The following is a 57,671-nucleotide window of genomic DNA, read 5'->3' as shown; positions in this document are numbered from 1 at the left end:
CCATTATCGGCAACAATCATTGAGTTAACAGGTATTACAGATGATATGTTGACCGACGCACCAGAAGTAGACGAAGTGTTTAAAAAGTTTGAGGAATGGATGGGTGACCATACACTTGTTGCTCATAACGCAAGCTTCGATATGGGCTTTATTAATGTAGGATTTAAAAAAGCTGGTTTAGAAAAAACGAAAAATCCGGTAATAGATACGTTAGAGCTTGCACGATTCTTATTCCCAGAAATGAAAAATCATCGTTTAAATACATTATGTAAAAAGATGGACATTGAATTAACTCAGCATCACCGTGCGATTTATGATACAGAAGCAACGGGATACTTACTAGTGAAAATGTTAAAAGATGTAATTGAAAAAGGTTTTGAATATCACGATCAATTAAACGATAGTATGGGACAAGGGGATGCATATAAGCGCGGGCGTCCAAGTCATATGACATTACTTGCTACATCGGATGTTGGATTGAAAAATTTATATAAACTTGTTTCATATTCTCATCTAAATTACTTTTACCGTGTACCGCGAGTACCAAGATCACTATTAAAAAAATATCGTGAAGGTATTTTAGTAGGAACGGCTTGTGATAAAGGTGAAGTGTTTGAGGCAATGATGCAAAAAGCTCCTGAAGAGGTAGAAGAAATTGCGCAGTTCTATGATTACATTGAAGTAATGCCACCAGAAGTGTTACGTCATTTAGTAGAGCGTGAACTTGTTCGGGATGAGGGGCAATTAAAAACAATTATTTCAAACTTAGTAAAACTAGGTGAGACGTTAGATAAACCAGTTGTCGCTACCGGAAACGTGCATTACTTAGATCCAGAAGATGCAATGTATCGCAAAATTTTAGTTAGTTCGCAGGGCGGAGCCAATCCGTTAAACCGACATTCATTACCACCTGTACATTTCCGTACAACCGATGAAATGTTAGAGTGTTTCTCATTCTTAGGTGAAGATGTAGCGAAAGAAATTGTCGTAACGAATACACAAAAGATTGCATCATTAATTGGCGATGTTCATCCAGTAAAAGATGATCTATACACACCGAAAATTGAAGGTGCAGATGATGAAACGCGTGATATGAGTTATAAAATGGCGCGTAGCATTTATGGTGAAGAGTTACCTGAAATTGTAGAAGCGCGTTTAGAAAAAGAATTAAAAAGTATCATCGGGCATGGATTCGCCGTAATTTATTTAATTTCACATAAGCTTGTGAAAAAATCGTTAGTAGACGGATATCTAGTAGGTTCGCGTGGATCGGTAGGTTCATCATTCGTTGCAACGATGATGGAAATTACAGAAGTAAATCCATTACCACCACACTATGTATGTCCGAAGTGTAAGCAATCAGAATTCTTTAATGATGGTTCTGTAGGTTCTGGTTTTGACTTACCGGATAAAGAATGTCCAACTTGTAATATTCCATATGTAAAAGATGGACATGACATTCCGTTTGAAACGTTCCTTGGATTTAAAGGAGATAAGGTACCCGATATCGATTTGAATTTCTCCGGGGAATACCAACCACGTGCCCATAACTATACGAAAGTACTATTCGGTGAAGATTATGTATATCGTGCAGGAACGATTGGTACAGTTGCGGAAAAAACTGCTTATGGATATGTAAAGGGTTATGCAAATGATCATAACTTAACAATTCGAAATGCAGAAATTGACCGCTTAGTAGCAGGATGTACTGGTGTAAAACGTACAACAGGGCAGCATCCAGGTGGTATTATCGTTGTGCCAGATTATATGGACATTTTTGATTTCTCACCAATACAGTATCCAGCAGATTCAATAGGTGCTGAGTGGAGAACAACACACTTTGACTTCCACTCTATTCATGATAATTTACTGAAGCTTGATATACTAGGACACGATGATCCGACAGTTATTCGTATGTTACAAGATTTAAGTGGTATTGATCCAAAAACAATCCCAACGGATGATCCAGAAGTAATGAAAATTTTCTCAGGGCCAGAATCGTTAGGCGTAACGGAAGAACAAATTAACTGTAAAACAGGTACACTTGGTATACCAGAGTTTGGTACGAAATTCGTAAGACAGATGTTAGAAGAGACGAAACCGACGACATTCTCAGAGTTAGTCCAAATTTCTGGATTATCACATGGTACGGACGTATGGCTTGGTAATGCAAACGAGTTAATTTATAACGGTACATGTACGCTGAGTGAAGTTATCGGTTGTCGTGATGACATCATGGTATATTTAATCTATCAAGGTTTAGACCCATCATTAGCCTTCAAAATCATGGAGTCAGTACGTAAAGGTAAAGGTGTACCAGAAGAATGGGAAGAGGACATGAAAAGTAATAATGTACCAGGTTGGTATATTGATTCATGTAAGAAGATTAAGTACATGTTCCCGAAAGCCCATGCGGCTGCTTACGTACTTATGGCCGTGCGTATCGCATACTTTAAAGTGCATTTCGCGCTTTTATTCTATGCGGCATACTTTACGGTTCGTGCAGATGACTTTGACGTAGAAGCGATGGCAAAAGGTTCAGCATCTATACGTGCAAGAATTGATGAAATTGCGCAAAAAGGTTTAGATGCAGCACCGAAAGAGAAGAGTTTATTGACTGTACTAGAAATGACACTTGAAATGTGTGAGCGTGGATACTCATTCCAAAAGGTGGATTTATATCGCTCACATGCAACAGATTTTATTATTGATGGAGACTCATTAATCCCTCCATTTAATGCGGTGCCTGGTCTTGGTACAAACGCAGCTTTAAGTATTGTGGAAGCACGTAAAAATGGAGAATTCTTATCAAAAGAAGACTTGCAGCAGCGTAGTAAGGTTTCGAAAACAATTATTGAGTATTTAGATAGTCAAGGTTGTTTAGGTGATTTGCCGGATCAAAACCAGTTATCGCTGTTCTGATAGGTAGGAAAAGTCTTTGCAAATCAACATTTGGTATGGTATACTATTAACCGAGATAACCATGTCATGTATATTGTGTGAAAAGAAGAGTGGGGAAACCCACTCTTTCGTGTTACTATCTACATTTTATTGATGTGGAGAGGTAAGAAATTTCTGTCGTATATACATATTTTGTTACAAGTTTTACTTCTTAAATTTGGTAATACTAAGACAGATATTCCCTGCTTAACGGCAGGGGCTTTTGTTAGCTAACGAGAAAGAATAAGATAGACCGTTCTATGGACGGGGTCTTTTCTTGTGAATGGTACATGGCGGCAGGAAGGAGGCTGTTTATGGATAAGAAAGTCACAGAAGTTGTAGAAGCATTTGCGCAGCCAATCGTTGAAGAGTTAAATCTTGAGCTTGTAGATGTAGAGTATGTGAAAGAAGGACAAGACTGGTTCTTACGCGTATTCATCGATTCTGAAAAGGGAGTCGACATTGAAGAATGCGGTGCGGTGAGTGAACGTTTAAGCGAAGCTTTAGATAAAGAGGATCCAATTCCTCATCTTTACTTTTTGGATGTGTCATCTCCTGGAGCAGAACGTCCATTAAAGAAAGAGAAAGACTTCCAGCAAGCGGTAGGAAAACAAGTGGCAATTAAAACATATGAGCCGATTGATGGTGAAAAGATGTTTGAAGGAAAAATGCTTTCCTACGATGGTACTACAATTACACTATTATTAACAATTAAAACACGTAAAAAAGAAATCCAAATTCCAATGGACAAAGTTGCAAATGCGCGACTTGCTGTTACGTTTTAGTTAGAAGGGGGATCTTCATGAGCACTGAGTTGTTAGATGCCTTGCTCGTATTAGAGTCAGAAAAAGGAATTAGCAAAGATATTATTATTGATGCGATTGAAGCAGCGTTAATCTCTGCTTATAAACGCAATTTTAACCAAGCACAAAACGTTCGTGTGAGCTTTAACCCACAAGTGGGAACAATTCAAGTTTTAGCACGTAAAGACGTTGTTGATAATGTGTTTGATCCACGTCTTGAAATTTCTGTTGAAGAAGCAAGACAAATTAATCCAAACTATCAAGATGGTGACGTACTAGAAATTGAAGTAACACCAAAAGATTTCGGTCGTATTGCAGCACAAACTGCAAAACAAGTTGTAACACAACGAGTGCGTGAAGCTGAGCGTGGTGTTATTTACTCTGAGTTTAGTGACCGTGAAGAAGATATCATGGTTGGTATCGTACAACGTCAAGATGCTCGTTTCATCTATGTAAGCTTAGGAAAAGTAGAAGCCTTATTACCTGTAAGTGAGCAAATGCCAAACGAACAATACAAACCACATGATCGTATTCGCGTATTCATTACGAAAGTAGAAAAAACAACAAAAGGACCACAAATTTACGTATCACGTACACATCCTGGTCTTTTAAAACGTTTATTCGAAATGGAAGTTCCTGAAATCTATGATGGAACGGTTGAAATTCGTTCTGTAGCACGTGAAGCAGGAGATCGTTCTAAAATCTCTGTACATGCAGAGAACATTGATGTTGATCCAGTAGGTTCTTGTGTAGGACCGAAAGGACAACGTGTACAACGCATTGTAGACGAACTAAAAGGTGAAAAGATTGACATCGTTCGCTGGTCAAATGATCCAGTAGAATATGTTGCCAATGCTTTAAGCCCATCACAAGTTGTGAAAGTACTTGTAGATGAAGAAGAAAAAGCAACAACAGTTGTTGTTCCAGACCACCAACTGTCATTAGCTATCGGTAAACGTGGACAAAATGCACGTCTTGCAGCTAAATTAACAGGTTGGAAAATTGATATTAAGAGTGAGTCTGATGCGAAACAACTTGGTATTGTAACAGAAGAAGATAGCGTAGTCGCATTCGGATTCGATTCTGTTGAAGACGAAATCGAATAGAGGTGATGAGTATGAGCAATCGAAAAGTTCCGTTACGAAAATGTGTTGCAACGCAAGAAATGAAATCAAAACGAGAGCTCGTTCGCATTGTTCGTTCCAAAGAGGGAGAAGTGTCTATTGATTTAACTGGAAAGAAATCAGGACGAGGTGCTTATTTATCAAAAGATAAAGAAAGCATTCTTCAAGCTCAAAAGAAAAATGTTTTGGAACATCATCTAAAAGCGAAAATCGACAGTTCTCTTTATGAAGAGCTTCTTGAGCTTGTTGAGAAGGAGTCGAAATAAGTGTCCGATTGGAAATCGTTTTTAGGACTAGCAAACCGGGCTCGAAAAATTATTTCGGGTGAAGAACTCGTTTTAAAGGAAGTACGAAGTGGCAAGGCAAAACTTGTGTTGCTCTCTGAGGATGCGTCAGTAAATACTACAAAGCGTATCACAGATAAAACGACGTACTACAACGTACCAATGAGAAAGGTCGAAAATCGACAACAATTAGGGCATGCGATTGGGAGAGATGAGCGAGTCGTTGTAGCTGTGTTAGATGAAGGCTTTGCGAAAAAGCTGCGTAGCATGCTCGATACAAATTACCGGGGGTGAAGGTATGAGTAAAATTCGAGTGCATGAATATGCGAAAAAACATAATATCTCAAGTAAAGATCTTATGACAAAACTAAAAGAAATGAATATCGAGGTTTCGAATCATATGACAATGTTAGACGATGAAGTAGTAAACAAATTAGATAATGAGTATCAAGCTGAAAAACCTTCTGTTGCAGATGAGTTTGAAGTAGAAGAAAAAGTTGTTCGTAGTAAAAAGAACAGCAATAAGAAAAAGAAAAAAGGCAAAGGAAACGAAGACAAGCGTCAAGAGAACTTTGCTGGAAGACAACAAACACAAACTGTAGAAACACCAGATAAAATTACTTTCTCTGGAAGCCTTACAGTAGGTGATCTTGCTAAGAAATTAAGCAAAGAGCCATCTGAAATTATTAAGAAGCTCTTCATGCTTGGAATTATGGCAACAATTAACCAAGACTTAGATAAAGACACAATTGAGTTAATTGCTAACGACTACGGTATTGAAGTAGAAGAAGAAGTAATTGTCAGCGAGACTGAGTTTGAAACATTCATCGATGAGCAAGATGATGAAGAGAACTTAAAAGAGCGTCCAGCTGTAGTTACAATCATGGGACACGTTGACCATGGTAAAACAACATTACTTGACTCTATCCGTAACTCTAAAGTAACTGCTGGCGAAGCAGGTGGAATTACTCAGCATATTGGTGCATACCAAGTTGAAGTAAATGACAAGAAGATTACATTCTTAGATACACCTGGTCACGCGGCGTTTACAACGATGCGTGCTCGTGGTGCACAAGTAACGGATATTACCATCCTTGTTGTTGCAGCTGATGACGGTGTTATGCCACAAACAGTTGAAGCAATTAACCATGCGAAAGCAGCAGGAGTACCAATTATTGTTGCTGTGAATAAAATGGATAAACCAGCTGCGAATCCTGATCGCGTAATGCAAGAACTAACAGAATATGAATTAGTTCCAGAAGCATGGGGTGGAGATACAATCTTCGTACCAATCTCAGCGATTCAAGGCGAAGGAATTGACAACTTACTAGAAATGATTCTTCTTGTGAGTGAAGTAGAAGAATATAAAGCAAATCCAAACCGCTATGCAACTGGTACTGTAATTGAAGCACAGCTTGATAAAGGTAAAGGAACTATCGCGACATTACTTGTTCAAAACGGTACGCTTCGAGTTGGAGACCCAATCGTTGTTGGTACTTCATTCGGACGTGTTCGTGCAATGGTAAGTGATATTGGTCGTCGTGTAAAAGTTGCTGGTCCATCAACTCCTGTTGAAATTACAGGTTTAAACGAAGTACCACAAGCGGGAGACCGTTTCATGGCATTCGCTGATGAGAAGAAAGCTCGTCAAATCGGTGAATCACGTGCACAAGAAGCGTTACTTGCTCAACGTGGTGAGAAATCTAAATTAAGCCTTGAAGATTTATTCCAACAAATCCAAGAGGGCGATGTAAAAGAAATTAACTTAATTGTGAAAGCGGACGTACAAGGTTCTGTAGAAGCAATGGCAGCATCACTTCGTAAAATTGATGTTGAAGGTGTTAAAGTTAAAATTATCCATACAGGCGTAGGTGCGATTACAGAATCTGATATCATTTTAGCTTCTGCATCTAATGCAATTGTAATTGGATTTAACGTACGCCCAGATGTAAATGCGAAGCGTACAGCTGAATTAGAGAACGTTGATATTCGTTTACACCGCATTATTTATAAAGTAATCGAAGAGATCGAAGCAGCGATGCAAGGTATGCTAGATCCAGAATTCGAAGAAAAAGTAATCGGTCAAGCAGAAGTACGTCAAACGTTTAAAGTAACAAAAGTTGGAACAATCGCAGGTTGTTACGTAACAGACGGTAAAATTACACGTGATAGTGGCGTGCGTATTATCCGTGATGGCGTAGTAATTTTCGAAGGACAACTTGATACGTTAAAACGTTTCAAAGACGACGTAAAAGAAGTTGCACAAAACTATGAGTGTGGTATTACAATTGAGCGATATAATGATCTTAAAGAAGGGGACATTATTGAAGCATACATTATGGAAGAAGTGAAGCGATGATAATCGCTTCACTCTCATTCGAGTGTATGATTTACGATGTGCATTCTTTAAAAGAGAAACGAGCAATTTTGCAACGGGTGCTAACTCGAGTGAAGCAGCGTTATAACGTAGCTGTTTCAGAAGTAGGGCATCAAGATGTATGGCAACGTACGGAAATTGCAATTGTTTCTGTATCCTCTAATCGTGTTATTTGTGAAAAAGAAATGAATCGTGTACTTGAGTACATCGATTCATTTCCTGAAATTGAACGTACGATAACACAATTGGAATGGTATTGAATGAGGTGAAGAGTTATGAAATTACGTGCAAACCGTGTAGGCGAGCAAATGAAAAAAGAATTAGGCGACATCATCAGTCGTAAAATTAAAGATCCACGTGTCGGATTTGTTACTGTAACAGATGTACAAGTGAGTGGAGATTTACAAATTGCTACAGTGTATATTTCTGTTTTAGGTGATGAAGAACAGAAAGAAAGTACACTAAAAGGTTTAGCGAAGGCAAAAGGCTTCATTCGTTCAGAAATTGGCCAACGTATTCGTCTTCGTAAAACACCTGAAATTTCCTTTGAATTTGATGAATCTATTGGATATGGTCATCGAATTGATACACTTTTACATGAAATTAATAAAGAAGGTAAACGTGAAGAATAATGGATAGACATTTGTCTATCCATTTTTTCAATGTAAAATAAGTTTTAGGTAATGATTATGAAAGAATTACGATGAGGTGAACATATATGGAAGGTGTAGTATTATTACATAAGCCAAAAGGCATGACATCACATGATTGTGTATTTAAATTAAGAAAGATATTGCGTGAAAAACGAATTGGTCATACAGGAACATTAGATCCAGATGTAACAGGAGTATTGCCGATTTGTGTTGGGCGAGCAACAAAGATTGCACAATTTTTAACGAGTGAGACGAAAACATATGAAGGTGAAGTGACATTAGGGTTTTCAACAACAACTGAAGATGCTTCTGGTGAAGTTGTGGAAACGAAACATGTAGACCGTGTTATTACTCGTAAAGAAGTGGAAGAGGCTCTTGCGACATTAACAGGTACGATTGAGCAAATGCCTCCGATGTTTTCGGCTGTAAAAGTTAACGGAAAAAAATTATATGAATATGCAAGAGCAGGACAAGAGGTTGAACGTCCAGTTCGTACAATTACAATTCATGAATTTGTATTACTGGATGAACGTGAAGTGTTTGAAGGAGAAAATATTTCATTCCGTTTCCGTGTAACGTGTAGTAAAGGGACATATGTAAGAACGTTAGCGGTAATGATTGGTGAAAAACTTGGTTTTCCATCACATATGTCTCACCTTGTAAGAACGGCTTCAGGTGAATTTGTATTAGAAGATTGCATATCATTTGAAGAAATTGAAGAAAACGTGCAAAATGGAACAGTAGAGTCTATCTTCATTTCAATTGATGAAGCATTAAGTAAGTTCCCGAAAATGGTTGTAGATGAAAAGCAAGCAGAAAAAATAAAAAATGGTATGTTCTTAAAAAATGAATTGCAAATAACGGCGCCGTTTATAACAGTGTTTGATAAAAACGATCGTTGCCTTGCAATTTATGAGCACCATCCAAAACACCCTGGTATGCTAAAGCCGATGAAAGTACTTGTGAATAATCAAGAACTAAAGCTATAATGAATTATTGGAAGGATTATTACAGAAAAAGGTGAATTCAAGCGTGAAACTTATTCATTTAACTCATCCACATGAACAAAATAAATTAGAATTACCACCTACTGTAATGGCATTAGGATTTTTTGATGGCATTCATTTAGGACATCAATGTGTGATTCGAACTGCGAAACAAATAGCGGATGAAAAGGGATATAAAAGTGCAGTGATGACATTTTATCCGCATCCATCTGTTGTTTTAGGTAAAAAGGAAGCGCATGCGGAGTATATTACACCAATGTGTGATAAAGAAAAAATAGTCGAGAGTTTAGGAATCGATATATTATATGTTGTTAAATTCGATGAATCATTTGCAGGCTTATTGCCACAACAATTTGTAGATGATTATATTATTGGTTTAAATGTAAAGCATGTAGTAGCAGGGTTTGATTATTCATATGGACGTTTAGGAAAAGGAAAGATGGAGACTTTACCATTTCATGCAAGAGGGGAGTTTACACAGACTGTGATTGAAAAAGTTGAATTTCAAGAAGAGAAAGTAAGTTCTACGGCATTACGAAAGTTAATTCGAAATGGCGAAATGGAGCAAATTCCATCTATTTTAGGTAGAGCATATACAGTAGGAGGAACGGTTGTACACGGTGATAAACGTGGACGTCAAATTGGTTTCCCAACAGCTAATGTAGGTTTAAGTGATGAGTATCTATTACCACCTGTAGGTGTTTATGCAGTGAGATTAAAAGTTCACGATGAATGGTACGATGGTGTATGTAATATTGGATATAAACCAACCTTTAAAGAAGATGAGCGCCAACTATCTATTGAAGTGCACTTATTTGAATTTAACAAAGACATATATGATCAAAATGTTACAGTAGAGTGGCATATGCGTATAAGAGAAGAGAAGAAATTCAATGGCATCGATGAGTTAGTTGAACAAATCGCAAAAGATAAGAAAACAGCACAAGAATATTTTGCGAACGAAAATAATATACTTGCTTTTTCAAATGAAAAGTAGTATTCTATGTTATGTACTTTATGACAACCATTGCTTGGCATTGCGACTCACCGACGCTTGCTAGGTAATCGGGGGTTTAATTAATAGGAGGTGAAATAGGATGGCTTTAACACAAGAGCGTAAAAATGAAATCATTGCACAATTTAGAACTCATGAGACTGATACTGGTTCTCCAGAGGTTCAAATTGCTGTCCTAACGGAGCAAATTAACACTCTAAACGAGCACTTACGTACTCACAAGAAAGATCATCATTCACGTCGTGGTCTATTAAAGATGGTTGGTAAACGTCGTAACTTACTAACTTACCTTCGTAATAGCGATATCACACGTTACCGTGAATTAATCACAAAGCTTGGCTTACGTCGATAGTCAAAGAAGCGGGAATATTCCCGCTTTTTTGTTAGGTAAAAATATATCTTCTACTCTTTATAGCTTACTTCATTTTCGGTAATACTAGAGGTAGAATATTGTGATATACTATCCATTTACATAGAAGAATTGAATACTTTAAATTGAGAGGGGTACTTAAATGAGTCAAGAAAAGCAAGTCTTCTCGATAGATTTAGCTGGTCGCCAGCTAACAGTTGAAACAGGTCAGCTTGCAAAGCAAGCGAACGGAGCAGTATTAGTAAGATATGGCGATACAGCGGTTCTATCTACAGCAACTGCATCAAAAGAAGCAAAAAATGTAGATTTCTTCCCACTTACAGTAAACTATGAAGAGCGTTTATATGCAGTCGGAAAAATTCCTGGCGGTTTCATTAAACGTGAAGGTCGTCCAAGTGAAAAAGCAATTTTGGCAAGTCGTTTAATCGACCGTCCAATTCGTCCACTTTTCGCAGATGGTTTCCGTAACGAAGTACAAGTTGTCAGCATCGTAATGAGTGTTGATCAAGATTGTTCTTCTGAAATGGCAGCTATGCTTGGTTCTTCATTAGCGTTATCGATTTCAGACATTCCATTTGAAGGTCCGATCGCGGGTGCAACAGTTGGTCGTATTAACGGCGAATTCGTTATCAACCCAACAGTAGAACAGCAAGAACAAAGTGATATTCACCTTGTTGTAGCTGGTACGAAAGATGCAATTAACATGGTTGAAGCAGGAGCAGATCAAGTGCCTGAGGAAACAATGTTAGAAGCAATTATGTTTGGTCATGACGAAATTAAACGTTTAATTGCATTCCAAGAAGAGATTGTACAAGCTGTAGGTAAAGAGAAATCAGAAGTGAAACTTTATGAAGTTGACGCTGATCTTAACCAAGCTGTACGTGAAATGGCTGAGAAGGATATGCATTCTGCAATTCAAGTACATGAGAAACATGCACGTGAAGATGCAATTAACGAAGTGAAAAAGCGTGTAATTGAGCATTACGAAGCGCAAGAAGCTGATGCTGATACATTAGGACAAGTAAATGAGATTTTATATAAAATTGTAAAAGAAGAAGTACGTCGTCTTATTACAGTTGAGAAAATCCGCCCAGATGGCCGTAAAGGTGACGAAATCCGTCCATTAGCATCAGAGGTTGGCATTTTATCTCGTACACACGGTTCTGGTTTATTCACACGTGGACAAACACAAGCATTAAGTATTTGTACATTAGGCGCATTAGGCGATGTGCAAATTTTAGATGGCCTTGGTGTAGAAGAATCAAAACGCTTTATGCACCATTATAATTTCCCATCATTTAGTGTTGGTGAAACAAGACCAATGCGTGGACCAGGTCGTCGTGAAATCGGTCACGGTGCACTAGGAGAACGTGCTCTTGAGCCTGTAATTCCATCTGAAAAAGATTTCCCATACACAGTACGTCTTGTATCTGAAGTATTAGAATCAAATGGTTCTACTTCACAAGCGAGTATTTGTGGTAGTACTTTAGCAATGATGGATGCTGGTGTTCCACTTAAAGCTCCAGTTGCAGGTATTGCAATGGGACTAGTTAAAACTGGTGAGCATTACACAATTTTATCTGATATTCAAGGTATGGAAGATCATTTAGGTGATATGGACTTTAAAGTAGCAGGTACAGCACATGGTGTAACTGCATTACAAATGGACATTAAAATTGATGGTCTATCTCGTGAAATTTTAGAAGAAGCATTACAACAAGCGAAAGTTGGTCGTGTGCACATTCTAAATCATATGTTATCTGTTATTGCAGAGCCACGTACTGAATTATCAGCGTACGCTCCAAAGATTATTACAATGACAATTAACCCAGATAAAATCCGTGACGTTATCGGACCGAGCGGTAAACAAATCAATAAAATTATTGAAGAAACTGGCGTTAAGATTGACATCGAGCAAGATGGTACAGTATTCATTTCTTCAATAAATCAAGAAATGAACGACAAAGCTAAGAAAATTATCGAAGATATCGTTCGCGAAGTACAAGTAGGTGAAATCTACGAAGGAAAAGTGAAACGTGTTGAGAAATTCGGTGCTTTCGTTGAATTATTCAGCGGTAAAGATGGATTAGTTCACATTTCTGAACTTGCACTTGAGCGTGTAGGTAAAGTGGAAGACGTTGTAAAAATCGGTGATATAATTACAGTTAAAGTCATCGAGATTGACAAGCAAGGTCGTGTGAATTTATCTAGAAAAGTATTGCTAAAAGAAGAGCAGGAAAAAGAAGCTGCTAAAGAAGAAAACAAACAAGAGCAGCAATAAGTAAAAGCCAGTTTAACTGGCTTTTTTTGTTATGTAAAAATATGATTTACATATATTTTTATGTCAGTATAGGTATAGTTTTCATTATAACGCTCAAATTAACAAAGATAAGAAGAAAAATGGTTTTTATATAGTTAATGGGAGGGTTTATATGAAAGCTCGTATATTGGCATACATATGTATATTCTTTTTATATGTCAGTGTAGGCTCTTATTCCGTTTTTGCACAGGATCACTTATATGAAGAAATTCAAAAGCATGCAAAACAATATGAGATTGCACCGCAAAATGCGATGATTGATAAGATATGGAAAGCCACACCAGGATATAATGGAAGACAAGTTGATATGGAAGCATCCTATAAAAATATGAAGAAGTTAAAGAAATTTGATCAAAAACATCTTGAATTCAAGGAAGTATCGCCGAGTGTCCACTTAGAAGATTTATCACCAGCGCCAATTTATAGAGGGCATCCCAATAAAAAGATGGTGGGATTAACAATAAATGTGGCATGGGGAAATGAGTATTTGCCTCGTATATTAGAAATATTGAAAAAACATGATGTGAAGGCGACTTTCTTTTTAGAAGGACGTTGGGTGAAAGAAAATTTACGATTTGCAAAAATGATTGTCGATGCAAATCAAGAAGTCGGAAATCATTCTTACACACACCCTAATATGAAAACGTTATCGTCTGATGAAATAAGAGATCAGTTACAAAAAACAAATCGAATGATTGAAGCAGCTACGAATCAAAAGGTAAGATGGTTCGCGCCGCCGAGTGGAAGTTTTCGGGATGAAGTCGTGAAAATTGCAGATGATTTTCAAATGGGAACGATTATGTGGACTGTCGATACAATTGATTGGAAGCGACCTGAGCCAGATGTACTATTGCAGAGAGTAATGAGAAAAATACATCCAGGTGCTATCGTATTAATGCATCCTACTTCGTCCACAACAGAAGCATTAGATACAATGATTACAAAATTGAAGGAACAAGGATATAAAGTAGGGAATATAACAGAATTACTGGATGAAAAACGTGTGGATTAAATACATTTGCATGACATTCATCCTTAAACTTGTTATCATTAAATAATAGCACTTATTTAGAGAAACTGGCAGTAGGAGGAAAGTTTTTGATTAAAAAATATACTTGTAAAAATGGTGTAAGAATAGTTATGGAGAATATACCAACTGTAAGATCGGTTGCGATTGGTATTTGGATCCATGCAGGATCAAGAAATGAAAATGAAAAAAATAACGGGATTTCTCACTTTTTAGAGCATATGTTCTTTAAAGGGACGGAAACACGTAGTGCACGCGAAATTGCAGAATCATTTGATAGCATTGGTGGGCAAGTAAATGCTTTTACTTCAAAAGAATACACTTGTTACTATGCAAAAGTGCTAGATGAGCATGCTAAATATGCTTTAGATGTATTAGCAGATATGTTCTTTAATTCAACATTTGATGAAGAAGAACTGAAAAAAGAGAAGAATGTCGTATGTGAAGAAATTAAAATGTACGAAGATGCTCCAGATGATATTGTGCATGATATGTTAACGAAAGCAACATATGAAACGCATCCGCTTGGATATCCTATTTTAGGAACAGAAGAGACGCTTAATACGTTTACAGGTGATACGCTACGTCAATATATTAAGGATCATTACACACCTGAAAATGTAGTTGTATCAATTGCAGGAAATATTGATGAAGCCTTTTTACAAACGGTAGAGCAATATTTCGGTAGTTATGAAGGAACGACAAACCGTGAACAAGTACATAGCCCAATTTTCCATTTTAATAAGGTAGCACGTAAAAAGGAAACAGAACAAGCCCATTTATGTTTAGGATATAAAGGCTTACAAATGGGACACGAAGATATTTATAACTTAATTGTATTAAATAACGTTTTAGGCGGTAGTATGAGTAGCCGTTTATTCCAAGAAGTACGTGAGCAACGAGGGTTAGCTTACTCAGTATTTTCTTACCATTCTTCTTATGAAGATACAGGTATGTTAACGCTGTATGGTGGAACAGGTAGCCAACAATTAGATACACTGTATGAAACAATGCAAGAAACATTAGAAACATTGAAAAATACAGGTATTACAGAAAAAGAGCTTATGAATAGTAAAGAGCAATTAAAAGGAAACTTAATGTTAAGTTTAGAAAGTACGAATAGCCGTATGAGCCGTAATGGTAAAAATGAATTGCTACTTCGTAAGCATCGTTCACTTGATGAGATTATTGAAAGTGTAAACACTGTAACGAAAGAAAATGTTGATGAGTTAATTCGTAACATGTTTACAGATGAATTCTCTGCTGCATTAATTAGTCCAGATGGAAAACTTCCAAAAGGAATAAAACTGTAATTACTATATATGATTTAAAAATAACCGTATCTCTTTTAAATGAGATACGGTTATTTTTTGTGGGTATATAGAATAGGTACTAATTATGGATAACTTAAATGAATAATTTGGGTAGGGGGAGAGAGTATGCGATTAAGTGAACTAAGTGGGAAAGAAATTGTTAATTTAGAAAGAGCAGAAAAAATGGGGGTTTTAGGTTATGTGGATTTAGAGGTTGATGAGAAGGATGGACAAATACAGGCTCTTATTATACCTGCTGGGAAATGGGGAGGTTTCAAAAAGGAACCACAAGAAATAAGAGTAGCATGGAGGCAAATTAAAAAAGTGGGGCATGATATGATTCTTTGTGATATTACAGATCGTTCAAATTCGAAGTGAAAGATGGCCATTTTGGTCATCTTTTTTTGTTCATTTTACTCAGAGCAAAATCCAACAGAATGTCTTCTCCTATGCCGAAGTTTGAGGTGGGGCCTTCCGGCATACAAATAGCGGGATACATGATAGGTGCTTTTTGTTTTTCAATCACCTAAAACTCGTACATTACATATGATGTGGAGGAAAAAGAAAAAGTAGGCACTTTTCTTATAAATGACAGAAAAAGAAGGTGAATTAGGGAATGTTGACTGAGATGCATATTGCTGTCATAGGAGGAGATGCAAGACAGCTAGAAGTAATTCGCAAGCTCGTTGAATTGGATGCGAAACTTTCATTGATAGGGTTTGATCAGTTAGACCATGGCTTCACAGGGGCAGCAAAAGAAAGTATACAAAATTTAGATTTCACTTCTTTAGATGCAATTATTTTGCCAGTTGCAGGTACAAATGCAAAGGGAGAAGTAGATACTATTTTTTCAAATGAAAAAGTTTCTATAACGAAAGAACAAATTGAAAATACACCAGAACATTTTACTATATATTCAGGTATTGGTACGCCTTACTTGGAAAATCTCGTATCTACTACAAACCGTAAACTAATTAAATTATTTGATCGTGATGATGTGGCAATCTACAATTCTATACCAACTGTAGAAGGTACATTAATGATGGTAATTCAACATACCGACTATACAATTCATGGTTCTAATGTAATGGTTTTAGGATTTGGTAGAACAGGGATGAGCGTTGCCAGAGCATTTCAATCATTAGGAGCCCATGTCAAAGTTGGAGCAAGACGATCGGAACATATTGCACGTATTACAGAAATGATGTTTTCTCCTTTTCATATGCAGAACATTGAGAAAGAAGTAGGGGATATCGATATTGTCATTAATACAATTCCGCATCTCGTTGTGACAGCAAATGTCATTTCAAAAATGCCGGCCCATACGTTAGTAATTGATTTAGCTTCTAAACCAGGTGGTACCGACTTTAGATATGCGGAAAAAAGGGGAGTTAAAGCGCTGTTAGCACCTGGATTACCAGGTATTGTTGCTCCAAAAACAGCAGGACAAATTTTAGCGAACGTTCTTTCTCAGTTATTAGCAGAAGATGTAATCGCAAGAAAGGAGAATGGGGAATGAATTTAAAAGGGAAAAGAATAGGGTTTGGTTTTACTGGTTCACATTGTACGTACGAAGAAGTAATGCCTCATTTAGAAAAGTTAATTGCTGAGGGGGCTGAAGTGCGTCCAGTTGTTTCTTACACTGTTCAATCAACAAATACGAGATTTGGCGAAGGGGCAGAATGGATTAAAAAGATTGAAGAAGTAACAGGTTTTAAAGCGATTAATTCAATCGTTGGCGCAGAACCACTTGGACCTAAAATCCCATTAGATTGTATGGTAATTGCTCCTTTAACAGGAAATTCTATGAGTAAATTTGCGAATGCAATGACAGACTCTCCAGTACTAATGGCAGCAAAAGCGACGCTAAGAAATGGCAAGCCTGTCGTATTGGCCGTTTCGACGAATGATGCTTTAGGGCTTAATGGAGTAAATCTCATGCGCCTAATGGCCACAAAAAACATCTACTTCGTCCCATTCGGTCAAGACGCACCAGAGAAAAAACCGAACTCAATGGTAGCTCGCATGGAGCTGCTTGAAGATACAGTATTAGAAGCACTGCAAGGGAAGCAATTGCAACCGGTTGTCGTAGAAAAATTCAGATATATGAATTAAAAAACGAAAAAAAACGGACAATTTTTGATGAAACCATCATTCTTACTGTAGAATATGATAAAATTAACGTTATTAAGATTAGAAGGGGTATTCTATACTCCTTCTCATTCTAAGTTATAGAAGGATTGGTATCTAGAAAGGGGCATAGTGATGGAAAAGCAAAAAACTTTTCATGTCGCTGTAGTTGGAGCAACCGGCGCAGTTGGTGAACAAATGTTAAATACTTTAGAGAAACGAGAATTTCCAATCGGGAAGTTAACGTTACTTTCATCTAAACGATCTGCAGGTAAGAAACTTGTATTTAAAGGCGAAGAATTTACAGTTCAAGAGGCAACTCCTGAAAGTTTTGAAGGAGTAGATATCGCACTATTTAGTGCTGGTGGATCTGTATCAAAACAATTAGCGCCAGAAGCAGCAAAGCGCGGTGCGATTGTTGTTGATAATACAAGTGCATTCCGTATGACAGAAAACGTGCCACTTGTTGTACCTGAAGTAAATGAAAACGACTTAAAAGAACATAACGGTATTATTGCAAATCCAAACTGTTCTACAATTCAAATGGTAGTAGCTCTTGAGCCAGTTCGTCAGCAATATGGTTTAAAACGAGTAATCGTTTCCACATATCAAGCTGTATCAGGTGCTGGTGCGGCAGCGATTGAAGAACTTCATGAACAATCACAAGCAATCTTAAATGGTGAAGAAGTGAAGGCGAATGTTTTACCTGTATCAGGTGATAAGAAACATTTCCCGATTGCTTTCAACGCGATTCCACAGATTGATAAGTTCCAAGATAATGGATTTACATTTGAAGAAATGAAAATGATTAATGAAACGAAAAAAATTATGCATATGCCAGAGCTAGAAGTAGCGGCAACATGTGTACGTTTACCAGTTGTATCAGGTCACTCTGAGTCTGTTTACATTGAAGTAGAAAAAGAGGGCGTAACAGTAGAGGAATTAAAGAACTTACTTGCAAATGCGGAAGGTATCGTTCTGCAAGATAACCCAGAAGAGCAATTATATCCAATGCCAGCTACTGCAGTAGGTAAAAACGAAGTATTCGTTGGAAGAATCCGTAAAGATTTAAATAACGATAAAGGATTCCATCTTTGGGTCGTATCTGATAACTTATTAAAAGGCGCTGCATGGAATTCTGTTCAAATTGCAGAGCGCTTAGTAAAATTACAATTAGTGTAAACGGCTAAGAGAAGGTGCAAAATATGAAAATTATTGTTCAAAAATTTGGTGGCACATCTGTACGTGATGAAAATGGACGTAAGCATGCGCTTCATCATATAAAAAAATCGCTAGATGCGGGTTATAAAGTAGTGACTGTCGTATCTGCTATGGGTCGTAAAGGTGAACCATATGCAACTGATACGTTGTTAAGTCTTGTAAATCAAGAGGAATCTCACATTTCTAATCGTGAGCAAGATTTATTATTATCATGCGGAGAATTAATCTCAGCAATCGTTTTCTCTAACATGTTAAATGAGAACGGTATAAAAGCGGCGGCATTAAATGGTGCACAAGCTGGTTTTGTAACAAATGATGATTTTACAAATGCTAAGATTATTGAAATGAATTGTGATCGTATACACGAAGAGCTAGAAAATGTAGATGTAATCGTTGTGACAGGATTCCAAGGACAAACGAAAAAAGGTGATACGACAACACTTGGACGCGGAGGTAGTGATACTTCAGCTTCAGCTTTAGGTGTTGCGCTTCATGCTGAATATATCGATATCTTCACAGATGTAGAAGGTGTGATGACTGCGGATCCTCGCATTGTAAAAGATGCACGTCATCTTCAAACTGTAACGTATAACGAAATTTGTAACATGGCATACCAAGGTGCAAAAGTCGTTCATCCACGTGCAGTTGAAATTGCGATGCATGCAAAAGTACCGCTTCGTGTACGTTCTACGTACTCTGATAGTGAAGGTACGCTTATTTCAGCATCTGACGGCGCTACAAAAGGCCGTGATGTAGAAGAACGTCCTGTTACAGGTATTGCACATGTATCAAATGTAACGCAAATTAAAGTACTTGCAAAAGAAACAGCATATGATTTGCAGCAGCATGTGTTTAAAGAAATGGCGAATGAAGGAATCAGTGTCGATTTAATTAACATTTCACCTACTGGGGTAGCTTATACGGTGAGTGATAATGTATCAAATCGTGCAGTTGAACTATTACAAAACCTTGGATATGAGCCAATTGTGACAGAGCATTGTGCGAAAGTATCTATTGTAGGAGCTGGAATGGCAGGATACCCAGGGGTTACTGCGAAAATCGTTACAGCTTTAGCTGAAAAAGGTATTCAAATTCTGCAATCAGCAGATAGTCATACAACTATTTGGGTTCTTGTAAAAGAAACTGATTTAGTGGAGGCTGTAAATGCATTACATAGTGCGTTTGAGCTTTCAAAAGAAAAGCAACTGGAACAATAAGGAGTGAGACCATGATAGATTTTGGGACAATTGCAACCGCGATGGTAACACCGTTTGATATAAACGGCAATATCGATTTTGCAAAGACAACGAAATTGGTAAATTATTTAATTGATAACGGTACAACAGCAATCGTGGTAGGAGGAACGACAGGAGAATCTCCTACATTAACTTCAGAAGAAAAAGTAGCGTTATATCGCCATGTCGTATCTGTTGTCGATAAAAGGGTGCCCGTAATCGCTGGAACAGGTAGTAATAATACGCATGCTTCTATTGACTTAACAAAAAAGGCAACAGAGGTTGGTGTTGATGCAGTAATGCTAGTAGCACCGTATTATAACAAACCGAGTCAAGAAGGAATGTATCAGCACTTTAAAGCAATTGCTGAAAGCACGCCGCTTCCGGTTATGCTATATAACGTTCCAGGACGATCTATTGTACAAATCTCCGTTGATACAGTTGTTCGTTTATCAGAAATAGAAAACATTGTTGCGATTAAAGATGCAGGCGGCGATGTGTTAACAATGACAGAAATCATTGAAAAAACAGCGGACGACTTTGCAGTATACAGCGGTGATGACGGTTTAACGCTACCAGCTATGGCAGTTGGAGCGAAAGGTATCGTTTCTGTAGCATCTCATGTTATCGGAAATGAAATGCAAGAAATGATTGCAGCGTTCCAAGCAGGTGAATTTAAGAAGGCGCAAAAATTACATCAATTACTTGTAAGAGTAACGGATTCATTATTTATGGCGCCAAGTCCAACACCAGTAAAAACAGCGTTACAAATGGTTGGATTAGATGTAGGTTCTGTACGTTTACCACTTCTTCCATTAACAGAAGAAGAAAGAGTAACGTTACAATCTGTTATGCAATCTATCCCTCGTTAATAAAAAATGACCTAGTGTAGAACTAGGTCATTTTTTATTTGTATGAAAGTCTTTCCCTCTCTTTTCTTATCTTACCTATATATGTTTTTATAAGATCATTAACTGGTTTTTCATTATATATTGCAACATGTAAAAGAAAATAATCTTAACCCTTTAAAGGAATTAAAAAGTCATAGTTATTTATAGAATGAACGCTTATATAAACGTAATAAAGTACCAATTCTATTTTTGAGAGTAATTACTTCAAATATGACGTAATTCATAAAAAAACTCCATTTTATAAGTATTTTTGTTCAATTCTAGAAAAATAAGTCTTTAAAATCTATATTATGAAATAAATTTAGAGTATTTATAGCTATTTCTTCAAAACGATATGGGGTACGAAATCGGAGTAAATATAAAGGACATCAGTTCGATAAGTTTGTTGGGAATGCGTTCTTTTCCTTTTTCTTTCGCACGATTTAACTTGTGTTCTATTTCTTGTATCAGGTATAATATGGCTAAGTAGCTTAGTACGGGTATGCTTAGCAAAATTGGTAAAAATTATAATTTGATTACATTTTCATATCATATCGAATAAGATATTTGATTTATATAATGAAAGAGAGGTGAAACCTGGTTTAAAAAATAAACAAGGACATGATATCGCATAACGGTAAGGACATTCGTCTTGGACGGTGAATATATGGTGGTTGTAGAGTTTCCCCTGGTGTCTCTGCAATTTTAGTGAAATCAGTGTTTGAAAGATTTTTAAACCAGGCAACAACATGAAGAGAAAAGAGAATGAGTCTGTTAAAGTATTTGCTCTTGGTGGAGTAGGTGAAATCGGGAAAAACATGTACTGTGTTGAAATTGATTCTGAAATCTTTATTGTAGATGCAGGGTTAATGTTTCCGGGAGATGAAATGTTTGGAATTGATATCGTTATTCCTGATATTACATATTTAGTAGAAAACCAAGAGCGAGTAAAAGGTTTATTTATTACTCACGGTCATGAAGATCATATTGGTGGCATTGTTTACGTACTTCGTAAATTATCAATTCCAGTGTATGCAACGAAATTAACGGTAGGACTTATACAAGAAAAACTTGGCGAAGCGGGTATGTTAGGCCGTGTAGACTTAAAAACAATCGATTCAAATTCGACAGTAGAGTTTAATACTACAACAGTGTCATTCTTTGGAACGACACATAGTATTCCAGATTCTGTTGGTGTTTGTTTCCATACATCAAAAGGTGCTATCGTATATACGGGAGACTTTAAATTTGATCAAACTCCAATTGGAAATAGTGGAGCAGACCTTGGGAAAATGGCTCAAATCGGAAATGAAGGCGTTCTATGCTTATTATCTGATAGTACAAATGCTGAGCGTCCAGGCTATACAGGTTCTGAAAAAGAAGTTGGTGTAGAAATTTCTAAAGTGTTCTACGGCGCAGAAGGACGTATTATCGTTGCTTCATTTGCATCGAATGTACATCGTATTCAACAAGTATTTGATGCAGCTGCTGAAACAGGACGAAAAGTAGCGGTTGTAGGACGTAGTATGGTGAAAGTGGTAGATATCGCAAGACGTCTTGGTTATTTAGATGTTCCAGAAGGTATGGTTATTTCACTACAAGAAGTAGACAATTTCCCAGAGAAAAAGGTAGCTATTTTAACGACAGGTAGCCAAGGTGAACCGATGGCAGCACTTTCTAGAATGGCGAAGCAAGCTCATAAACAAATTTCAATTCGTAAAGGTGATACGGTTATTATTGCGGCTTCTCCAATTCCGGGTAATGAAATATCTGTATCAAAAATTATTGACTTGTTATTTAGAGCGGGAGCTGAAGTTGTTTATTACGGTGAAAGAAAAGTTCACGTTTCCGGTCATGGTAGCCAAGAAGAATTAAAATTAATGTTAAATTTAATGAAACCGAAATATTTTGTACCCGTACATGGTGAGTTCCGTATGCAAAAAGCACATGCATACTTAGCTGAAGATGTAGGTATTGCAAGAGAAAATATCTTTATCGTAGAAAAAGGCGATGTAATTGCTTTTGGTGACGATGAAGCAAACTTAGTTGGCAAAGTGCAAGCTGGTAATGTGTTAATTGATGGATTAGGTGTAGGTGACGTTGGTAATATCGTTCTTCGAGATAGAAAAATGTTATCTCAAGATGGAATATTAGTAGTTGTTGTAACACTGGGTAAAGATGAAAAGAAAATTATATCTGGTCCAGAAATCATTTCACGTGGTTTTGTGTATGTACGTGAATCAGAAGCGTTAATTGACCGCTCTACAGAGATTGTACGTATGATTGTTGAGCAATCAATTAAAGAATATTCAATTGAATGGTCTATGTTAAAACAAAATATTCGTGAATTATTAGGGCAGTTCTTGTACGAAGAGACGAAGAGAAAACCTATGATTTTACCGATTATTATGGAAGTATAAAAAAGATCACCTTTACGGGTGATCTTTTTTCTTTTTTCACTCTATCGAATGAAATTTATAACTTAAGAAATACTAGTTATATACGAGTGAAAGGGGATGCGATATGACAGAACGTGATCGTTATACAAATGAAGAGAAAGAGGCTGAACCGAAAGAAACCGGAAAAGAAGCTTCAATAGTGGAAAAAATTCAACAGCTTGGACAAACGAATGTACCACAAATGAATGAATCACGTATTCATTGTTTAACAATCATTGGACAGGTGGAAGGTCATGTTCAGTTGCCACCGCAAAATAAAACAACAAAATATGAGCATATCATTCCGCAAATTGTTGCGATAGAACAAAATCCGAAAATTGAAGGTTTACTTTTAATATTAAATACGGTTGGAGGTGACGTTGAAGCTGGGTTAGCAATTTCTGAGATGGTAGCTTCGCTTTCAAAGCCAACGGTATCACTTGTTCTGGGTGGAGGACATTCTATTGGTGTGCCAATTGCTGTCTCTACGGATTATTCATTTATTGCAGAAACTGCGACGATGACAATTCATCCGATTCGTCTAACAGGTCTTGTTATAGGTGTGCCGCAAACATTTGAGTATTTAGATAAAATGCAAGAAAGAGTTATTCGATTTGTGACGAAACATTCGAAAGTTACAGAAGATCGTTTTAAAGAGCTAATGTTTGCGAAAGGGAATTTAACGCGGGATATTGGTACGAATGTAATTGGTGGAGATGCAGTGAAGTATGGTCTTATAGATGATGTCGGTGGTATTGGAAATGCGATTCGAAAATTAAACGAATTAATAGATGCTCGCGGGGATGATCATGCAGAAGGGACAATGTTACAATGATTTTATATACAATTATGCCAGAGCAACTCGTGTATCCAGCCGATTATTCGCAATGTGAAAGTCAAAAAGTCGTAAATATAAACGGTGTTGAATTAATGGTTTCTGAAGAAGAACATGGGTGTTATTCTATTGTGCGTGTGTTAAGTACGGATCCGTATCACTACTTAGAATTTGAGCCTGGCCAGAAAATAACCTTTTAGCAAAAAGAAGGATTTTGTTTAGAAGCTATGGTATAATATAAAAAACAAGACGGTTGAGCAGCCATGAGAGGGCTGCTTTCTTCTGTTTATTTAACATTTTACAAGAAGTGTAAAAATAGAAGATATAAAGACCTGAAAAAATAGAGAAAACAAACATATAAGCAGAGTTTTTTAGGAAGTTTTACTTATATGTAGAACACGAGGTGAAGAAATGGCAAAACAAAAGCAAAGAGGGACGAAGGCAAAGGCAAGACGTACGATAAAGCCAACTTTGTATTATGAAATCGTCGGTTTAACTCTTTTTGCACTTTCAATCATTACGATTTTACAGCTAGGCGTTGTAGGGAAATCGTTTGTGTTATTTTTTCGCTTCTTCTTTGGTGAGTGGTACATAATTGGTGTGTTAGGTGTAATAGCTTTATCAGTTTCATTCGTTATAAAACGTGGATGGCCGAACCTATTAAATAAACGGTTAATCGGTTTTTATTTAATAGTATTGGCGATATTAATGTTTAGTCATATTACATTATTTAACCTTCTTACAAAAGATGGAGCAGTGCAAAATACTTCTGTTATTGTGAGTACGAAAGATAATTTCTTTCTTGAAATGAAAAAAGGGCCAGATAGCGTTCATTTAGGTGGTGGCATGTTTGGTGCGCTTATGTTTGCTACATGTTACTTCTTATTTGACGAAGTAGGAGCTTATATTATTGGTATTATTTTAGTTATTCTCGGTATACTTTGTATAACAAATAAGCATATTGGAGAAGTGTTAGCTCCAGTTGGTAGAGTTCTTAGAAGTCAATTTCAAGTGATGCAAGGGGACTATAAAGATTGGAGAGCTAAAAGAACGGCTGAACAAACAGAAAAGAAAAAAACAACAAGAAGCACAAGAAGCAAACGTGCTGCAGAACAAGAAGAAATTATTGAGCCGATGGAAGAAATCTCAATTGATCCTCCGATTATTTCGAATTTCACTGAGAATTATCCTGTAAATGAAGAAGAGGATAAACGAATTGAAGTAGAGCAAGAAGAGTTAATCACTTCACCGTTTATTGAAGAGACTCCACCAGTTGAAGAGCCGAAGAAAAAGCGTGGAGAAAAAATCGTTGAATCGCTAGAGGGTGAAACACAAGCACCTCCTATGCAATTTTCAAATGTAGAAAATAAAGATTACAAGCTTCCTGCGCTTGATATATTGAAATTTCCAAAGAATAAGCAAGTTACAAATGAAAATGCGGAAATTTATGAGAATGCTCGTAAATTAGAACGTACTTTCCAAAGTTTTGGAGTGAAAGCGAAAGTAACAAAAGTACATAGAGGTCCTGCAGTTACAAAATATGAAGTGTATCCTGATATGGGAGTAAAGGTAAGCAAAATCGTCGGTTTAAGTGATGATTTAGCACTTGCGTTAGCGGCGAAAGACATTCGTATTGAAGCGCCTATTCCCGGGAAATCAGCTGTAGGAATTGAAGTGCCGAACTCAGAAGTCTCCATGGTAACGCTTAGAGAAGTTCTTGATTCTAAAGCTAACAATCATCCGGAAGAGAAGTTGTTAATAGGCCTTGGACGAGATATTACAGGTGAAGCTGTATTAGCCCGCTTAAATAAAATGCCCCATTTACTAGTTGCAGGTGCGACAGGTAGTGGGAAAAGTGTATGTATTAACGGTATTATTGTTAGTATTTTAATGCGTGCAAAACCACATGAAGTAAAATTAATGATGATTGATCCGAAAATGGTAGAGTTAAATGTATATAACGGTGTGCCTCATTTGTTAACACCAGTTGTAACGGATCCGAAAAAGGCATCGCAAGCATTGAAAAAAGTTGTGAGTGAAATGGAGCGCCGTTATGAGTTATTTGCTCATAGTGGTACGCGTAATATTGAAGGATATAATGATTATATAAAAGAGCATAATAGTCAATCAGAAGCGAAACAACCAGAATTACCGTATATTGTAGTAATTGTGGATGAGTTAGCAGATTTAATGATGGTTGCTTCGTCGGATGTAGAGGATGCGATTATGCGTTTAGCGCAAATGGCTCGTGCTGCTGGTATTCATTTGATTATTGCAACGCAACGTCCGTCAGTTGATGTCATTACGGGAGTTATTAAAGCGAATATTCCATCACGTATTGCATTCGCTGTATCATCTCAAACAGATTCTCGTACAATTCTTGACGGTGGTGGTGCAGAGAAACTGCTAGGTCGTGGAGATATGCTATTTATACCAATTGGTGCATCGAAGCCTGTACGTGTACAAGGTGCGTTTTTATCAGATGATGAAGTTGAGAGAGTTGTAGAATATGTGATTGGTCAGCAAAAAGCGCAATATCAAGAAGATATGATCCCGCAAGATGTTCCTGATACGAAGCAGGAAGTAGAAGATGAATTATACGATGAAGCAGTTCAGCTCGTAGTGGAAATGCAAACAGCATCTGTTTCTATGTTGCAACGTAGGTTTAGAGTTGGTTATACGCGTGCTGCCCGTTTAATTGATGCAATGGAAATGAATGGTGTAGTAGGTCCTTATGAAGGTAGTAAACCACGAGAAGTGCTCATTAATGATGTACAAGAAAAAAGTTCATAAAAAAAGCCTAATTGTTTTTACAATTAGGCTTTTTTATATGCTGGTTTTGTTATATACTATATTCAGCGATAAAGAAAGGGCTTACATTTAAGGTGGTTCTTTAGAATACGAATACTTTGGTGTGGTTTTTTGTGAACGTTCGATATTTCATGTAGAAAAATGTTAAATTTTGTTGACACGTATGGGAGCAAGTGGTAAGATTACTTCGAAAAGAATCACTGCCTCATATAATCTTGGAGATAAGGTCCATAAGTTTCTACCTGGCAACCATGAATTGCTAGACTATGAGGGGAAAAGTGTGTAACAAAGGATGTAAGAGATCTTTGTGCCGAACTTTTTCTCGCTATGAGGAATGTTTATGGTGCAAAGTTTTTTTTATGCAGTAAAGAGTGAAAATTTTTTTTAAAAAAATTATTAATATTTATTCGACAATTATGCTTATTTTTAGTATTTAGCAATTTTTATTATGTTGTAAGTTGAAAAAAGAGAAAAGAAGTCTTACATCAGAGGTCGAATAATTGAAATGCGGGGGAGTCTTATGTCAGTAAAATCCGATAGTCGTCACCTATATTTACGGGTGATTGATCACATCAAAGAAAAGATTAAAGATGGGGCTTACAAAGAAAGACAAAAGTTGCCATCAGAGTTTGATTTAGCGAAAGAACTTGGCGTAAGTAGAGCGACTTTAAGGGAAGCGCTGCGTATTTTAGAAGAAGAAAATGTTGTCATTCGTAGACATGGTGTAGGAACATTTGTAAATGCAAAACCGTTATTTTCTTCTGGGATTGAACAACTTTCTAGTATTACAGATATGATTTCTAGTGTGGGGAAAACACCAGGAACTATCTTTTTATCATCATCTACAACAAGTTTAACAGAAGAAGAAAAAGAGAAGTTTAATAGTGAAGATGGTTTTAATGCAGTGATGATTGAGCGTGTGCGTACAGCAGATGGGGAACCTGTTGTATATTGTATCGATAAACTTGCAAAAGAAATCTTGCCAGATTTATCGGGATACAACGAAGAATCATTGCTTACAGTGATACATAACAATACGCACAAACGTATCACATACGCAGTTGCTCATATTGAGCCAATTGGCTATCATCCGAAAATCTCACCGATTTTGGAATGTGAACCGGAAACGGCACTGCTAGTATTAAAACAAATGCACTATGATCAAAATGATGAGCCAATCTTATATTCTATCAATTACTTTAGAGCTGATAAGTTTAGCTTCCACGTATTAAGAAAACGTATGTAGGTAGGTTCCTTTTTAGGGAGGTGACAGCAAGAAGTTAGGGACAGCAGCGTATAAAAAATAGACAAATCATTTCAGGAGGGGTTTCTAGTATGAAGAAAAAAACAGGTCTTTTATTATCATTAACATTAGCAGCAAGTGCGGTGTTAGGTGCATGTGGTAACTCGGATAAAGCGAGTAGCGACAAAAAAGAGTTTAAAGTTGGTATGGTTACGGATGTTGGGGGCGTTGATGACAAATCATTTAACCAATCAGCTTGGGAAGGTTTAACGAAATTCGGTAAAGACAATAATTTAAAGAAAAATGAAGGATATCGTTATCTTCAATCAAGTAAAGATGCTGATTATATCCCGAACTTAACGAAGTTTGCGAAAGATCATTATAACACAACATTTGGTATTGGTTACTTAATGGAAAAATCAATCGAAAAAGTGGCTGAGCAGTATCCAAAAGAGCAATTTGCGATTGTAGATACAGTTGTAGAAAAGCCAAACGTAACAAGTATTACATTTAAAGACCATGAAGGTTCATTCCTAGTTGGTGCTGTAGCAGCAATGACGACAAAATCAAATAAAGTTGGTTTTGTTGGTGGCGTGAAGAGTCCATTAATTACAAAATTTGAATCAGGTTTCAAAGCTGGTGCAAAAGCAGTAAACCCAAATATCGAAATCGTATCACAATATGCTGATGCATTTGATAAGCCGGAAAAAGGATCAGTATTAGCTTCAGCAATGTACGGTGGAGGCGTTGACGTAATTTATCATGCATCTGGTGCAACTGGTAACGGTGTATTCACAGAAGCGAAAAACCGTAAGAAAAAAGGTGAAAATGTTTGGGTAATCGGTGTTGACCGTGACCAAAATCAAGAAGGTATGCCTGAAAACGTAACTTTAACATCAATGGTAAAACGTGTTGATATTGCAGTAGCAAAAGTAGCACAAGAAGCGAAAGACGGTAAATTAAAAGGCGGTAAAGTAGAAGAATTCGGATTAAAAGATGACGGTGTTGGTATTGCGAAAACTACTGACAATGTGAAAAAAGTAAATCCAGAAATCTTAACAAAAGTAGAAGAGCTTGAGAAGAAAATCACTGACGGTGAAATTAAAGTCCCTGCAACTGATGAAGAATATAAAACATATGAAGCTTCTCTAAAGAAATAATAATAGAGAAATAGCAAAGGTTAGTTCGTAGAACTAACCTTTGCATATATAAAAATACTTTTAATAGAGTGTAATTAGGGAGTGTTCCCTGCTAAAAGGAGGAACAAAATGGAATACGTAATTGAGATGAACAATATTACAAAAGTATTCCCAGGCATTGTAGCGAATGACGATATTACGCTGCAAGTAAAACAGGGAGAAATACATGCTTTACTTGGAGAAAATGGTGCAGGGAAATCCACATTGATGAATGTACTATTTGGTTTGTACCAACCAGAACAAGGTGAAATTAAAATTAAAGGAAAACCTGTAAAAATTACAAATCCGAATATAGCAAATGACCTTGGTATTGGGATGGTCCATCAGCATTTTATGCTTGTTCATAATTTTACAGTTACAGAGAATATTATTCTTGGAAATGAGCCGAAGAAAAACGGGAAAATTGCTGTTGAAGAAGCGGCAAAAGAAATTAAGCAATTATCTGAACAGTATGGTTTGGCTGTTGATCCACATGCGAAAATTGAAGATATTTCTGTTGGGATGCAGCAAAGGGTTGAAATATTAAAGACTCTTTATCGTGGTGCTGAGATTTTAATATTTGATGAGCCAACCGCGGTGTTAACTCCTCAAGAAATTCATGAGTTGATTCAAATTATGAAAAAGCTTGTGCAAGAGGGGAAATCTATTATCCTTATTACACATAAGTTGAAAGAAATTATGGAAGTTTGCGATCGTTGTACAATTATTCGTAAAGGTAAGGGGATTGGTACTGTTGATGTAGCGGAAACGGATGAGCATAAACTTGCAGAGTTAATGGTCGGACGTCAAGTGAATTTTAAAACAGAAAAAATAGAAGCTAAACCAATGGAAGAAGTACTATCTATTGCAAACCTAATTGTTCATGATACGCGCAAGTTACCTGCTGTAAAAGGCCTTGACTTAACTGTTCGTGCAGGAGAAATCGTTGGGATTGCAGGGATTGATGGAAATGGTCAAAGTGAATTAATAGAGGCGATTACTGGTTTACGAAAAGTTGAGTCAGGTTCTATTGCAATTAAAGGAAAAGAAATAACGAATTGGCCTGTTCGAAGAATAACAGAAGAGGGGATTGGTCATATTCCTGAAGACCGTCATAAACACGGACTTGTTCTCGATTTTTCTGTTCGGGACAATATTGTTTTACAAACATACTATAAAAATCCATTTTCAAAGAAAGGGATTTTAAATTTTAGTAAAATTACAGAAAAAGCGAAAGCACTTATTGAACAGTTTGATGTACGTACACCTAGTGAACAAACGTTAGCTCGCGCTCTATCTGGTGGAAACCAACAAAAGGCAATTATTGCACGTGAGGTAGATCGTAATCCAGATTTACTAATTGCAGCACAGCCGACACGTGGTTTAGATGTAGGTGCGATTGAATTTATTCATAAAAAATTAATTGAGCAGAGAGATAATGGTAAGGCAGTATTGCTTTTATCTTTAGAACTGGATGAAATTTTAAATGTAAGCGATCGAGTGGCTGTTATATATGAAGGGAAAATTGTAGCAATTGTGGATGCGAAAGAAACAAATGAACAACAGCTTGGATTATTAATGGCCGGCGGGACAGGGAAAGAGAAGGTGAACACAAATGGCTAAAAAATTTTTAACAGAACGAACAATTAATATTTTAGTACCTGTGTTATCCGTAGTTTTCGGTTTACTTGTTGGTGCCATTGTAATGTTAGTTAGTGGATATGATCCAATTGTTGGATATGCCGCGCTTTGGGAAGGGATGGTTGGCAATCCACAAGCTATCGGTGAGACGTTGCGTACGATGATTCCGCTTGTATTAGCTGGTCTTTCAGTAGCATTTGCATTTCGTACAGGTCTTTTCAATATTGGGGTGGAAGGACAGTTATTAGTTGGGTGGCTCGCTGCTGTTTGGTTTGGATATGCAGTGTCGTTACCAGCAATTTTGCATATTCCGTTATCTATTTTAGTGGCGGCAATTGTCGGCGGTTTATGGGGCTTTATACCTGGATATTTAAAAGGGAAACTTAAAGTAAATGAAGTAATTGTTACAATTATGATGAACTACATTGCACTTTATGTTACGTATGATCTTATTAAACGTTTTATCCACGAAGGTAATGAAAAATCTTATGACGTACAAGCAAGTGCTTCGTTAGCTTCTGATTGGTTATCTTCATTGACAGATGGATCTCGTTTACACTGGGGAATTGTTGTGGCTATTATCATTGCGATTGTAATGTGGTTCTTATTAGATAGAACAACGTTAGGGTATGAATTAAAATCGGTTGGTTTTAACCAAAATGCCTCTCAATACGCAGGAATGAAAGTATCGCGTAATGTTGTATTATCAATGACAATTGCTGGTGCTTTTGCAGGAATTGGTGGAGCTATGGAAGGATTAGGGACATTCCAAAGTATGACAGCAATGTCTTCGTTTACTGGTATTGGATTTGATGGGATTGCGGTAGCACTTTTAGGTGGAAATAATCCATTTGGTATACTATTAGCAGCTTTACTGTTTGGTGGTTTGAAAAGTGCAGCACCACAAATGAATTTCGAAGCAGATGTACCTTCGGAGTTAATTAACGTTATTATTGCATGTATTATTTTCTTTGTAGCGTGCAGTTATGTTTTACGCTGGGCACTTACACGCATGAGCAAGGAGGGGAAATAAATGAGCTTTTTAGATATTTTAGCCATTCTTGTGACGGGTACGTTATATACGGCAGCGCCACTTATTTTTACGGCGTTAGGTGGAGTGTTCAGTGAACGTTCTGGAGTTGTAAATATAGCGTTAGAAGGTTTAATGTTATTTGGTGCATTTATTGGTATTGTTACAACGTTATTAATGGGTGATACGTGGGGATCGATGACTCCTTGGATTGCATTATTATTTGCAGCAATTGGTAGTGGATTGTTTGCACTTCTTCACGCAGTAGCATCCATTACATTCCGTGCAGATCAAGTAGTGAGCGGAGTAGCAATTAACTTCTTAGCACTTGGTTTAACAGTATTTGCGATTAAGAAAATCTTTGGCAAAGGACAAACTGATTTCATTCAATACCGCATTGAAAAAATCGATGTTCCGGGTCTTTCGGATATTCCGGTAATCGGAAAAATCTTTTTCTCTAATGTACCGTTAACATCATATATTGCTATTATTTTAGCGTTTGTCGTTTGGTATATCATTTATAAAACGCCGTTCGGTCTTCGTCTTCGTGCGGTTGGTGAGCATCCAATGGCAGCGGATACGATGGGGATTAACGTATATAAAATGCGTTATATTGCAGTTGCTATATCTGGAATGTTTGCAGGAGTTGGTGGAGCGGTCTTCGCTATGTCGATTTCTGGTAACTTCTCAGGCGCTACAATTACTGGACAAGGTTTCTTGGCGTTAGCAGCAATGATTTTCGGTAAATGGAATCCACTCGGTGCTCTTGGAGCGGCTCTGTTCTTCGGATTTGCTCAATCATTAGGAATAACAGGCGGTACAATTCCAGTACTAAAAGAAATTCCAAGTGTATTCTTAACGATATTGCCGTATGTATTCACAATATTAGCGCTTGTTGGTTTTGTAGGTCGTTCTGAAGCTCCGAAAGCATTAGGAACTCCTTATGAAAAAGGAAAACGATAAGTATAAAAAAAGCTCGCACATTAGTGCGGGCTTTTTTACATAGACTATATTTAATACGGAATTTTACTATGTTCCTTACATATTACCGTTTTTAGAAAGGGCCTAATGTAAGTATAGTGAGGAAGAAAAGTTGATTTTTCATTTCTAAAAACTGTATATTGAAGAGGAATATTCCTATATACGTAAAGGAGGGCTATAAATGAAACTGATGGAACAACAGTTACATGAGTTAGGTGGTTTACGAGTACATATTATTCCAACTGATAAATATAAAACAAATACATTTGTATTTCGTTTGAAAGCACCTTTAAATGAGGAGACGGTGACAGAGCGTGCCCTATTGCCATACGTATTGCAAAGTGCGACAGAAAAGCTTCCTTCTGTAATTCGTCTTCGTCAATATTTAGAGGAATTATACGGATCTTCTTTGGCAGTAGATGTAAGTAAAAAAGGAGAAGATCATATCATCTCTATTTATGTAGACATTGCAAATGAAGTATATTTACATGATGCACCACCGTTATTTGAAAAAGCGCTTTCTATGTTATCGGATATCGTTTTACATCCAGCAACAGAGGGGAATGGTTTTCTGCCTTCTATTGTAGAAAGTGAAAAGAGAGCGCTCTTACAACGAATTGAAGCGACGTATGATGATAAAATGCGTTATGCAAACGAGCGTTTAATTGAAGAAATGTGCAAAGTAGAACCGTATCGTTTAAGCGCAAATGGGAAAAAAGAGAGTGTTTCTTCTATTACAAATGAAAGTTTGTATCAATATTATCAAAAAGTGTTAGCGGAAGATGAAATGGACCTATACATTATTGGTGATATTTCAGAAAACGCAGTTGATCTTGTAAGTAAGTATTTTTCTATTTCAGCACGTCCTGTGAGGGAAAGAAATGTACTTCTTCATAAGAGAAATAATGAAGAAAAAGAAGTTGTGGAAAAACAAGAATTAAAACAAAGTAAATTACACATCGGATATCGTACATTTATTACGTATAAAGACGAAGATTATTTTGCGCTGCAATTGTTTAATGGATTGTTTGGAGGATTTTCTCATTCGAAGTTATTCGTTAATGTTCGTGAAAAAAATAGTTTAGCGTACTATGCAGCATCTCGCTTTGAAAGTCATAAAGGTTTATTATTTGTCATGTCAGGAATCGAAGCGAAAAATTATGAAAAAGCGGTTGAGATTATTAAAGAGCAAATGCTTGCAATGCAAAATGGTGATTTTTCTGAAGAAGAGATGCATCAAACGAAAAGTGTTATTCGAAATCAAATATTAGAAGCAATTGATACACCGCGTGGATTTGTGGAAATGCTGTATCATGGTATTATTTCAGATCGTACGCGTCCGGTTGAAGAATGGCTTACAGGTATTGAAAGTGTGACGAAAGAAGAGATTGTGAAAGTTGCTAAAAATATTGAATTAGATACAATTTACTTTTTACACGGAACGGAGGGAGAATAAATGGAGAAAATTGTTTATGAGCAATTAAAAGAGACACTCTATTATGAAAAACTTCCTAATGGATTAGATGTATATATTTTACCGAAGCAAGGATTTAATAAAACATTTGCAACGTTTACGACAAAATATGGTTCTGTGGATAATACATTCGTACCACTAGGTAAAGAAGAAATGATTCGTGTGCCGGATGGGATTGCTCATTTTCTTGAGCATAAACTATTTGAAAAAGAAGATCACGATGCCTTCCAATTGTTTAGTAAACAAGGGGCATCGGCAAATGCTTTCACATCATTCACAAGAACAGCTTACCTTTTTTCGTGTACATCAAATGTAGAACAAAATTTAAATACATTGTTAAATTTCGTACAAGAGCCTTACTTTTCTGAAAAAACAGTTGAAAAAGAGAAAGGTATCATTGGGCAAGAAATTCAAATGTATCAAGATAATCCAGATTGGCGCTTATATTTTGGGTTAATTGATAGCTTGTTTGTAAAGCACCCGATTAAAATTGATATTGCGGGTACAATCGAGTCTATTAGTAAAATTACGAAAGACCTACTATATGAATGTTATGAAACGTTTTATCATCCAAGCAATATGTTAATGTTTGTTGTAGGTGCAATTAATCCAGAGAAAACGATGGATTTGATACGTGAAAATCAAGCGAAAAAAGATTATAAAAACCAACCAGAAATAGTACGTTCATTCGAAGAAGAACCAGATGAGGTAAATGAAAAGAAGAAAATTATTTCAATGCCTGTACAAACTCCGAAATGTTTAGTTGGTATTAAAGCGACAAACTTAAAAGAAAAAGGGGAAGCCCTTTTAAAACAAGAAATTGCGCTTACGTTACTTTTAGATTATTTATTTGGGAAAAGCTCCGTTCATTACGAATCTTTATATAATGAAGGGCTCATTGATGATTCGTTCTCGTATGATTATACGGAAGAGAATAACTTCGGTTTTGCAATGGTTGGCGGCGATACGAAGCAACCTGATGAGCTGGAAGAGCGTTTGAAAGGTATTTTATTAAATACAAATTATGATCAATTAGATGAGGCGGCATTAGAACGAGTAAAGAAAAAGAAAATAGGTGGCTTTTTACGTTCCTTGAATTCACCGGAATATATTGCAAATCAATTTACACGATATGCGTTTAATGAATCGAGTCTGTTTGATGCATTGACTGTATTAGAAAGTTTAACTGTTCAAGATTTACAAGAAGTAGCAAAATTATTATTATCAGAAGAAAAAATGAGCGTTTGTCAAGTGTTACCAAAAAAATAAAAGGTTTCATAATAATACCCTCATCTTATCATTGATAAATTGTAAGATGAGGGTATTATTTATTTGTAGGGAAAAGATTTTGTTGAGATAAGAGAGGAATTGTATGAAAAAGTATGCATTAGTAACTGGAGGGAGCGGAGGGATTGGCTCTGCTATTTCGAAACAATTAATTCAAGATGGATATACAGTATATGTTCATTATAATAACAGTGAAGAGAAAGTGAATGAGTTGCAGAAAGAATGGGGTGAAGTAATTCCTGTTCAAGCGAATTTAGCTTCTACTGATGGAGCAGAGCAATTGTGGAAACAAATTGAACATCCTCTTGATGTTATCGTATATGCAGCTGGGAAGAGTATTTTTGGACTCGTAACAGATGTAACGAACGATGAATTGGATGATATGGTAGAACTTCAAGTGAAGAGTATCTATAAATTATTATCGATGGCATTGCCATCTATGATTCAACGGAGAAGCGGTAATATTGTACTTGTTTCGTCTATATGGGGACAAATTGGCGCGTCATGTGAAGTGCTTTACTCGATGGTAAAAGGTGCGCAAAATTCATATGTGAAAGCTTTAGCAAAAGAGGTTTCATTAAGTGGAATAAGAGTGAACGCGGTGGCGCCAGGTGCAATTGAAACGGAAATGTTAAACGTATTTTCAGAAGAGGATAAGAATGAAATTGCGGAAGAGATTCCGTTAGGACGATTAGGATTACCGGAAGAAGTAGCAAAAACTGTGTCATTTCTCGTATCACCAGGTGCATCTTATATAACTGGACAAATTATTGGAGTAAATGGCGGGTGGCATTGCTAAAAATTTCTTACATAAAAAATGAAAAACTGTACAAATTAAGCATGATTCTATTACTAAGTAGTGAGGTGCTTACACATGTCAGTTTTAGATAATTTTGATCAATGGAAGAGCTTTTTAGGAGAACGTTTAGAACAAGCGCAAGGAAAAGGTCTTGATGGTGGTGCTGTATCAGATATGGCATTTCGTGTTGGTGATTATTTAGCAAATGAAGTAGAAGCACGCAACGATCAAGAGAAATTATTAGCTGAACTTTGGAAAGTTGCTGACGAACAAGAGCAACATACAATCGCAAACTTAATGGTAAAGTTTGTACAACATAAGTAAAAAATAGAGAGGGGATTCTCCTCTCTATTTTTTTTGTATAATAATTGAAAGGGATAGATTATACATTTAGCTTCCCTATTAAGGTGAAATCATATAATATAGTACGTAGGTGTAAAGTAAGCAAGGGGAGTGATCTTGGATGATTGAATGGTATTTTGAATATGAAATACATAAAAACCGACCTGGCTTGCTTGGTGACGTTTCTTCGTTAATCGGTATGCTCGGCATTAATATTGTCACAATTAATGGTGTAGATAATGCAAGGCGTGGATTACTCCTTATGTGTGATAATCAAGAGCAAATCTCTAGACTAGAATCAATTTTAAATACGATGGATAACATAACGGTAACGAAATATCGTCCGCCAAAGCTAAGAGATAAGCTAGCGGTTAGACATGGTAGGTACATACAACGAGATGCAGATGATAAGAAGACATTTCGGTTTGTGCGTGATGAATTAGGGTTACTTGTAGACTTTATGGCTGAAATAATGAAAAAAGAAGGCCATAAGCTAATTGGTATACGAGGAATGCCTCGTGTTGGAAAAACAGAATCCATTGTTGCCGCAAGTGTTTGTGCAAATAAAAGATGGTTATTTGTATCGTCTACTCTTATTAAGCAAACTGTTCGTAGTCAATTGATTGAAGATGAGTATAGCGACGACAATATTTTCATCTTAGATGGAATCGTGTCAACAAAGCGTGCTAACGAAAGGCATTGGCAGCTTGTTCGTGAAATTATGAGATTGCCTGCAACGAAAGTTGTGGAACATCCTGACGTATTTGTGAGTCAGTCAGAATACACATTGGATGATTTTGATTATATTATCGAGTTGCGTAACGATTATGATGAAGAAATTCAATATAATTTAGTAGATGAAATTGAGCAAGGTACGCAAAATAATTTCTCTATGTTTGACTTTTAAAGAAATATTGAGGTGTTAGTAGTGACAGAATTAGGACAAAAGCTGAAAGAAGCAAGAGGAACGAAAGGCTTGTCTATTGATCAGCTGCATGAGATTACAAAAATTCAAAAACGCCATTTAGTAGCAATTGAGGAAGGCAATTATGATGTATTGCCAGGAGCTTTTTATGCGCGTGCATTCATTAAACAATACGCAGATGCGGTTGGATTAAATGGAGAGGAACTGCTTGTAGAATATCAGAGTACGATACCACAATCTGAAAAACGCGACGTTCCACAAGTGTCAACCGGACAAAAAACACAAGAAACAATGCAGAAATCTTCATCATGGCCAATTGCAGATCATATGCCGAAAATCTTAGTTGCGCTGCTAGTAATCGCAGTTGGAGTGGTAATTTGGTTTATTTTCCAAGCGTTAACTGGAAAAGGTGATGAGAAGGTTCCGAATGCTCAAAGTGAGAAAATTGAAGTTAAAAAAGCGGAAAATTCTCCGTTAGATACGAAGAAAGATGAAGTGAAAGCGGAAGAGCCGAAAAAAGAGGAACCAAAAAAAGAAGAATCGAAAAAAGAAGAGCCAAAGAAAGAAGAACAACCAGCGCAACCAACAGGACAACAAGAAATCAAAGTAGTTGGGACAACTGGTAAGGAGTCCACTTTGGAAATTCATAACAATAAAACGTTAGAATTAGAAATTACAACAAAAGGTGCAAGTTATGTAGGTATTAAAAATGAGGCAGGAAATGATATCTTTAGTGGAACAATAGAGGAAGGTCAAACTCAAAAATATGATTTATCAACAGCGAAAGTGGTAAACCTTAATATAGGAAGTGCACCGAATGTTGAATTTAAATTAAATGGCCAAGTGGTTACATTCCCGTTGAATCCAGAAGAGAATTATCATCAAAAATTCTTGATTAAAAATCTAGGGATAGAGCAACCTGCACAATAACAGTCATCGCTTCGATGACTTTTTTCAATGAACAAATGTTTTTGATATGATGGAGGAATAGCTGTGAATTTACCAAACAAAATTACAATATCTAGAATCTGCTTAATTCCAATTTTTATGGTAATTATGTTAGCACCCTTTGATTGGGGTTCATACACAATTGGTGATGTTGATTTACCAATTCAACATTTAGTAGGAGCGCTTATCTTTATTGTTGCTTCGGCTACAGATTGGATTGATGGACATTACGCAAGAAAGTATAATCTTGTAACGAATTTAGGGAAGTTCCTTGACCCGTTAGCGGATAAATTACTTGTTTCAGCGGCACTTATCACGTTAGTTGAGATGCAATATGTACCTGCTTGGATCGTTATTGTTATTATAAGCCGTGAGTTTGCGGTAACTGGTTTACGTCTTGTACTTGCTGGAACAGGGGAAGTAGTTGCGGCAAATCAGCTAGGGAAAATTAAGACATGGACACAAATTATCGCGATTGCGGCATACTTATTACACGATGTACCTTTAAATTTAATCCATATTCCAGTTGCTGATATCTTTATATGGATTGCATTAATTTTTACTGTTATTTCAGGATGGGATTATTTCTGGAAAAATAGAGCTGCTTTTGTAAACTCAAAATAGAAGTTTATGGGGGAATTGGGATGAACGCTGAAATTATTGCGGTTGGAACAGAATTATTACTTGGACAAATTGCAAATACAAACGCCCAGTTTTTATCTGAAAAGTTAGCTTCAATTGGCATTAATGTGTACTACCATACTGTAGTTGGAGATAATAACAAACGATTACAGCAGGCGATTGAAGTTGCAGAAGAACGTGCGGATATGCTTATTTTTACAGGTGGATTAGGCCCGACAAAAGATGATTTGACGAAGGAAACAATTGCGTCTAGCTTAGGGGAAGAGCTTGTATATGACGAAAATGCATTAGCGTTAATAAGCGATTATTTTAAGCGTACAGGTCGTGAGTTCACTGAAAATAATAAAAAGCAGGCACTCGTTTTAAATGGAGCAACTGTATTTGCAAATGATCACGGTATGGCACCTGGTATGGGTTTAAATAAGAACGGAAAAGTTTATATCTTATTACCAGGACCGCCGAAGGAAATGAGGCCAATGTATGTAAGTTATGTAGAGCCTTTTTTACGTAACTTTACAACAGGAGAAAACATTTATTCTCGCGTGCTTCGCTTCTTCGGAATTGGGGAATCTCAATTAGAGGTGAAAGTTCAAGATTTAATTGATGGACAAACGAACCCGACAATCGCCCCGCTTGCGAGTGATGGAGAAGTGACATTACGTTTAACTGCGAAGCATCAAAATGCTCATGAAGCGGAGAAACTCATTCAGCATATGGAAGATTTGATTTTAGAAAGAGTAGGAGAATTTTTCTACGGGTATGACCAAGAGTTTCTGCACTATAAGGCGATAGAGTTATTGAAGAAAAAAGGATTAACTTTAGCGTGTGCAGAAAGTTTAACAGGTGGTCTCTTCGGTAATCAAGTAACAGAAAGTGCTGGTGTGTCTTCCGTATTTAAAGGCGGTGTCATTTGTTATCATAATGATGTGAAGCAACATGTTTTACATGTACCTGAGGAAGTGTTGTCTACTGACGGTGCAGTTAGTAAAGAATGTGCTCGTTATCTTGCGGAAAATGTTAAAGAATTATTAAAAGCGGATATCGGAATTAGTTTCACTGGGGTAGCAGGACCAGATGTTTCAGAACATAAAGAGCCGGGAACAGTATTTGTTGGATTGGCGATGAAAGATGAACCAACTGTAGTCTTTCATCTAAATTTAAGCGGAAGTCGTCAACAAATTAGGGAACGCTCAGCAAAATATGGATTTTATCATTTGTATAAAAAGCTAGAAGAGATATAAGTCTCTTCTAGCTTTTTTTAATGGTTAAATGCAGTTTTATTTAATGGAAAATAAAAAAATCGAATAAATGTTCGATTTTTGTTGGCAAATTGAATTGAAAATAGGTATAATAAGATTAGCAATTCAGTTAAGGAGGAATTTTGAATGAGTGATCGTCAAGCGGCATTAGATATGGCGTTAAAACAAATAGAGAAGCAATTCGGTAAAGGTTCAATTATGAAATTAGGAGAACAAGCGGAGCGTAGAGTTTCTACAGTTTCTAGTGGTTCTTTAGCACTTGATGTGGCATTAGGGGTAGGCGGATACCCACGCGGCCGTATTATCGAGATTTATGGACCTGAGAGTTCAGGTAAAACAACAGTTTCATTACATGCAATTGCAGAGGTACAGCGTCAAGGTGGACAAGCAGCATTCATCGATGCGGAGCATGCAATGGATCCTGTATATGCACAAAAATTAGGTGTTAACATCGATGAATTACTATTATCACAACCTGATACAGGGGAGCAAGGTTTAGAAATCGCAGAAGCACTTGTACGAAGTGGTGCGGTTGATATTATCGTAATTGACTCTGTAGCAGCTCTTGTACCGAAAGCTGAGATTGAAGGAGACATGGGTGACTCACACGTAGGTTTACAAGCTCGTTTAATGTCTCAAGCACTTCGTAAACTTTCAGGTGCAATCAATAAATCAAAAACAATCGCAATCTTTATTAACCAAATTCGTGAAAAAGTTGGGGTTATGTTCGGAAATCAACTACAAGTTGCTTAATCGTAAAGATTAAGGAGTTTACCATGGGTTTCCCTTGCTAGTGATAGCATGTTAAAAACCTTGTGAACCTTATTGCCTAAGGGTGTAACTATCCATATAGTTGCTAACGGTGAAGCCCACCATTATTTAGGGTAATACCGTGCCAAGCTCCATAGTGATATGGGGAAGGTGTAGAGACTACCGAAAAGAACTTTTAGTTAACTGAGTAGGGTACGGCAGATGATAGGCTACTGCTGGAAGTGCAAGGCTCTCTGTAAAGAGATGAAGAGATAGTCCGGACTATAGAGATGGAAAATCTATAGATAGTGCCAGAAACAACTCCAGGTGGTCGTGCGTTGAAATTCTATTCAACTGTTCGTCTTGAAGTGCGTCGTGCGGAGCAATTAAAACAAGGTAACGACATCGTTGGTAATAAAACAAAAGTAAAAGTAGTTAAAAATAAAGTGGCACCACCATTCCGTGTTGCGGAAGTTGATATTATGTACGGAGAAGGTATTTCAAGAGAAGGTGAAATCTTGGATATGGCTTCTGAACTTGATATCGTTCAAAAGAGCGGTGCTTGGTACTCTTATAATGAAGAACGCTTAGGACAAGGTCGTGAAAATTCGAAGCAGTTCTTAAAAGAAAATACGGATTTAAGAGAAGAAATTGCCTTCTTTATTCGTGAGCATCACGGAATTAGCGAAGATTCAGGTGCTGAAGGTATGGAAGATCCAAGTCTTCTTGATTAAAAATAAAAGACACGGCTTCGTGTCTTTTATTTTTGTATCATTATGAAAGCGTTCTATATCGTTGGAGATAAAATATTTAATCTACCTAAAAGATTATGTATAAAGAGGGATATATGCACGTTTTACATGAATAAACTGGAATTTACTAAGGTTTTCCAGGATAATATGCTGTCTGCTTTTTACATTCATATATAAATTAGGGCTGAAGGTAAAGAAAGTAAAAGTAGACAACGCTTGACAATGAAAATTGCGATAGATACAATGAGAATGTATATTTTTTCTTATATACGAAACACTCTTCTCAAGAAGAGAAGTAATATTCGGAGTAAGACTTAAATCTTGCCGAAATAATAATATGACATTTTAATTGTGAAATGAAGAAAGTCCCTTAAAAAAGCGGGACGACGGTCTTTGCTGTATGTTGGTATTCAATGTACATGCCGACAGTCTTTTTTCATTCATAGCAAGGGGAGGTGAAATCATGAGTAGTAATGCAGTTTGGATACTCATCTCCATTTTGCTTGCAACAGTCGGTGCAGTTGTTGGCTTTTTTGTTCGAAAGTCTATTGCTGAAGCGAAGATTAATGGTGCAGCTAATGAAGCGAAACGTATTATAGATGAAGCGAATCGTGAGGCTGAAGCACTGAAGAAAGAAGCGCTTTTAGAAGCAAAGGATGAAATTCATACACTTCGTACAGAAGCTGAATTAGAAATTCGTGACCGTAGAAGCGAATTACAAAAACAAGAAAATCGTTTAATGCAAAAAGAAGAGAACCTTGATCGTAAAGACGAAACGCTCGATAAACGCGAGCTACAGTTAGAAAAGAAAGAGGATTCTCTTGTAGCGAGACAACAACAGATTGAAGAGTTGGAAAGCAAAGTGGGAGAGTTAGTTCAAAAGCAACAAACAGAATTAGAGCGCATTTCCAATCTGACACGCGAACAAGCGAAAGCAATTATTCTTGGTAAAGTAGAAAGTGAAGTTTCTCATGAAATTGCCGTAATGGTAAAAGAAAGTGAAGTTCGTGCGAAAGAAGAAGCGGATAAGAAAGCGAAAGAGATTTTATCTCTTGCAATGCAGAGATGTGCAGCTGATCATGTTGCTGAAACAACCGTTTCGGTTGTAAATCTTCCAAATGACGAAATGAAGGGACGTATTATCGGACGTGAAGGTCGAAATATTCGTACGTTAGAAACGTTAACAGGTATTGACCTAATTATCGATGATACACCAGAAGCGGTTATCCTTTCTGGATTCGACCCAATTCGTCGTGAAACAGCTCGTATCGCTCTTGATAAACTAGTACAGGACGGACGTATTCACCCAGCGCGTATTGAAGAGATGGTCGAAAAATCAAGACGTGAAGTGGACGAGTATATTCGTGAAGTCGGAGAGCAAACAACGTTTGAAGTGGGTGTTCACGGTTTACATCCAGATTTAATTAAGATTTTAGGTCGTTTAAAATACCGTACAAGTTACGGGCAAAACGTCTTAAAACACTCTATGGAAGTTGCATATTTAACTGGACTTATGGCAGCAGAGCTTGGTGAGGATGAAAAACTAGCAAGACGTGCTGGTCTATTACATGATATCGGTAAAGCGATTGACCATGAAGTAGAAGGTAGCCACGTTGAAATTGGTGTTGAACTCGCAACGAAATATAAAGAGCATCCTGTAGTTATAAACAGTATTGCATCTCACCATGGGGACACAGAACCAACTTCTATCATTGCAGTTTTAGTTGCAGCAGCAGATGCATTATCAGCTGCAAGACCTGGAGCTCGTAGTGAAACACTTGAGAACTATATTCGTCGTCTTGAAAAGTTAGAAGAGATTTCAGAGTCTTATGAAGGCGTAGAAAAATCTTTCGCAATTCAAGCAGGACGAGAAGTTCGTATTCTGGTAAAACCAGATACAATTGATGATTTAGAAGCTCATCGTTTAGCTCGTGATATTCGAAAACGTATTGAAAATGAACTGGATTACCCAGGGCATATTAAAGTAACTGTTATTCGTGAAACACGTGCAGTGGAATACGCAAAATAAAGTGGTGAAACACCACTTTATTTTTTTGTGTTGGAATTGGTTAAAATAAAGGAAATTAGTTATACCTAGCATACAAGTGAAACAAACTTATAATAAATATATTGTAAGATAATTACTTGAAGCTATAGTAATAAAAAATGTAGTACATAGGAAGGGTAAGACATATGAGAATATTATTTGTTGGGGATGTAGTAGGATCTCCTGGTAGAGGTATGATTCAACAATACGTACCGGCATTAAAGAAGAAATATACACCTACAGTAACCATTATTAATGGGGAAAATGCAGCAGGTGGACGTGGAATTACGGAAAAAATATACCGAAACTTTTTAGAATGCGGAGCACAAGCGGTTACACTTGGAAATCACGCTTGGGATAACCGTGAAGTATTTGAATTTATTGATGATGCAAAATATCTTGCAAGACCAGCTAACTTCCCAGAAGGCACTCCAGGAAAAGGGCTTATTTTTGTGAACTGTAATGGAACAGAAGTTGCAGTTATTAACTTACAAGGACGTACGTTCCTTCCTCCAATTGATTGTCCATTCCGTAAAGTGGATGAATTAATTAACATTGCGAAAAAACGTACGAATATTATTTTTGTTGATTTCCATGCGGAAACTACAAGCGAAAAACAAGCGTTAGGTTGGTATGTAGATGGTCGTGCTACAGCGGTAGTAGGTACACATACGCATGTTCCTACAGCAGATAATCGCATTTTACCAAGCGGAACGGCATATATCACAGATGTTGGTATGACAGGGCCGTACGATGGAATTTTAGGTATGGACCGAGAAGCAGTATTGAAGAAGTTTTTAACAAACTTACCAGTACGATTTGAAGTGACAAATGGTAGAACACAATTAAGTGCAGTGCTAATTGATGTGGACCCTAATACGGGAAAAGCTAAGAAAATTGAGCGTATCTTAATTAATGATGATCAGCCATTTTTTGAGTAATCCCTATTAAAATTTAGATAAGTTATTATTTTTTAATTTTTTAGAAAAATTACAGAAATTTAGCAGGAATACGTGTCATTCCTCGTGAATATAAGTTAAAGTGAAATAATTGCTAATACTTTTTATAGAAACGAGGAGGAAACGCGGAATGGAAATATTAAAAGTTAAAGCAACGTCGGTCCCTAATTCTGTAGCTGGTGCACTTGCAGGTGTTATTCGCGAACGCGGAACAGCAGAAATTCAAGCCATTGGTGCAGGTGCATTGAACCAAGCGGTAAAGGCAGTAGCAATTGCAAGAGGATTTGTAGCGCCTAGTGGTTTGGACCTGATTTGTATCCCAGCGTTTACGGATATTATGATTGATGGGGAAGAGCGTACAGCAATAAAATTAATTGTAGAACCTCGTTAAGTTTAAACAACCTGTTTGCAGTATGCAAACAGGTTGTTTTTATAATGGAGGAATGAAAATGAAAATTTTTGATGCTCATTGTGATGTGCTTCTTCAGTTATGGAGTGCACAAGGGAAAAAGGATTTTAAACATGATTCGCAATTACATATTACATTTGAACAGTTAAAGAATAGAAAAGGAAGTATACAATGTTTTGCTATATATGTGCCAGAAACAGTGGTATATGAAAACCGATTTGAAGTAGCATTGCAAATGGTAGATATTTTTTATAATGAAATTTTATCCTTACCAGGTGTGAAGTTTATTCAGACAAAAGATGATATGAACATGTTAAAACAGGACGAGATTGGAGCGATATTAACATTAGAAGGATGCGAAGCAATTGGAAAAGATGCAATGAAATTACGGTTGTTGTATCGCCTAGGAGTACGTTCTTTTGGACTAACATGGAATTATGCCAATCTATTAGCTGATGGTGCGCTAGAGACACGTGGGGCAGGTTTAACGACTTCTGGTAAACATGTTGTACAAGAACTGAATGCGTTACATGTATGGACTGATGTGTCTCATTTGAATGAAAGAAGTTTTTGGGATGTGATTGAAATTGCAAAAAATCCTATTGCTTCCCACTCAAATTGTATGAAACTTTGTCAGCACCCACGTAATTTAAACGATGAACAACTTAAAGCTCTTATAAAGCGAAATGGCATGATCGGTGTCACTTTTGTACCGCAGTTTCTAACAAATGAAAAACAAGCAAATGTAGCAGATATAGTAAGACATATCGAATATATTTGTTCATTAGGTGGAGAGAACAATATAGGGTTTGGTTCGGATTTTGATGGGATAGTAGAAACAGTTGTAAATGTATCAGCGTATCGAGATTATGAAAATGTAATTAACGAGCTTTGTAAACACTATGCTGCATCTACTGTAGAGCGATTTTTATATGATAATTTTGTTGAACATATAAGCTTTTAAAATTTTTGTTTTAAAAATCCAGAAAAATTAGAATTAATTCATTTGATATTATTGCTTTTTTTAAGACCTAATACTAGAATGAAAAACAAAATAGCTTTATACTAAAGATTCAGGGAAATCAGAAGAGGCATAATTTGCGTCCATTGTAGTTTATTTGCATAAAAAATGCTAAACTATTACTGTAAAAAAATACACTACAATGAATGCAGCCAAAAGGGGTGTAGGAGATGATTAGTCAACTTTCATGGAAAGTTGGAGGCCAACAAGGTGAAGGAATTGAAAGTACAGGAGAAATCTTCTGTATTGCATTAAACCGATTAGGATATTACCTATACGGTTACCGCCACTTCTCATCACGTATAAAAGGCGGCCATACAAATAATAAAATTCGTGTAAGTACAACAGAAGTACGCGCGATCTCAGATGATTTAGATATTTTAATTGCTTTTGATCAAGAAACAATTGATTTTAACTTCCACGAACTACGTCCGGGCGGGATTGTAGTTGCAGATGCGAAATTTAATCCGACAATACCTGACAATACAGATGTAAATCTATATGTGATACCGTTTACAGATATTGCATCAGAATTAGGCACATCATTAATGAAAAACATGGTTGCTGTTGGAGCATCAAGTGCGGTATTAGGATTAGATGAAACAGCTTATTTAGATGTTGTTGAAGAGATCTTTGGTCGTAAAGGAGAGCAAGTCGTTCAAAAGAACATGGACGCAATTAAGCGCGGCTCTCAATATATGAAAGAGTTACTAGGTGAGAAAGTAAACATGATGCAGCTTGAAAAAGCTGATGGTCAGAAGCGCATGTTTATGATTGGGAACGATGCGATCGCATTTGGTGCAGTAGCTGGTGGTGCTCGCTTTATGTCTGCATATCCAATTACACCTGCATCTGAAATTATGGAATACTTAATTAAAAAATTGCCAAAAGTCGGCGGAACAGTAATCCAAACTGAGGATGAAATTGCAGCTTGTACAATGGCAATCGGTGCAAACTATGCTGGTGTTCGTACATTAACTGCATCTGCTGGTCCAGGTCTATCTTTAATGATGGAAGCGATTGGTTTAGCAGGTATTACAGAAACGCCATTAGTAATTGTTGATACACAACGTGGTGGTCCAAGTACAGGATTACCAACGAAACAAGAGCAGTCTGATTTAATGGCAATGATTTACGGTACGCACGGTGAAATTCCAAAAATCGTAATGGCGCCAAGTACAGTGGAAGAAGCTTTCTATGATATTGTAGAAGCGTTTAACTTATCTGAAGAATATCAAGTACCTGTTATTTTCTTAACAGATTTACAGCTTTCTTTAGGGAAACAGACAGTAGAACCACTTAAGTTAGATAAAGTGGAAATTCGTCGTGGTAAGCTTGATTTAGAAGCGGAATTACCAGAACGTGAAAATAAAGCATACTTCAAGCGTTATGAAGTAACAGAAGATGGCGTTTCACCACGTGTTTTACCTGGTATGAAAAATGGTGTTCACCATGTTACAGGTGTAGAACATGATGAAACTGGTAAACCATCTGAATCAGCATTAAACCGTAAAGATCAAATGGACAAACGTTTCCGTAAAATGGAGAACTTGAAGTTTAATACCCCTGTTTATAAAAATGTTAAGCATGAAGAAGCAGACGTATTGCTTGTTGGATTTAACTCAACTCGTGGTGCGATCGAAGAAGCAATGGAGCGCTTAGAACAAGAGGGTATGAAAGTAAACCATGCTCATGTGCGTTTAATTCACCCGTTCCCAACAGCTGAAATCGATCCACTTGTGAAAAATGCGAAGCGTGTTGTAGTGGTAGAAAACAATGCAACAGGTCAACTTGCTAACATTATGAAAATGAATCTTGGTAACGGTGAGAAAATTTCTAGTCTTTTAAAATATGATGGGAACCCATTCTTGCCGAAAGAGATTTACAACGAATGCAAAAAAGGGGTTGTATTAAATGGCAACATTTAAGGACTTTCGTAACAGTGTAAAACCAAACTGGTGCCCAGGTTGCGGAGACTTCTCGGTGCAAGCTGCAATTCAACGTGCGGCAGCTAACGTTGGCTTAAATCCAGATGAACTTGCTGTTATTTCTGGTATCGGCTGTTCAGGTCGTATTTCAGGTTATATTAATTCATATGGTGTGCATAGTATTCATGGTCGTGCCCTTCCAATTGCACAAGGTGTAAAAATGGCAAACCGTGATTTAACAGTTATCGCATCAGGTGGTGACGGTGATGGATTTGCGATTGGTATGGGACATACGATCCATTCTATTCGTCGTAACATTGACATTACGTACATCGTAATGGATAACCAAATTTATGGATTAACAAAAGGGCAAACTTCACCACGTAGTGAAGCTGGATTTAAAACGAAAAGTACACCACAAGGTTCAATTGAACCGTCACTAAATGTTATGGAAATGGCTTTAACAGCTGGTGCAACATTTGTGGCACAAAGCTTTTCAAGTGATTTAAAAGAATTAACACAAATTATTGAAGCTGGTATTAACCATAAAGGATTTTCATTAATTAACGTATTCAGCCCATGTGTTACTTACAATAAAGTAAATACTTACGATTGGTTTAAAGAGAATTTAACAAAACTAAGTACAGTAGAGGGATATGATCCGTCTAATCGCATGATGGCTATGCAAACATTAATGGAAAACAACGGATTAGTAACAGGGTTAATTTATCAAAATACAGCGCAACCTTCATACCAAGAACTAGTAAAAGGATATAGTGAGAAGCCTTTAGTGCAATCTGATTTAAATATGGATCAGAAAATGTTTGATGAACTTGTTGCTGAATTTATGTAATATAAGAAGAGGAGGTTGCCATTTGGCAACCTTTTTTTATGAGTGAAAATATAAGGTAGTCTTATTTACTTAGAAAATTCAGAATGGTAAAATAATATATAAATCGTTGTATGAAAATTGCATGTTCATTAACTAGGAAATGTAATAATAGGATAAGCCTTCTTCTTTGTAAAAATTGGCGAAACACTTCATACTATGGTAATGTGTATAGGGATAAAGCAATATGCTTTTGAGTAGGACAAAAGAAATACAAAAAGGGAATGTCTATTTGTGTGGGGAAGACTTCATTCTTATAGATGATTAGATTGATTACTCAAGTTTCAAAGGACAAGTATCTCTCAAGCTATCTAACCATTTTTGAGGTGGGTCTAAGCGCATTAAAATGGACTATAAAGTGTGTATAGTTAAGGGTGAAAGGAGATTACCGATGAACGAGCAACAACGATTAGCAAGTCAACAAGCAAATTCCTCTAAGAAAAAAGAAGAGAAAGATTATAGTAAATACTTTGAAAGTGTATACCAACCACCTTCCTTAAAAGACGCGAAAAAACGAGGGAAAGAAGAAGTTAAAATTGAACGGGATTTTGGCTTACCTGAAGAGTTTCGCAATTTCGGTACAGGAAGAAAGTTTTATATTCGTACATATGGTTGTCAAATGAATGAGCACGATACAGAAGTAATGGCGGGTATTTTCACTGCACTTGGATATGAACCAACCTTTTCAACTGAAGAAGCAGATGTAGTATTATTAAATACTTGTGCTATTCGTGAAAATGCTGAAAATAAAGTGTTCGGTGAACTAGGGCATTTAAAGGCACTAAAACGAAGAAATCCTGATCTTTTAATTGGTGTATGTGGTTGTATGTCCCAAGAGGAATCTGTTGTAAATAAAATTATGCAAAAAAATCAGCATGTAGATATGGTGTTTGGAACGCATAATATTCATAGATTACCGTACATTCTAAAAGATGCAATGTTCTCGAAGGAGACGGTAGTTGAAGTTTGGTCCAAAGAAGGAGACGTAATTGAAAATCTTCCGAAAGTACGTCGTGGTGATATTAAAGCTTGGGTAAATATTATGTATGGCTGTGATAAGTTCTGTACATATTGTATCGTACCGTATACACGTGGAAAAGAGCGAAGCAGACGTCCAGAAGACATTATCCAAGAGATTCGTCATTTAGCTGCGAATGGTTATAAAGAAATTACGTTACTTGGACAGAACGTAAATGCATATGGTAAAGACTTTGAAGATATAGAATACGGTCTTGGCGATTTAATGGACGAGCTCTGTAAAGTTGATATTGCCCGTATTCGTTTTACAACGAGCCATCCACGCGATTTCGATGATCACTTAATTGAAGTGCTTGGAAAAGGTGGCAACTTAGTAGAACATATTCACTTACCAGTTCAATCTGGAAGCACAGAAATGTTAAAAATTATGGCGCGTAAATATTCACGTGAGCATTATTTAGAGCTTGTAAGAAAAATTAAAGAAGCAATTCCAAACGCGGTATTAACAACTGATATTATTGTCGGTTTCCCGAATGAAACAGATGAGCAATTTGAAGAAACGATGTCGTTATATCGTGAAGTAGGGTTTGATACTGCCTTTACCTTTATTTATTCTCCGCGTGAAGGTACACCAGCTGCAAAAATGAAAGACAATGTACCGATGGAAGTAAAGAAAGAACGTCTTCAACGCTTAAATGCATTAGTAAATAAATTGGCAATTGAAAAGAATAATCGTTATAAAGGTCAAATTGTAGAAGTGTTAGTTGATGGAGAGAGTAAAAATAATCCAGAAGTACTTGCAGGTTATACTCGTACAAATAAACTTGTAAACTTTGTTGCTCCAAAGTCTTTAATTGGTCAGCTTGTGAAAGTAAAAGTAACGGATGCAAAAACTTGGTCTCTTAACGGAGAATTAGTTGAAGAGCCGATTGAGGTGGAATAATAGATGAAAGTATATTCGAAAGATGAAATTGTTGAGCAAGCGAAAGAATTAGCAAAAATGATTTCTGAAACAGAAGAAGTTGATTTCTTTAAGAAAGCAGAGGCACAAATTCATAAGAATGAAAATGTGAAGCGCGCAATTGATGAAATTAAAGCACTGCAAAAACAAGCAGTAAACTTGCAACATTACGGGAAATGGGAAGCTTTGAAAAAAGTAGAAGCTGAAATTGATGCCCTGCAAGATAAGTTAGATAGCATCCCAGTTGTACAAGAATTTAAATCTTCACAAACATATGTAAATGACTTACTACAGCTAGTTGCAAGTACGATTTCTAACAACGTAACAGATGAAATATTAATTTCAACTAATGGCGATGTATTGAAGGGTGAAACGGGCGCAGCGGTAGAAAGTAAAAAAGGAAATTGTGGTTGTTAAAGAGATGTCGAATTGACATCTCTTTTTTTAGTGGATTAAACGTAAGTTCTTCTGAAAAAAAGAATGACACATTCCGCTATTGTCACGCATATGATTAAGTGAATAGTGATTGAGGAGGGTTACGAATGTCCGAATTTAGAGAGATTATTACAAAAGCAGTGGTTGGAAAAGGACGTAAGTATACAAAGTCAACGCATACATGTGAATCGAATAATGAGCCAACAAGTATTTTAGGGTGCTGGGTAATTAACCACTCGTACGAAGCAAGAAAGAATGGAAAACATGTGGAAATTGAAGGTTTCTATGATGTGAACACTTGGTATTCATTCGATGGCAATACAAAGACAGAAGTTGTAACAGAACGTGTAAACTACACAGATGAAGTAAGCATTGGATATCGTGATAAAAACTTTTCTGGTGATGATTTAGAAATTATTGCTCGTGTCATTCAGCCACCAAATTGTTTAGAAGCTCTTGTATCACCAAATGGTAATAAAATTGTTGTAACGGTAGAACGTGAATTTGTAACAGAAGTAGTTGGCGAAACGAAAATTTGTGTAAGTGTAAACCCTGAAGGTTGTGTAGAATCAGATGATGCTTTCCAAATTGAAGATGATGAGTTTGAAGAGTTAGATCCGAACTTTATCGTTGATGCAGAAGAAGAGTAATAGAAAGCTAGGGAGAAGTTCTTCCTAGCTTTTTACTTTACATAAGTGGTGCTTAGATGAACATGATTGCTAATGAAATGTGCTATAATGAAGAAAGACTCCTGAAATAGGAGATAAGAGTGTCCGTGAAATGTGACATATATGAATATAGATTATTATGTAAGAATTATGGAGGATAAGTATGACGCAATATACGCCTATGATACAGCAATATTTAAAGGTTAAGGCAGACTATCAAGATGCCTTTTTATTTTTCCGCTTAGGTGATTTTTATGAAATGTTCTTTGAGGATGCTGTTAAAGCAGCCCACGAACTTGAAATTACATTAACGAGCCGAGACGGTGGTAGTAGTGAACGTATACCGATGTGCGGTGTACCGTATCATGCGGCTAAAAACTATATTGAACAACTTGTTGAAAAAGGATATAAAGTAGCAGTTTGTGAGCAAGTAGAAGACCCAAAAACAGCTAAAGGTGTAGTGCGCCGTGAAGTCGTACAATTAATTACGCCAGGAACGATGATGGAAGGGCGTACGATTGATGAGAAAGAAAATAACTTTTTAGCCGCATTAACACATTTTGAAGATGGATCATATGCGTTAGCTTGTAACGATTTAACGACTGGACAAAATACAGTAACGTTATTGACTGGTTCAGTAGAAGATATTTTATTAGAAGTGTATGCAACTGGTTCGAAAGAAATTGTTGTAGATTCTTCCTTTTCTAAAGATGAACTAAACAAGTTAACGGAAACGTTAAAAATGACGATTTCATATGAAGATGCAACGGCAATTCCTGAAGGGCTAGAACATCTTGTGAAAAATGTTTCACAAGCAAAGTTAATTAAAGCAGTTGGGCGCTTATTTAACTATGTAATAAGAACGCAAAAACGTTCATTAGATCATTTACAGCCTGTGGAAATTTATTATACGAATCAATTTATGAAGATTGATGTGCATTCAAAGCGAAATTTAGAGCTGACAGAAACACTTCGAACGAAAGAAAAAACAGGATCATTACTATGGCTATTAGATAAGACGAAGACTGCTATGGGTGGTCGTATGTTAAAACAGTGGATGGAACGTCCACTTATACAGAAGGAACGAATTGAAGAGCGTTTAGAAATGGTTGAAACGTTTGTAAATGATTACTTCTTGCGTGAAGATTTAAAAGAAAAGTTAAAAGAAGTATATGATTTAGAACGTTTAGCAGGGAAAGTTGCATTTGGTAATGTGAATGCACGGGACTTATTACAGTTAAGACGCTCGTTACTACAAGTGCCAGCTATTTTAGAAGCGATTAGTTTGTTAGATAACGCGTATGCAGCGAGATTAATTCAAGGTGCAGATCCGTGTGAGAGTCTAACAGAATTACTAGGAAGAAGTATTCAAGAAAATCCACCGCTTTCGATTAAAGATGGAGATATTATTAAAGATGGTTATAATGACAAGCTTGATCAATATCGCTATGTGAGTAAAAACGGAAAAACGTGGATTGCTGAGCTTGAAAAACGAGAGCGTGATATTACAGGAATTAAATCGTTGAAAATTGGATACAACCGTATTTTCGGTTACTACATTGAAGTAACGAAAGCGAACCTTGGAGCATTACCAGAAGGCCGCTACGAGCGTAAACAAACGCTTGCTAATGCGGAACGTTTCATTACAGATGAACTAAAAGAAAAAGAAACATTAATATTAGAAGCTGAAGAAAAAATTGTACAACTAGAATACGATTTATTTACAGCGCTTCGTGAAGAAGTAAAAGTATTTATTCCGAAATTACAGCATTTAGCGAAAGTAATTAGTGAATTAGACGTACTGCAAAGTTTTGCAACAGTTAGTGAAGAAGAACAGTTTGTAAAACCTGTACTAACAACGAAGCGCGAAATCTTTATTAAAGATGGTCGTCATCCTGTCGTTGAAAAAGTATTGAACGGGAAATTGTATGTACCGAATGATTGTATTATGCCAGAGAATATGGATGTATTTTTAATTACAGGACCGAACATGTCTGGTAAAAGTACGTATATGAGACAATTAGCACTTGTAACGGTTATGTCGCAAATTGGTTGTTTCGTACCAGCAACAGAAGCAGTATTACCTGTATTTGACCAAATCTTTACGAGAATTGGCGCGGCGGATGATTTAATTTCAGGTCAAAGTACATTTATGGTCGAAATGTTAGAAGCGAAAAATGCCATTGCAAACGCATCAGAAAGAAGTTTAATTTTATTCGATGAAATTGGACGCGGTACATCTACGTATGATGGTATGGCACTTGCACAAGCAATCATTGAACATATTCACGACCAAATTGGGGCAAAAACGTTATTCTCTACGCATTATCATGAATTGACCGTGCTAGAAGACAGTTTAGATCAACTGAAAAATGTACACGTTTCAGCTATTGAAGAGAACGGAAAAGTAGTATTCCTTCATAAAATTCAAGACGGTGCAGCTGATAAAAGTTACGGAATTCACGTTGCGCAACTTGCAGAGCTCCCAGATAGCTTAATCACTCGTGCGAAAGAAGTATTAGCGCAACTTGAAGGACAGGAAGAAATTATTATTCCAAAGCGTGTAGAAGTGAAAGCGCAGGCGCAAGAAGTTATTCCAGAGCCTGTAGTTGTAAAAGAAGAACCAGTAGAAATAGAAGAGACGAAAGCAGAGACTGAAGAAGAATCACAACTATCATTCTTTGGCGGAGAACAATCTTCGAAAAAACAAGACAAGCCAGTTTTAGATGCAAAAGAAACGGCAGTACTGACGCAAATTAAAAAAATTGATTTACTTGATATGACACCTTTAGAAGCGATGAATGAACTGTATCGCTTACAGAAAAAGTTAAAGAAAGGATGAGTAAGTAGATGGGGAAAATTCGCAAACTCGATGATCAACTCTCTAACTTAATTGCGGCAGGGGAAGTAGTAGAGCGCCCTGCCTCAGTCGTAAAAGAACTTGTGGAAAATTCTATCGATGCGAATAGTACATCTATTGAAATCCACTTAGAAGAAGCTGGTTTATCGAAAATTCGCATCATTGATAATGGGGACGGCATTGCAGAAGAAGATTGTATCGTCGCTTTTGAACGACATGCGACGAGCAAAATTAAAGATGAAAACGATCTGTTTCGCATAAGAACACTCGGTTTCCGCGGCGAGGCATTACCGAGTATTGCCTCAGTTAGTGAATTAGAATTAATCACTAGCACAGGTGATGCACCTGGTACGCACCTTATTATTAAAGGTGGAGACATTATAAAGCAGGAGAAAACAGCGAGCCGAAAAGGAACAGATATTACAGTACAAAACTTATTCTTTAATACACCAGCGCGTCTTAAATATATGAAAACCATTCATACAGAGCTTGGGAATATTACAGATATCGTGTATCGTATTGCAATGTCACACCCAGAAGTATCGTTAAAGCTATTTCATAATGAAAAGAAATTGCTTCATACATCAGGAAATGGTGATGTAAGACAAGTACTTGCATCGATTTATAGCATTCAAGTTGCAAAGAAGCTTGTTCCAATTGAAGCGGAATCTTTAGATTTCACAATTAAAGGCTATGTAACATTACCAGAAGTAACGAGAGCATCTCGAAATTATATGTCAACAATCGTAAATGGTCGTTACGTTCGAAATTTCGTATTAATGAAAGCTATTCAGCAAGGATACCATACATTATTGCCAGTCGGACGATATCCAATCGGCTTCTTATCGATTGAAATGGATCCAATGCTAGTTGACGTTAACGTACATCCTGCGAAATTAGAAGTTCGTTTTAGTAAAGAACAAGAATTGCTAAAGCTTATCGAAGAAACATTGCAAGCAGCATTCAAAAAAATACAGCTCATTCCAGATGCAGGTGTAACAACGAAGAAAAAAGAAAAAGATGAAAGTGTGCAAGAACAGTTTCAGTTTGAGCATGCGAAGCCGAAAGAATCATCTATGCCGGAGATCGTTTTACCGATGGGCATGGATGAAAAACAAGAAGAACCACTGGCTGTGAAACAACCAGCACAACTGTGGCAACCGCCAAAGCAAGAATGGCAACCACCACAATCGCTCGTAAGAGAAGAACAAAGTTGGCAGCCATCTACTAAACCGATAATGGAAGAACCGATTAGAGAAGAGAAATCGTGGGACAGTAACGAAGAGGATTTTGAACTAGAGGAATTAGAAGAAGAAGTTCAGGAAATAAAAGAGATTGAAATGAACGGTAATGATTTACCGCCGCTTTATCCAATTGGACAAATGCACGGAACATACATTTTCGCTCAAAATGATAAAGGTTTATATATGATTGACCAGCATGCCGCGCAGGAACGTATTAATTATGAATACTTCCGTGATAAAGTAGGGCGAGTAGCGCAAGAAGTACAAGAGCTACTCGTGCCATATCGTATTGATTTATCTCTTACTGAATTTTTACGTGTTGAAGAGCAACTAGAAGAGCTAAAGAAAGTCGGTCTATTTTTGGAGCAATTCGGCCATCAATCCTTTATCGTTCGCTCGCATCCAACGTGGTTCCCAAAAGGGCAAGAAACAGAAATTATCGATGAAATGATGGAGCAGGTCGTTAAACTAAAAAAAGTTGATATTAAAAAATTACGTGAAGAAGCAGCCATCATGATGAGCTGTAAAGCTTCAATTAAAGCAAATCAATATTTAACGAACGATCAAATATTTGCTTTACTGGAAGAACTTCGTACAACAACAAACCCATACACATGCCCGCACGGAAGACCAATTCTTGTGCATCATTCTACTTATGAGTTGGAGAAGATGTTTAAGAGGGTTATGTAGGGATAATATGATTTAATAAAAAGAAGCGATGAAATAAATCGCTTCTTTTTTGTTTAGATATTCTTTTTTTATAAATTCTTCAGCTGCAACCAATTATAGAAAAATCATATGAATCCATAGTTTTCATACAGGTTGCATGTAAAAACTTCTTTTTCTCTCTATGTTTTTTCTTTTCCTTATAGAATCCTTATAATTGTCATTTATTCTAGAATTACAATATACGAGGAGGAAGTTTAGGATGAATGAGATTATGTTAGAAACAAAAAATCTTTGTAAAACATTTAGAAAGCAAAGTGTGGTACAAAATATTTCGCTTTCTGTACCGAAATATTCAATTTATGGATTGTTAGGTCCTAATGGAGCGGGGAAATCGACCACTTTAAAAATGATAACAGGCATGCTTACACCTACTTCTGGTGAGATTTACTTTGATGGTCATAAATGGACGCGGCACGATCTACATTCTATTGGTGCTTTAATTGAGTCTCCTCCGCTTTATGAAAATTTAACAGCAAGAGAAAACCTGCAGGTTCGTACG

The 57,671-nt window shown here is 36.7% G+C and carries 49 protein-coding genes, 2 pseudogenes and 1 riboswitch (2 of these 52 cut by a window edge); all 51 genes and pseudogenes read left to right on the top strand.

Going from position 1 to position 57,671, the window contains the following annotated elements; all coding sequences use genetic code 11:
- Positions 1 to 2,922: the 3' portion of a PolC-type DNA polymerase III gene (locus tag ACTFNE_RS00545; RefSeq protein WP_270705095.1), read on the top strand. 1,380 nt of this gene lie to the left of the window's left edge; the window shows 2,922 of its 4,302 coding nt (coding positions 1,381-4,302); its start codon lies beyond the left edge, outside the window; its stop codon occupies positions 2,920 to 2,922.
- Positions 2,923 to 3,254: 332 nt separating this feature from the next.
- The gene (gene rimP, locus ACTFNE_RS00540) at positions 3,255 to 3,725 is read left to right on the top strand and encodes a ribosome maturation factor RimP (RefSeq protein WP_000359097.1); all 471 of its coding nucleotides are present in this window, start codon (positions 3,255 to 3,257) and stop codon (positions 3,723 to 3,725) included.
- Between the two features lie 17 nt (positions 3,726 to 3,742).
- A complete protein-coding gene (nusA, locus tag ACTFNE_RS00535; RefSeq protein ID WP_000102609.1) occupies positions 3,743 to 4,849 on the top strand; it encodes a transcription termination factor NusA in 1,107 nt (368 codons plus the stop codon).
- Positions 4,850 to 4,860: 11 nt separating this feature from the next.
- Positions 4,861 to 5,133: an RNase P modulator RnpM gene (rnpM, locus tag ACTFNE_RS00530; RefSeq protein WP_000071128.1), complete on the top strand. Its 273-nt coding sequence runs from the start codon at positions 4,861 to 4,863 to the stop codon at positions 5,131 to 5,133.
- The gene (locus tag ACTFNE_RS00525) at positions 5,134 to 5,445 is read left to right on the top strand and encodes a YlxQ family RNA-binding protein (RefSeq protein WP_001286523.1); all 312 of its coding nucleotides are present in this window, start codon (positions 5,134 to 5,136) and stop codon (positions 5,443 to 5,445) included. It abuts the gene before it with no gap.
- A 4-nt stretch (positions 5,446 to 5,449) separates the two neighbouring features.
- Positions 5,450 to 7,510 carry a translation initiation factor IF-2 gene (infB, locus tag ACTFNE_RS00520; protein WP_000036341.1) on the top strand — a complete coding sequence of 687 codons (2,061 nt, stop codon included), beginning with the start codon at positions 5,450 to 5,452 and terminating at the stop codon, positions 7,508 to 7,510.
- Positions 7,507 to 7,788 carry a DUF503 domain-containing protein gene (locus tag ACTFNE_RS00515; RefSeq protein ID WP_000582364.1) on the top strand — a complete coding sequence of 94 codons (282 nt, stop codon included), beginning with the start codon at positions 7,507 to 7,509 and terminating at the stop codon, positions 7,786 to 7,788. Before infB ends, ACTFNE_RS00515 begins: the two co-directional genes overlap by 4 nt.
- 15 nt (positions 7,789 to 7,803) lie before the next feature.
- Positions 7,804 to 8,160, top strand: coding sequence for a 30S ribosome-binding factor RbfA (rbfA, locus tag ACTFNE_RS00510; RefSeq protein WP_000776443.1), 357 nt, complete (start codon positions 7,804 to 7,806; stop codon positions 8,158 to 8,160).
- An 86-nt stretch (positions 8,161 to 8,246) separates the two neighbouring features.
- The gene (gene truB / locus ACTFNE_RS00505; RefSeq protein ID WP_046198505.1) at positions 8,247 to 9,170 is read left to right on the top strand and encodes a tRNA pseudouridine(55) synthase TruB; all 924 of its coding nucleotides are present in this window, start codon (positions 8,247 to 8,249) and stop codon (positions 9,168 to 9,170) included.
- A 43-nt stretch (positions 9,171 to 9,213) separates the two neighbouring features.
- Positions 9,214 to 10,185, top strand: coding sequence for a bifunctional riboflavin kinase/FAD synthetase (ribF, locus tag ACTFNE_RS00500; protein ID WP_000766710.1), 972 nt, complete (start codon positions 9,214 to 9,216; stop codon positions 10,183 to 10,185).
- A 100-nt stretch (positions 10,186 to 10,285) separates the two neighbouring features.
- On the top strand, positions 10,286 to 10,555 hold the full coding sequence (gene rpsO, locus ACTFNE_RS00495) for a 30S ribosomal protein S15 (RefSeq protein ID WP_001229392.1): 270 nt from the start codon (positions 10,286 to 10,288) through the stop codon (positions 10,553 to 10,555).
- A 160-nt stretch (positions 10,556 to 10,715) separates the two neighbouring features.
- The gene (pnp, locus tag ACTFNE_RS00490) at positions 10,716 to 12,854 is read left to right on the top strand and encodes a polyribonucleotide nucleotidyltransferase (protein WP_270705094.1); all 2,139 of its coding nucleotides are present in this window, start codon (positions 10,716 to 10,718) and stop codon (positions 12,852 to 12,854) included.
- A gap of 151 nt (positions 12,855 to 13,005) precedes the next feature.
- Positions 13,006 to 13,905, top strand: a complete 900-nt coding sequence (locus ACTFNE_RS00485) for a polysaccharide deacetylase family protein (protein WP_046198506.1) — start codon at positions 13,006 to 13,008, stop codon at positions 13,903 to 13,905.
- Positions 13,906 to 13,991: 86 nt separating this feature from the next.
- On the top strand, positions 13,992 to 15,233 hold the full coding sequence (locus tag ACTFNE_RS00480; RefSeq protein ID WP_000592994.1) for a M16 family metallopeptidase: 1,242 nt from the start codon (positions 13,992 to 13,994) through the stop codon (positions 15,231 to 15,233).
- Between the two features lie 126 nt (positions 15,234 to 15,359).
- Positions 15,360 to 15,611: a YlmC/YmxH family sporulation protein gene (locus tag ACTFNE_RS00475; RefSeq protein ID WP_001239753.1), complete on the top strand. Its 252-nt coding sequence runs from the start codon at positions 15,360 to 15,362 to the stop codon at positions 15,609 to 15,611.
- Positions 15,612 to 15,849: 238 nt separating this feature from the next.
- Positions 15,850 to 16,752, top strand: a complete 903-nt coding sequence (gene dpaA, locus ACTFNE_RS00470) for a dipicolinic acid synthetase subunit A (RefSeq protein ID WP_000954725.1) — start codon at positions 15,850 to 15,852, stop codon at positions 16,750 to 16,752.
- Positions 16,749 to 17,348: a dipicolinate synthase subunit B gene (gene dpaB, locus ACTFNE_RS00465; protein WP_001049480.1), complete on the top strand. Its 600-nt coding sequence runs from the start codon at positions 16,749 to 16,751 to the stop codon at positions 17,346 to 17,348. Before dpaA ends, dpaB begins: the two co-directional genes overlap by 4 nt.
- 150 nt (positions 17,349 to 17,498) lie before the next feature.
- On the top strand, positions 17,499 to 18,545 hold the full coding sequence (asd, locus tag ACTFNE_RS00460; RefSeq protein ID WP_000414848.1) for an aspartate-semialdehyde dehydrogenase: 1,047 nt from the start codon (positions 17,499 to 17,501) through the stop codon (positions 18,543 to 18,545).
- 23 nt (positions 18,546 to 18,568) lie between these two features.
- Positions 18,569 to 19,801, top strand: a complete 1,233-nt coding sequence (dapG, locus tag ACTFNE_RS00455; protein ID WP_000692473.1) for an aspartate kinase — start codon at positions 18,569 to 18,571, stop codon at positions 19,799 to 19,801.
- Positions 19,802 to 19,812: 11 nt separating this feature from the next.
- Positions 19,813 to 20,691: a 4-hydroxy-tetrahydrodipicolinate synthase gene (gene dapA / locus ACTFNE_RS00450; RefSeq protein WP_000564761.1), complete on the top strand. Its 879-nt coding sequence runs from the start codon at positions 19,813 to 19,815 to the stop codon at positions 20,689 to 20,691.
- A 767-nt stretch (positions 20,692 to 21,458) separates the two neighbouring features.
- A complete protein-coding gene (locus ACTFNE_RS00445; protein ID WP_000823084.1) occupies positions 21,459 to 23,129 on the top strand; it encodes a ribonuclease J in 1,671 nt (556 codons plus the stop codon).
- Between the two features lie 103 nt (positions 23,130 to 23,232).
- Positions 23,233 to 23,982 (top strand): translocation-enhancing protein TepA, encoded by a 750-nt coding sequence (gene tepA, locus ACTFNE_RS00440; RefSeq protein ID WP_000139811.1) that lies wholly within the window; start codon positions 23,233 to 23,235, stop codon positions 23,980 to 23,982.
- Positions 23,979 to 24,182 carry a YlzJ-like family protein gene (locus ACTFNE_RS00435; protein ID WP_000605021.1) on the top strand — a complete coding sequence of 68 codons (204 nt, stop codon included), beginning with the start codon at positions 23,979 to 23,981 and terminating at the stop codon, positions 24,180 to 24,182. The genes tepA and ACTFNE_RS00435 overlap by 4 nt, the downstream gene beginning before the upstream one ends.
- 211 nt (positions 24,183 to 24,393) lie before the next feature.
- Positions 24,394 to 26,775: a DNA translocase FtsK gene (locus ACTFNE_RS00430; protein WP_046198508.1), complete on the top strand. Its 2,382-nt coding sequence runs from the start codon at positions 24,394 to 24,396 to the stop codon at positions 26,773 to 26,775.
- Between the two features lie 203 nt (positions 26,776 to 26,978).
- Positions 26,979 to 27,080: riboswitch (purine riboswitch) on the top strand.
- Between the two features lie 233 nt (positions 27,081 to 27,313).
- A complete protein-coding gene (locus tag ACTFNE_RS00425) occupies positions 27,314 to 28,039 on the top strand; it encodes a GntR family transcriptional regulator (protein WP_000114176.1) in 726 nt (241 codons plus the stop codon).
- Between the two features lie 89 nt (positions 28,040 to 28,128).
- Complete coding sequence (locus ACTFNE_RS00420) at positions 28,129 to 29,196, top strand: BMP family lipoprotein (protein WP_046198509.1); 1,068 nt, start codon at positions 28,129 to 28,131, stop codon at positions 29,194 to 29,196.
- A 108-nt stretch (positions 29,197 to 29,304) separates the two neighbouring features.
- Complete coding sequence (locus ACTFNE_RS00415; protein ID WP_000456919.1) at positions 29,305 to 30,837, top strand: ABC transporter ATP-binding protein; 1,533 nt, start codon at positions 29,305 to 29,307, stop codon at positions 30,835 to 30,837.
- Positions 30,830 to 31,888: an ABC transporter permease gene (locus ACTFNE_RS00410; protein WP_001074499.1), complete on the top strand. Its 1,059-nt coding sequence runs from the start codon at positions 30,830 to 30,832 to the stop codon at positions 31,886 to 31,888. The genes ACTFNE_RS00415 and ACTFNE_RS00410 overlap by 8 nt, the downstream gene beginning before the upstream one ends.
- On the top strand, positions 31,889 to 32,848 hold the full coding sequence (locus ACTFNE_RS00405) for an ABC transporter permease (protein WP_000008842.1): 960 nt from the start codon (positions 31,889 to 31,891) through the stop codon (positions 32,846 to 32,848). It begins immediately after the preceding gene.
- Positions 32,849 to 33,047: 199 nt separating this feature from the next.
- Positions 33,048 to 34,322: an EF-P 5-aminopentanol modification-associated protein YfmF gene (gene yfmF / locus ACTFNE_RS00400; RefSeq protein WP_046198511.1), complete on the top strand. Its 1,275-nt coding sequence runs from the start codon at positions 33,048 to 33,050 to the stop codon at positions 34,320 to 34,322.
- Positions 34,323 to 35,609 (top strand): EF-P 5-aminopentanol modification-associated protein YfmH, encoded by a 1,287-nt coding sequence (gene yfmH, locus ACTFNE_RS00395; RefSeq protein WP_046198512.1) that lies wholly within the window; start codon positions 34,323 to 34,325, stop codon positions 35,607 to 35,609.
- A gap of 103 nt (positions 35,610 to 35,712) precedes the next feature.
- Complete coding sequence (gene ymfI, locus ACTFNE_RS00390) at positions 35,713 to 36,426, top strand: elongation factor P 5-aminopentanone reductase (protein WP_046198513.1); 714 nt, start codon at positions 35,713 to 35,715, stop codon at positions 36,424 to 36,426.
- Between the two features lie 75 nt (positions 36,427 to 36,501).
- Positions 36,502 to 36,750, top strand: a complete 249-nt coding sequence (locus tag ACTFNE_RS00385; protein WP_000114454.1) for a DUF3243 domain-containing protein — start codon at positions 36,502 to 36,504, stop codon at positions 36,748 to 36,750.
- A 139-nt stretch (positions 36,751 to 36,889) separates the two neighbouring features.
- A complete protein-coding gene (locus tag ACTFNE_RS00380; protein ID WP_000574107.1) occupies positions 36,890 to 37,675 on the top strand; it encodes a DUF3388 domain-containing protein in 786 nt (261 codons plus the stop codon).
- Between the two features lie 21 nt (positions 37,676 to 37,696).
- Entirely contained in the window at positions 37,697 to 38,623 is a 927-nt protein-coding gene (locus tag ACTFNE_RS00375; RefSeq protein ID WP_000137486.1) for a helix-turn-helix domain-containing protein, read from the top strand.
- Between the two features lie 63 nt (positions 38,624 to 38,686).
- Positions 38,687 to 39,265 (top strand): CDP-diacylglycerol--glycerol-3-phosphate 3-phosphatidyltransferase, encoded by a 579-nt coding sequence (gene pgsA / locus ACTFNE_RS00370; protein ID WP_001052965.1) that lies wholly within the window; start codon positions 38,687 to 38,689, stop codon positions 39,263 to 39,265.
- Positions 39,266 to 39,285: 20 nt separating this feature from the next.
- Complete coding sequence (gene cinA / locus ACTFNE_RS00365) at positions 39,286 to 40,524, top strand: competence/damage-inducible protein CinA (RefSeq protein WP_270705093.1); 1,239 nt, start codon at positions 39,286 to 39,288, stop codon at positions 40,522 to 40,524.
- A gap of 144 nt (positions 40,525 to 40,668) precedes the next feature.
- Positions 40,669 to 41,277 (top strand): annotated as a pseudogene (gene recA / locus ACTFNE_RS00360) (recombinase RecA); the annotation flags it as partial.
- Between the two features lie 326 nt (positions 41,278 to 41,603).
- A pseudogene (locus ACTFNE_RS00355) lies at positions 41,604 to 42,026 on the top strand (recombinase RecA); the annotation flags it as partial.
- 481 nt (positions 42,027 to 42,507) lie between these two features.
- Positions 42,508 to 44,073: a ribonuclease Y gene (rny, locus tag ACTFNE_RS00350; protein WP_270705091.1), complete on the top strand. Its 1,566-nt coding sequence runs from the start codon at positions 42,508 to 42,510 to the stop codon at positions 44,071 to 44,073.
- Positions 44,074 to 44,237: 164 nt separating this feature from the next.
- Positions 44,238 to 45,032, top strand: coding sequence for a TIGR00282 family metallophosphoesterase (locus ACTFNE_RS00345; RefSeq protein ID WP_001221095.1), 795 nt, complete (start codon positions 44,238 to 44,240; stop codon positions 45,030 to 45,032).
- 148 nt (positions 45,033 to 45,180) lie between these two features.
- Positions 45,181 to 45,441, top strand: a complete 261-nt coding sequence (spoVS, locus tag ACTFNE_RS00340; RefSeq protein WP_000404341.1) for a stage V sporulation protein SpoVS — start codon at positions 45,181 to 45,183, stop codon at positions 45,439 to 45,441.
- 58 nt (positions 45,442 to 45,499) lie between these two features.
- On the top strand, positions 45,500 to 46,423 hold the full coding sequence (locus ACTFNE_RS00335; RefSeq protein WP_046198516.1) for a dipeptidase: 924 nt from the start codon (positions 45,500 to 45,502) through the stop codon (positions 46,421 to 46,423).
- Positions 46,424 to 46,650: 227 nt separating this feature from the next.
- Positions 46,651 to 48,408 carry a 2-oxoacid:acceptor oxidoreductase subunit alpha gene (locus ACTFNE_RS00330; RefSeq protein ID WP_000625425.1) on the top strand — a complete coding sequence of 586 codons (1,758 nt, stop codon included), beginning with the start codon at positions 46,651 to 46,653 and terminating at the stop codon, positions 48,406 to 48,408.
- A complete protein-coding gene (locus tag ACTFNE_RS00325) occupies positions 48,395 to 49,261 on the top strand; it encodes a 2-oxoacid:ferredoxin oxidoreductase subunit beta (RefSeq protein WP_000190154.1) in 867 nt (288 codons plus the stop codon). The genes ACTFNE_RS00330 and ACTFNE_RS00325 overlap by 14 nt, the downstream gene beginning before the upstream one ends.
- Positions 49,262 to 49,688: 427 nt before the next feature.
- Positions 49,689 to 51,218, top strand: coding sequence for a tRNA (N6-isopentenyl adenosine(37)-C2)-methylthiotransferase MiaB (gene miaB / locus ACTFNE_RS00320; protein ID WP_270705090.1), 1,530 nt, complete (start codon positions 49,689 to 49,691; stop codon positions 51,216 to 51,218).
- A gap of 3 nt (positions 51,219 to 51,221) precedes the next feature.
- Entirely contained in the window at positions 51,222 to 51,653 is a 432-nt protein-coding gene (locus ACTFNE_RS00315) for a RicAFT regulatory complex protein RicA family protein (protein WP_000870462.1), read from the top strand.
- Between the two features lie 125 nt (positions 51,654 to 51,778).
- Complete coding sequence (cotE, locus tag ACTFNE_RS00310; protein WP_001288798.1) at positions 51,779 to 52,321, top strand: outer spore coat protein CotE; 543 nt, start codon at positions 51,779 to 51,781, stop codon at positions 52,319 to 52,321.
- Positions 52,322 to 52,502: 181 nt separating this feature from the next.
- The gene (mutS, locus tag ACTFNE_RS00305; protein ID WP_000196013.1) at positions 52,503 to 55,181 is read left to right on the top strand and encodes a DNA mismatch repair protein MutS; all 2,679 of its coding nucleotides are present in this window, start codon (positions 52,503 to 52,505) and stop codon (positions 55,179 to 55,181) included.
- A gap of 8 nt (positions 55,182 to 55,189) precedes the next feature.
- The gene (gene mutL, locus ACTFNE_RS00300; protein ID WP_270705089.1) at positions 55,190 to 57,133 is read left to right on the top strand and encodes a DNA mismatch repair endonuclease MutL; all 1,944 of its coding nucleotides are present in this window, start codon (positions 55,190 to 55,192) and stop codon (positions 57,131 to 57,133) included.
- Positions 57,134 to 57,371: 238 nt separating this feature from the next.
- A protein-coding gene (locus tag ACTFNE_RS00295) for a lantibiotic protection ABC transporter ATP-binding protein (protein WP_270705088.1) crosses the window boundary here: on the top strand, positions 57,372 to 57,671 show its beginning. 405 nt of this gene lie beyond the right edge of the window; only the first 300 of its 705 coding nucleotides appear in the window; the start codon lies at positions 57,372 to 57,374; the stop codon falls past the right edge of the window.

This window comes from Bacillus cereus group sp. MYBKT111-2 (assembly GCF_051915205.1).
Lineage (GTDB): Bacteria > Bacillota > Bacilli > Bacillales > Bacillaceae_G > Bacillus_A > Bacillus_A paranthracis.
This window is presented reverse-complemented; position numbering and strand designations above follow the sequence as displayed.

Coding starts and splice junctions, on each gene's coding strand:
- rimP (WP_000359097.1), top strand. CDS start 3,255: ATGGATAAGAAAGTCACAGAAGTTGTAGAAGCATTTGCGCAGCCAATC.
- nusA (WP_000102609.1), top strand. CDS start 3,743: ATGAGCACTGAGTTGTTAGATGCCTTGCTCGTATTAGAGTCAGAAAAA.
- rnpM (WP_000071128.1), top strand. CDS start 4,861: ATGAGCAATCGAAAAGTTCCGTTACGAAAATGTGTTGCAACGCAAGAA.
- infB (WP_000036341.1), top strand. CDS start 5,450: ATGAGTAAAATTCGAGTGCATGAATATGCGAAAAAACATAATATCTCA.
- ACTFNE_RS00515 (WP_000582364.1), top strand. CDS start 7,507: ATGATAATCGCTTCACTCTCATTCGAGTGTATGATTTACGATGTGCAT.
- rbfA (WP_000776443.1), top strand. CDS start 7,804: ATGAAATTACGTGCAAACCGTGTAGGCGAGCAAATGAAAAAAGAATTA.
- truB (WP_046198505.1), top strand. CDS start 8,247: ATGGAAGGTGTAGTATTATTACATAAGCCAAAAGGCATGACATCACAT.
- rpsO (WP_001229392.1), top strand. CDS start 10,286: ATGGCTTTAACACAAGAGCGTAAAAATGAAATCATTGCACAATTTAGA.
- pnp (WP_270705094.1), top strand. CDS start 10,716: ATGAGTCAAGAAAAGCAAGTCTTCTCGATAGATTTAGCTGGTCGCCAG.
- ACTFNE_RS00485 (WP_046198506.1), top strand. CDS start 13,006: ATGAAAGCTCGTATATTGGCATACATATGTATATTCTTTTTATATGTC.
- ACTFNE_RS00475 (WP_001239753.1), top strand. CDS start 15,360: ATGCGATTAAGTGAACTAAGTGGGAAAGAAATTGTTAATTTAGAAAGA.
- dpaA (WP_000954725.1), top strand. CDS start 15,850: ATGTTGACTGAGATGCATATTGCTGTCATAGGAGGAGATGCAAGACAG.
- dpaB (WP_001049480.1), top strand. CDS start 16,749: ATGAATTTAAAAGGGAAAAGAATAGGGTTTGGTTTTACTGGTTCACAT.
- asd (WP_000414848.1), top strand. CDS start 17,499: ATGGAAAAGCAAAAAACTTTTCATGTCGCTGTAGTTGGAGCAACCGGC.
- dapG (WP_000692473.1), top strand. CDS start 18,569: ATGAAAATTATTGTTCAAAAATTTGGTGGCACATCTGTACGTGATGAA.
- dapA (WP_000564761.1), top strand. CDS start 19,813: ATGATAGATTTTGGGACAATTGCAACCGCGATGGTAACACCGTTTGAT.
- ACTFNE_RS00445 (WP_000823084.1), top strand. CDS start 21,459: ATGAAGAGAAAAGAGAATGAGTCTGTTAAAGTATTTGCTCTTGGTGGA.
- tepA (WP_000139811.1), top strand. CDS start 23,233: ATGACAGAACGTGATCGTTATACAAATGAAGAGAAAGAGGCTGAACCG.
- ACTFNE_RS00435 (WP_000605021.1), top strand. CDS start 23,979: ATGATTTTATATACAATTATGCCAGAGCAACTCGTGTATCCAGCCGAT.
- ACTFNE_RS00430 (WP_046198508.1), top strand. CDS start 24,394: ATGGCAAAACAAAAGCAAAGAGGGACGAAGGCAAAGGCAAGACGTACG.
- ACTFNE_RS00425 (WP_000114176.1), top strand. CDS start 27,314: ATGTCAGTAAAATCCGATAGTCGTCACCTATATTTACGGGTGATTGAT.
- ACTFNE_RS00420 (WP_046198509.1), top strand. CDS start 28,129: ATGAAGAAAAAAACAGGTCTTTTATTATCATTAACATTAGCAGCAAGT.
- ACTFNE_RS00415 (WP_000456919.1), top strand. CDS start 29,305: ATGGAATACGTAATTGAGATGAACAATATTACAAAAGTATTCCCAGGC.
- ACTFNE_RS00410 (WP_001074499.1), top strand. CDS start 30,830: ATGGCTAAAAAATTTTTAACAGAACGAACAATTAATATTTTAGTACCT.
- ACTFNE_RS00405 (WP_000008842.1), top strand. CDS start 31,889: ATGAGCTTTTTAGATATTTTAGCCATTCTTGTGACGGGTACGTTATAT.
- yfmF (WP_046198511.1), top strand. CDS start 33,048: ATGAAACTGATGGAACAACAGTTACATGAGTTAGGTGGTTTACGAGTA.
- yfmH (WP_046198512.1), top strand. CDS start 34,323: ATGGAGAAAATTGTTTATGAGCAATTAAAAGAGACACTCTATTATGAA.
- ymfI (WP_046198513.1), top strand. CDS start 35,713: ATGAAAAAGTATGCATTAGTAACTGGAGGGAGCGGAGGGATTGGCTCT.
- ACTFNE_RS00385 (WP_000114454.1), top strand. CDS start 36,502: ATGTCAGTTTTAGATAATTTTGATCAATGGAAGAGCTTTTTAGGAGAA.
- ACTFNE_RS00380 (WP_000574107.1), top strand. CDS start 36,890: ATGATTGAATGGTATTTTGAATATGAAATACATAAAAACCGACCTGGC.
- cinA (WP_270705093.1), top strand. CDS start 39,286: ATGAACGCTGAAATTATTGCGGTTGGAACAGAATTATTACTTGGACAA.
- rny (WP_270705091.1), top strand. CDS start 42,508: ATGAGTAGTAATGCAGTTTGGATACTCATCTCCATTTTGCTTGCAACA.
- ACTFNE_RS00345 (WP_001221095.1), top strand. CDS start 44,238: ATGAGAATATTATTTGTTGGGGATGTAGTAGGATCTCCTGGTAGAGGT.
- spoVS (WP_000404341.1), top strand. CDS start 45,181: ATGGAAATATTAAAAGTTAAAGCAACGTCGGTCCCTAATTCTGTAGCT.
- ACTFNE_RS00335 (WP_046198516.1), top strand. CDS start 45,500: ATGAAAATTTTTGATGCTCATTGTGATGTGCTTCTTCAGTTATGGAGT.
- ACTFNE_RS00330 (WP_000625425.1), top strand. CDS start 46,651: ATGATTAGTCAACTTTCATGGAAAGTTGGAGGCCAACAAGGTGAAGGA.
- ACTFNE_RS00325 (WP_000190154.1), top strand. CDS start 48,395: ATGGCAACATTTAAGGACTTTCGTAACAGTGTAAAACCAAACTGGTGC.
- miaB (WP_270705090.1), top strand. CDS start 49,689: ATGAACGAGCAACAACGATTAGCAAGTCAACAAGCAAATTCCTCTAAG.
- ACTFNE_RS00315 (WP_000870462.1), top strand. CDS start 51,222: ATGAAAGTATATTCGAAAGATGAAATTGTTGAGCAAGCGAAAGAATTA.
- cotE (WP_001288798.1), top strand. CDS start 51,779: ATGTCCGAATTTAGAGAGATTATTACAAAAGCAGTGGTTGGAAAAGGA.
- mutS (WP_000196013.1), top strand. CDS start 52,503: ATGACGCAATATACGCCTATGATACAGCAATATTTAAAGGTTAAGGCA.
- mutL (WP_270705089.1), top strand. CDS start 55,190: ATGGGGAAAATTCGCAAACTCGATGATCAACTCTCTAACTTAATTGCG.